The organism is Streptomyces kryoterrae, assembly GCF_054072135.1.
The window spans coordinates 3,611,297-3,668,967 of record NZ_CM133358.1 but is presented as its reverse complement, the minus strand read 5'-3'; the positions used below and the strand labels follow the sequence as shown (position 1 = coordinate 3,668,967).

General features: G+C 70.0%; 48 protein-coding genes and 1 pseudogene (2 of these 49 running past the window's edge). 24 read left to right on the top strand and 25 right to left on the bottom strand.

The features are described from left to right. From ACW4TU_RS15525 to ACW4TU_RS15505, 5 genes are all read left to right on the top strand, one after another. On the top strand, positions 1–333 hold the 3' portion of the coding sequence (locus tag ACW4TU_RS15525; RefSeq protein WP_457428410.1) for a hypothetical protein. Its footprint begins 21 nt before the window's first position; the window shows 333 of its 354 coding nt (coding positions 22–354); its start codon lies off the left edge, out of view; it ends in the stop codon at positions 331–333. 273 nt (positions 334–606) lie between these two features. After that, the gene (locus tag ACW4TU_RS15520; protein ID WP_457430121.1) at positions 607–1,878 is read left to right on the top strand and encodes a L,D-transpeptidase; all 1,272 of its coding nucleotides are present in this window, start codon (positions 607–609) and stop codon (positions 1,876–1,878) included. A gap of 166 nt (positions 1,879–2,044) precedes the next feature. After that, complete coding sequence (locus ACW4TU_RS15515) at positions 2,045–3,535, top strand: ABC transporter permease (RefSeq protein WP_457428409.1); 1,491 nt, start codon at positions 2,045–2,047, stop codon at positions 3,533–3,535. Positions 3,536–3,610: 75 nt separating this feature from the next. Next, complete coding sequence (locus ACW4TU_RS15510; protein ID WP_457428408.1) at positions 3,611–4,294, top strand: ABC transporter ATP-binding protein; 684 nt, start codon at positions 3,611–3,613, stop codon at positions 4,292–4,294. A 264-nt stretch (positions 4,295–4,558) separates the two neighbouring features. Continuing rightward, complete coding sequence (locus ACW4TU_RS15505; RefSeq protein WP_457430119.1) at positions 4,559–7,819, top strand: S8 family peptidase; 3,261 nt, start codon at positions 4,559–4,561, stop codon at positions 7,817–7,819. Between the two features lie 105 nt (positions 7,820–7,924). On the opposite strand, the gene ACW4TU_RS15500 is transcribed toward ACW4TU_RS15505, so the two are convergent. After that, on the bottom strand, positions 7,925–8,860 hold the full coding sequence (locus ACW4TU_RS15500) for a helix-turn-helix domain-containing protein (protein WP_457428407.1): 936 nt from the start codon (positions 8,858–8,860) through the stop codon (positions 7,925–7,927). Between the two features lie 171 nt (positions 8,861–9,031). On the opposite strand from ACW4TU_RS15500, the gene ACW4TU_RS15495 reads away from it, so the two are divergent. Continuing rightward, on the top strand, positions 9,032–10,072 hold the full coding sequence (locus ACW4TU_RS15495) for an NAD(P)-dependent alcohol dehydrogenase (RefSeq protein ID WP_457428406.1): 1,041 nt from the start codon (positions 9,032–9,034) through the stop codon (positions 10,070–10,072). 75 nt (positions 10,073–10,147) lie between these two features. Here ACW4TU_RS15495 and ACW4TU_RS15490 read toward each other — a convergent pair whose 3' ends face one another. From ACW4TU_RS15490 to ACW4TU_RS15475, 4 genes and pseudogenes are all read right to left on the bottom strand, one after another. After that, positions 10,148–11,227, bottom strand: a complete 1,080-nt coding sequence (locus ACW4TU_RS15490; RefSeq protein ID WP_457428405.1) for a FecCD family ABC transporter permease — start codon at positions 11,225–11,227, stop codon at positions 10,148–10,150. Further along, complete coding sequence (locus ACW4TU_RS15485; protein WP_457428404.1) at positions 11,224–12,243, bottom strand: FecCD family ABC transporter permease; 1,020 nt, start codon at positions 12,241–12,243, stop codon at positions 11,224–11,226. Before ACW4TU_RS15485 ends, ACW4TU_RS15490 begins: the two co-directional genes overlap by 4 nt. After that, positions 12,240–13,298: an ABC transporter substrate-binding protein gene (locus ACW4TU_RS15480; RefSeq protein ID WP_457428403.1), complete on the bottom strand. Its 1,059-nt coding sequence runs from the start codon at positions 13,296–13,298 to the stop codon at positions 12,240–12,242. The genes ACW4TU_RS15485 and ACW4TU_RS15480 overlap by 4 nt, the downstream gene beginning before the upstream one ends. Before the next feature lie 314 nt (positions 13,299–13,612). After that, positions 13,613–13,912 (bottom strand): annotated as a pseudogene (locus ACW4TU_RS15475) (DUF5829 family protein); the annotation flags it as partial. A gap of 134 nt (positions 13,913–14,046) precedes the next feature. On the opposite strand from ACW4TU_RS15475, the gene ACW4TU_RS15470 reads away from it, so the two are divergent. Next, entirely contained in the window at positions 14,047–14,751 is a 705-nt protein-coding gene (locus tag ACW4TU_RS15470) for a class I SAM-dependent methyltransferase (protein WP_457428402.1), read from the top strand. A 23-nt stretch (positions 14,752–14,774) separates the two neighbouring features. On the opposite strand, the gene ACW4TU_RS15465 is transcribed toward ACW4TU_RS15470, so the two are convergent. Continuing rightward, positions 14,775–14,936: a hypothetical protein gene (locus tag ACW4TU_RS15465; protein WP_457428401.1), complete on the bottom strand. Its 162-nt coding sequence runs from the start codon at positions 14,934–14,936 to the stop codon at positions 14,775–14,777. Positions 14,937–15,356: 420 nt separating this feature from the next. Here ACW4TU_RS15465 and ACW4TU_RS15460 point away from each other — a divergent pair, with 420 nt between their 5' ends. Continuing rightward, entirely contained in the window at positions 15,357–15,908 is a 552-nt protein-coding gene (locus tag ACW4TU_RS15460; RefSeq protein ID WP_457428400.1) for a DUF3455 domain-containing protein, read from the top strand. Between the two features lie 245 nt (positions 15,909–16,153). Here the strand turns inward: ACW4TU_RS15460 and ACW4TU_RS15455 are convergent, their stop codons facing one another. After that, positions 16,154–17,275, bottom strand: a complete 1,122-nt coding sequence (locus ACW4TU_RS15455) for an AI-2E family transporter (RefSeq protein WP_457428399.1) — start codon at positions 17,273–17,275, stop codon at positions 16,154–16,156. 134 nt (positions 17,276–17,409) lie between these two features. After that, positions 17,410–17,823, bottom strand: a complete 414-nt coding sequence (locus tag ACW4TU_RS15450) for a winged helix-turn-helix transcriptional regulator (protein ID WP_457428398.1) — start codon at positions 17,821–17,823, stop codon at positions 17,410–17,412. Positions 17,824–17,927: 104 nt separating this feature from the next. On the opposite strand from ACW4TU_RS15450, the gene ACW4TU_RS15445 reads away from it, so the two are divergent. Beyond that, on the top strand, positions 17,928–18,662 hold the full coding sequence (locus tag ACW4TU_RS15445) for an NADPH-dependent F420 reductase (protein WP_457428397.1): 735 nt from the start codon (positions 17,928–17,930) through the stop codon (positions 18,660–18,662). A gap of 170 nt (positions 18,663–18,832) precedes the next feature. Then, a complete protein-coding gene (msrA, locus tag ACW4TU_RS15440) occupies positions 18,833–19,345 on the top strand; it encodes a peptide-methionine (S)-S-oxide reductase MsrA (RefSeq protein WP_457428396.1) in 513 nt (170 codons plus the stop codon). 197 nt (positions 19,346–19,542) lie between these two features. On the opposite strand, the gene ACW4TU_RS15435 is transcribed toward msrA, so the two are convergent. The 3 genes from ACW4TU_RS15435 to ACW4TU_RS15425 all read right to left on the bottom strand — a co-directional run bounded on the left by ACW4TU_RS15435 (position 19,543) and on the right by ACW4TU_RS15425 (position 23,670). Then, positions 19,543–20,691 (bottom strand): hypothetical protein, encoded by a 1,149-nt coding sequence (locus ACW4TU_RS15435; RefSeq protein ID WP_457428395.1) that lies wholly within the window; start codon positions 20,689–20,691, stop codon positions 19,543–19,545. Next, positions 20,688–22,349, bottom strand: a complete 1,662-nt coding sequence (locus ACW4TU_RS15430; RefSeq protein WP_457428394.1) for a M48 family metalloprotease — start codon at positions 22,347–22,349, stop codon at positions 20,688–20,690. Before ACW4TU_RS15430 ends, ACW4TU_RS15435 begins: the two co-directional genes overlap by 4 nt. A gap of 202 nt (positions 22,350–22,551) precedes the next feature. After that, positions 22,552–23,670, bottom strand: a complete 1,119-nt coding sequence (locus ACW4TU_RS15425; RefSeq protein ID WP_457428393.1) for a hypothetical protein — start codon at positions 23,668–23,670, stop codon at positions 22,552–22,554. A gap of 110 nt (positions 23,671–23,780) precedes the next feature. Here ACW4TU_RS15425 and ACW4TU_RS15420 point away from each other — a divergent pair, with 110 nt between their 5' ends. Next, positions 23,781–24,935: a cystathionine gamma-synthase gene (locus tag ACW4TU_RS15420; protein ID WP_457428392.1), complete on the top strand. Its 1,155-nt coding sequence runs from the start codon at positions 23,781–23,783 to the stop codon at positions 24,933–24,935. Between the two features lie 9 nt (positions 24,936–24,944). Here ACW4TU_RS15420 and ACW4TU_RS15415 read toward each other — a convergent pair whose 3' ends face one another. The 3 genes from ACW4TU_RS15415 to ACW4TU_RS15405 all read right to left on the bottom strand — a co-directional run bounded on the left by ACW4TU_RS15415 (position 24,945) and on the right by ACW4TU_RS15405 (position 26,294). After that, entirely contained in the window at positions 24,945–25,193 is a 249-nt protein-coding gene (locus tag ACW4TU_RS15415) for a hypothetical protein (RefSeq protein WP_457428391.1), read from the bottom strand. Beyond that, entirely contained in the window at positions 25,190–25,693 is a 504-nt protein-coding gene (locus ACW4TU_RS15410) for a sigma factor-like helix-turn-helix DNA-binding protein (RefSeq protein WP_457428390.1), read from the bottom strand. Before ACW4TU_RS15410 ends, ACW4TU_RS15415 begins: the two co-directional genes overlap by 4 nt. A gap of 94 nt (positions 25,694–25,787) precedes the next feature. Beyond that, positions 25,788–26,294 carry a MarR family winged helix-turn-helix transcriptional regulator gene (locus ACW4TU_RS15405; RefSeq protein WP_164315801.1) on the bottom strand — a complete coding sequence of 169 codons (507 nt, stop codon included), beginning with the start codon at positions 26,292–26,294 and terminating at the stop codon, positions 25,788–25,790. A gap of 164 nt (positions 26,295–26,458) precedes the next feature. Here ACW4TU_RS15405 and ilvA point away from each other — a divergent pair, with 164 nt between their 5' ends. From ilvA to ACW4TU_RS15390, 3 genes are all read left to right on the top strand, one after another. Beyond that, positions 26,459–27,697: a threonine ammonia-lyase gene (ilvA, locus tag ACW4TU_RS15400; RefSeq protein WP_457428389.1), complete on the top strand. Its 1,239-nt coding sequence runs from the start codon at positions 26,459–26,461 to the stop codon at positions 27,695–27,697. A gap of 187 nt (positions 27,698–27,884) precedes the next feature. Continuing rightward, entirely contained in the window at positions 27,885–28,916 is a 1,032-nt protein-coding gene (locus ACW4TU_RS15395) for an ATP-binding cassette domain-containing protein (protein WP_457428388.1), read from the top strand. Between the two features lie 23 nt (positions 28,917–28,939). After that, complete coding sequence (locus ACW4TU_RS15390) at positions 28,940–29,719, top strand: ABC transporter permease (protein WP_457430117.1); 780 nt, start codon at positions 28,940–28,942, stop codon at positions 29,717–29,719. 163 nt (positions 29,720–29,882) lie between these two features. Here the strand turns inward: ACW4TU_RS15390 and greA are convergent, their stop codons facing one another. Next, a complete protein-coding gene (greA, locus tag ACW4TU_RS15385; RefSeq protein ID WP_457428387.1) occupies positions 29,883–30,380 on the bottom strand; it encodes a transcription elongation factor GreA in 498 nt (165 codons plus the stop codon). Between the two features lie 194 nt (positions 30,381–30,574). Next, a complete protein-coding gene (locus ACW4TU_RS15380) occupies positions 30,575–30,973 on the bottom strand; it encodes a DUF4307 domain-containing protein (protein WP_457428386.1) in 399 nt (132 codons plus the stop codon). 124 nt (positions 30,974–31,097) lie between these two features. Here ACW4TU_RS15380 and mca point away from each other — a divergent pair, with 124 nt between their 5' ends. Both mca and ACW4TU_RS15370 read left to right on the top strand, forming a co-directional pair. Beyond that, positions 31,098–31,979, top strand: coding sequence for a mycothiol conjugate amidase Mca (gene mca / locus ACW4TU_RS15375; protein ID WP_457428385.1), 882 nt, complete (start codon positions 31,098–31,100; stop codon positions 31,977–31,979). After that, positions 31,972–32,247 (top strand): hypothetical protein, encoded by a 276-nt coding sequence (locus tag ACW4TU_RS15370; protein WP_457428384.1) that lies wholly within the window; start codon positions 31,972–31,974, stop codon positions 32,245–32,247. Before mca ends, ACW4TU_RS15370 begins: the two co-directional genes overlap by 8 nt. Positions 32,248–32,289: 42 nt before the next feature. On the opposite strand, the gene ACW4TU_RS15365 is transcribed toward ACW4TU_RS15370, so the two are convergent. Beyond that, on the bottom strand, positions 32,290–35,508 hold the full coding sequence (locus tag ACW4TU_RS15365; protein ID WP_457428383.1) for a tetratricopeptide repeat protein: 3,219 nt from the start codon (positions 35,506–35,508) through the stop codon (positions 32,290–32,292). A 307-nt stretch (positions 35,509–35,815) separates the two neighbouring features. Here ACW4TU_RS15365 and ACW4TU_RS15360 point away from each other — a divergent pair, with 307 nt between their 5' ends. From ACW4TU_RS15360 to ACW4TU_RS15335, 6 genes are all read left to right on the top strand, one after another. After that, positions 35,816–36,052 carry a hypothetical protein gene (locus ACW4TU_RS15360; RefSeq protein ID WP_457428382.1) on the top strand — a complete coding sequence of 79 codons (237 nt, stop codon included), beginning with the start codon at positions 35,816–35,818 and terminating at the stop codon, positions 36,050–36,052. Positions 36,053–36,082: 30 nt separating this feature from the next. After that, on the top strand, positions 36,083–38,116 hold the full coding sequence (locus ACW4TU_RS15355; RefSeq protein ID WP_457428381.1) for a thioredoxin domain-containing protein: 2,034 nt from the start codon (positions 36,083–36,085) through the stop codon (positions 38,114–38,116). 234 nt (positions 38,117–38,350) lie between these two features. Continuing rightward, positions 38,351–39,616, top strand: coding sequence for a glycosyltransferase (locus tag ACW4TU_RS15350; RefSeq protein ID WP_457428380.1), 1,266 nt, complete (start codon positions 38,351–38,353; stop codon positions 39,614–39,616). Next, positions 39,613–41,277, top strand: a complete 1,665-nt coding sequence (locus ACW4TU_RS15345) for an ArnT family glycosyltransferase (RefSeq protein WP_457428379.1) — start codon at positions 39,613–39,615, stop codon at positions 41,275–41,277. Before ACW4TU_RS15350 ends, ACW4TU_RS15345 begins: the two co-directional genes overlap by 4 nt. Further along, positions 41,274–42,491 (top strand): glycosyltransferase, encoded by a 1,218-nt coding sequence (locus tag ACW4TU_RS15340; protein ID WP_457428378.1) that lies wholly within the window; start codon positions 41,274–41,276, stop codon positions 42,489–42,491. Before ACW4TU_RS15345 ends, ACW4TU_RS15340 begins: the two co-directional genes overlap by 4 nt. 167 nt (positions 42,492–42,658) lie before the next feature. After that, on the top strand, positions 42,659–44,971 hold the full coding sequence (locus tag ACW4TU_RS15335; protein ID WP_457430115.1) for a galactose oxidase early set domain-containing protein: 2,313 nt from the start codon (positions 42,659–42,661) through the stop codon (positions 44,969–44,971). A gap of 81 nt (positions 44,972–45,052) precedes the next feature. Here the strand turns inward: ACW4TU_RS15335 and ACW4TU_RS15330 are convergent, their stop codons facing one another. The 3 genes from ACW4TU_RS15330 to trhA all read right to left on the bottom strand — a co-directional run bounded on the left by ACW4TU_RS15330 (position 45,053) and on the right by trhA (position 48,162). Further along, positions 45,053–45,685 carry a TetR/AcrR family transcriptional regulator gene (locus ACW4TU_RS15330; RefSeq protein WP_457428377.1) on the bottom strand — a complete coding sequence of 211 codons (633 nt, stop codon included), beginning with the start codon at positions 45,683–45,685 and terminating at the stop codon, positions 45,053–45,055. Between the two features lie 4 nt (positions 45,686–45,689). Next, on the bottom strand, positions 45,690–47,333 hold the full coding sequence (locus ACW4TU_RS15325; RefSeq protein WP_457428376.1) for an MFS transporter: 1,644 nt from the start codon (positions 47,331–47,333) through the stop codon (positions 45,690–45,692). A gap of 109 nt (positions 47,334–47,442) precedes the next feature. After that, positions 47,443–48,162: a PAQR family membrane homeostasis protein TrhA gene (trhA, locus tag ACW4TU_RS15320; RefSeq protein ID WP_457428375.1), complete on the bottom strand. Its 720-nt coding sequence runs from the start codon at positions 48,160–48,162 to the stop codon at positions 47,443–47,445. Between the two features lie 338 nt (positions 48,163–48,500). Here trhA and ACW4TU_RS15315 point away from each other — a divergent pair, with 338 nt between their 5' ends. Beyond that, positions 48,501–50,348 (top strand): phosphoenolpyruvate carboxykinase (GTP), encoded by a 1,848-nt coding sequence (locus ACW4TU_RS15315; protein ID WP_457428374.1) that lies wholly within the window; start codon positions 48,501–48,503, stop codon positions 50,346–50,348. Positions 50,349–50,562: 214 nt separating this feature from the next. Further along, positions 50,563–52,614, top strand: a complete 2,052-nt coding sequence (locus tag ACW4TU_RS15310) for a calcium-binding protein (RefSeq protein WP_457428373.1) — start codon at positions 50,563–50,565, stop codon at positions 52,612–52,614. Between the two features lie 48 nt (positions 52,615–52,662). On the opposite strand, the gene ACW4TU_RS15305 is transcribed toward ACW4TU_RS15310, so the two are convergent. The 5 genes from ACW4TU_RS15305 to ACW4TU_RS15285 form a co-directional block, all read right to left on the bottom strand. Further along, positions 52,663–53,298, bottom strand: a complete 636-nt coding sequence (locus tag ACW4TU_RS15305; protein WP_457428372.1) for a hypothetical protein — start codon at positions 53,296–53,298, stop codon at positions 52,663–52,665. Further along, on the bottom strand, positions 53,285–54,865 hold the full coding sequence (locus tag ACW4TU_RS15300; RefSeq protein WP_457428371.1) for a substrate-binding and vWA domain-containing protein: 1,581 nt from the start codon (positions 54,863–54,865) through the stop codon (positions 53,285–53,287). Before ACW4TU_RS15300 ends, ACW4TU_RS15305 begins: the two co-directional genes overlap by 14 nt. An 8-nt stretch (positions 54,866–54,873) precedes the next feature. Continuing rightward, a complete protein-coding gene (locus ACW4TU_RS15295; protein WP_457430114.1) occupies positions 54,874–56,031 on the bottom strand; it encodes a toxic anion resistance protein in 1,158 nt (385 codons plus the stop codon). A 112-nt stretch (positions 56,032–56,143) separates the two neighbouring features. Further along, positions 56,144–57,229: a hypothetical protein gene (locus ACW4TU_RS15290; RefSeq protein ID WP_457428370.1), complete on the bottom strand. Its 1,086-nt coding sequence runs from the start codon at positions 57,227–57,229 to the stop codon at positions 56,144–56,146. 381 nt (positions 57,230–57,610) lie between these two features. Continuing rightward, positions 57,611–57,671, bottom strand: the final stretch of a protein-coding gene (locus tag ACW4TU_RS15285; RefSeq protein WP_457428369.1) for an SCO4983 family protein. Its footprint extends 380 nt past the window's final position; the window shows 61 of its 441 coding nt (coding positions 381–441); its start codon lies beyond the right edge, outside the window — the gene reads right to left on this strand; the stop codon is at positions 57,611–57,613.

The following is a 57,671-nucleotide window of genomic DNA, read 5'->3' as shown; positions in this document are numbered from 1 at the left end:
CGTTTTGTACGGCTTCGGGTGGAACTGATCGTCGAGGTCGACGACGTGGACGCCCTGACGAAGGCCGCGTTGCAGCGGATCGCCGGTGACACCGAGATGCCGGCCGACGAGCGCGTGCACGCGGAGGACACTGTGACGGAAGACACCGCGGAGGCGCTCGCGTACCTCGTGGACCCGTTCGACCTGGTCGGCGAGGTGCCGGGGACCGAACTCGCGCAGGCCTCGTGGAGCAGCGAGGAGATCGACTACGACCCCGATTCGCCGGATTGGGATCTGGACGAGGAAGATGAGGCGGACGGCGATGAAGCGGTCGGTGAACGGGTAGACGGCTGAGACCGCTGGGGAAAAAGATGACCCCGGGCGGCAACCGCCGACCGGGGTTTCGTCGTCTCAGGGGAAGCAGTGACCGGCAGTGGCACCACGCGACCCGGTGGAGTACGGGATGAGCGGACAGCTCCCTGTGACCTGGGCGACGTGGTGTCCCCCACACATCGAGTGAATGTGGAACGGGACGTACCGGTCGTAGCGTTGAGTTGAAACGTGTTACGAGGATCTGCAGGTTTCGTACGAGGACCCTCGCTGGTTCTGGTTGGGGATTCGGCAATGATGGAGAAGCGTGTGATGACGGACAGTAGGCGGCGCAGGGGTCTGATGGCCGCGTCCGCCCTGCTCGGTGGTGTGCTGGTGCTCTCTGCGTGCAGCGGAGGCGACAGCGACAGTGCCTCCAAGGGCGACAGCGGTACCGACACCTCACAGGCCAAGGCCGACGAGGCGGCGGCCGAGAAGACCTCCGAGGCCCAGATCAAGATCACACCCGGGGACGGTTCGAACAACGCCTCCATCAACAACGCCGCCCAGGTGGCGGTGACCAAGGGCGCCCTCACGTCCGTGGCGATGACGACGGCGGACGGTACCGCTGTCGCCGGTGAGATATCTGCCGACAAGACCAGCTGGAAGCCGAGCGGCCAGCTGGAGCGCGCCACCACCTACAAGGTGGCGGCGACGGCGAAGGACGCCGACGGCCGTGCCGCGCACGAGAACGCCTCGTTCACCACGGTCGCCGCCGCGAACAGCTTCGTCGGCTACTTCACCCCCGAGGACGGCTCGACCGTCGGTGTGGGCATGCCCGTGTCGATCAACTTCGACAAGGCGATCACCGAGAAGGCGGACGTCCAGAAGGCCGTCACGGTCTCCTCGACCAGCGGGCAGGAGGTCGTCTGCCACTGGTTCAACGACACCCGCATGGACTGCCGGCCCGACGACTACTGGCAGGAGAACTCCACCGTCACGCTGAAGCTGGCGCTCGACGGCGTGGAGGGCGCGAAGGGTGTCTTCGGCGTGCAGCAGAAGACGGTCACCTTCAAGATCGGCCGCAACCAGGTCTCCATCGTCGACGCCAAGACGAAGACGATGAAGGTCATGCACAACGGCACGGTCGTCAAGACCATCCCGATCTCCGCCGGTTCGCCCGCGAACAAGACGTACGAGGGCAAGATGGTGATGTCGGAGAAGTTCAAGGAGACGCGTATGAACGGCGCGACCGTGGGCTTCACCGACGACGACGGCAAGGGCGAGTACGACATCAAGGACGTGCCGCACGCCATCCGGCTGACCACCTCCGGCACCTTCGTGCACGGCAACTACTGGAGCTCCGACGGCACCTTCGGCAGCGCCAACGTCAGCCACGGCTGCGTCGGCCTGAACGACACCAAGGGCGCCAACGACAAGAACGCCGCGGGCTACTGGTTCTACGAGCACTCGATCATCGGTGACGTCGTCGACGTCCGGAACACCGGTGACAAGACCGTCGACCCGGCCAACGGCCTCAACGGCTGGAACCTGAACTGGGCGGACTGGAAGGCGGGTTCGGCGGTCTGAGTTCCCCAAGGCCTGCCTGACGCACACTCATCGCACAGCTTTCCGATGCCGCCCCCAGGGGCGGCATCGGTGTTTCGTGGGATTTTGCTGGGCTGATCACAGCCTTCTCATGCATCTCTTATGCAGGACTTATCGCGTCATCACGCGGTGTACCTAGCTTGCGGCCATGTTCTTCACCTACCTGAGGCGCGAACTGCGCCGCCGTCGTAAAGCGGCACTCGTCGTCGCCTCCGGGCTCGCGCTCGGCATCGCCCTGGTCATCGTGGTCACCTCCGTGTCCGCGGGCATGTCGAAAGCGCAGGACAAGGTCCTCGAGTCGCTGTACGGACTCGGCACCGACATGACCGTCACCAAGGCCGCCGCGGCCCAGACCGGCACCGGTGCCACCCAGCGCCCGCGCTTCCAGTTCGACGCGCGGCCCGACGGCAGCGACTCCGACGCGGAGCAGAGCAGTGACCGGGTGTTCGTCCAGGGCTTCCAGACCCTGGCCGCCTCCACGGTCACCAAGGTCGACACGCAGAAGGGTGTCTCGGACGCCGTCGGCGGACTGAGCCTCCAGGTCGTCAAGGTCAGCGGTCAGTTCCGCCAGGGCCAGTTCCAGCAGGACCAGCAGAGCAGCGGCGGCAACCAGGGCGGCGGACGCCCCGGGGGCAACTCGACGGCCGCTCCCCAGGGGCGTGTCGAGGGCGGCGGTGCCAACTTCGACGTCAACAACTACTCGGTGTTCGGCACCGACGTCAGCAAGCCGGCCCTCGGCCCGCTGACCTCCTCGAAGATCACCAGCGGCCGTACCTTCACGACCGCCGAGACCGATGCCAAGGTCGTGGTCGTCGACGCCTCCTACGCCAAGGAGAAGAAGCTCAAGGTCGGCAGCACGGTCACCATCAAGAGCGTCAAGTACAAGGCCATCGGCATCGCCACCCCCGAGAGCGGCGACTCGGCGGCCAACCTCTACATCCCGCTGAGGCAGGCCCAGACCCTCAGCGACTCCAAGGACAAGGTCACCACGATCTACGTCCAGGCGACCGACTCCCAGCAGATCACCGCGGTCAAGTCGACGATCCAGAAGAACATCTCGGGTACGACCGTCACGACCTCCGCCGATCTCGCCAGCACCGTCTCGGGGTCCTTGTCGACCGCCTCCGACCTGGCCTCCAACGTCGGCAAGTGGCTGTCCATCGCGGTGCTCGTCGCCGCCTTCCTGGTCGCGGGCCTGCTCACCTCCTCGGCCGTCTCCCGCCGGGTGCGCGAGTTCGGCACGCTGAAGGCGCTCGGCTGGAAGTCGGGCCGGGTCACCCGGCAGGTCGTCGGCGAGGCCGTCGTCAACGGGCTGGTGGGCGGCGCCCTCGGCATCGCGCTCGGCCTCGCCGGTGCGTATGTCGTCACCGCGATCAGCCCGGAACTCCAGGCGGAGGTGGGCAGTTCGGGCGGGAACGGCGGTCCCGGGGGTGGCGGCGGCTTCCCCGGCGGCGGTGGCGGCTTCGGCCGGCAGGCCGCGACCAAGGCCCTGACGGTCGCGCTCACGGCGCCCGTCGCGCTCTCCACCATCACCCTCGCGGTCGGCCTCGCCGTCGCCGGCGGCCTGATCGCCGGCGCCTTCGGCGGCTGGCGGGCGTCCAGGCTGCGCCCGGCGGACGCGCTGAGGCGAGTCGAGTAGGACGCGGGGTTCGGCTACGGCCGACGCCGACAAACGACGACGCACCACCCCGAACCCCACCCAGGAGTCACTCACATGTACGAACTCAAAGGCGTGACCAAGCGCTACACCCGAGGCAAGGAAACCGTGGACGCCCTCGCGGGTATCGACCTCACCATCGCCGACGGCGACCGCCTGGTCATCCAGGGCCCCACCGGCGGCGGCAAGTCCACGCTCCTGCAAATGCTCGGCGGGCTCGACCGCCCCACCGAGGGCAGCATCGACCTCGACGGCACAGATCTCGCCAAACTGTCCGAGAGCCGCCTTACAAAGGTCCGCAGCGAGAACATCGGCTTCGTCTTCCAGAGCTTCAATCTCATTCCGACGCTCTCGGCCCAGGAAAACGTCGAGACCGCTCTCGTACCACTCGGTGTGAAGGGCCGGGAGCGGCGAGAACGGGCCGCCGAGGCGCTGAGGTCGGTGGGGCTCGGGGAGCGGCTCGGGCATCTGCCGGGGGAGATGTCCGGCGGTCAGCAGCAGCGCGTCGCCATCGCTCGTGCGCTGGTCAAGCAGCCGAAGGTGCTGCTCGCCGACGAGCCCACCGGGAACCTCGACGAGTCGATGCGCGACGAGATCATGGACGTACTCGAAACCATGTGGAAGGAGCTTGGGCTCACTTTCATCATGGTCACGCACGATTCGGCGATCGCGAGGAAAGCCCCGCGACTGGCGATCATCCGCAAGGGGAAGATCACCGTGAAGGAGAACGCCGGTTCGTAAAGTCCGTAACGTCCGCAAGATTTCGTAACCGGCTCGTAACAGCCAAAAGCGTAATCCTCCAGTCTATTGAGTGGCTGATCACCCCTCGGCATAATTCACGGTCGGGGGGTGTGCGCTCATGCGTACGGGACTCCCCCCTGCCGGGTGAACGGGGAACTGCCCGGCACATCAGCCAGTGCTCCAGGGGGAGACTTGCGCACAGAAGTGAAAAGAGCATGCGCGGCAACCGTGGCCACGGCGGCCGCGGTTGCCCTCGCGGCGGGCATGACCGGCCCGGCGTCCGCGAAGGCCGACGCGAAGGGCGGCCAGCAGCGTGTGACCAGCGCCGCCCAGCCGCTCAAGCCCGCGCACCGCATCACACTGATCACCGGTGACCGTGTCGCCGTCGACGCCAAGGGTCGCGTCGTCGGCCTGGAACGGGCGGCGGGCCGCGAAAAGATACCCGTACAGATCCGCAAGGCCGACGGGCACACGCTCGTCGTCCCGGCCGACGCCGCCCGGCTGGTGTCGAGCGGAAAGCTCGACCAACGGCTGTTCGACGTCACGGAGTTGAACAAGGCGGCGACCCGCAGGTCCCAGCAGAAGGGACTGAAGGTCATCGTCGGCTACACGGGGGCGGCGACCGCCACCAAGGCCGATGTCCGTGACGCGGGCACCCTCCGTCACACGCTGAAGGTCCTGAACGCGGACGCCGTGCAGACTCCGCAGAAGGACACTCCCGAACTCTGGGACGCGGTGACCAACGGCGACAAGACCGCCGCCGGGATCGCGCACGTCTGGCTCGACGGCACCCGTAGGGCCAGCCTCGACAAGTCCGTGCCGCAGATCGGCGCGCCGAAGGCGTGGGCGGCCGGCTTCGACGGCAAGGGCGTCAAGATCGCCGTCCTGGACACGGGTGTCGACGCCACCCACCCGGACCTCAAGGACCAGGTGATCGCGGCCAAGAACTTCTCCGCGGCCACCAGCACCACCGACAAGTTCGGTCACGGCACGCACGTCGCGTCCATCGCGGCGGGCACCGGAGCGAAGTCGGGCGGCAAGTTCAAGGGTGTCGCACCCGGCGCCAAGATCCTCAACGGCAAGGTCCTGGACGACACCGGTTCCGGTGACGACTCGGGCATCGTCGCCGGCATGGAGTGGGCGGCCGAGCAGGGCGCCCAGGTCGTCAACCTCAGCCTCGGCGGCCAGGACACCCCCGAGGTGGACCCGCTGGAGGCGACGGTCAACAAGCTGTCCGCCGAGAAGGGCATCCTCTTCGCGATCGCGGCGGGCAACTCCGGTCCGGAGTCGATCGGTTCACCGGGCAGCGCCGACGCGGCGCTCACCGTCGGCGCGGTCGACGACAAGGACCTGCTGGCGGACTTCTCCAGCACCGGCCCGCGAGTCGGCGACGGCGCCATCAAGCCGGACGTGACCGCGCCCGGCGTGGACATCACGGCGGCCTCAGCCAAGGGCAGCGTCATCGAGCAGGAGGTCGGCGAGAACCCGGCCGGCTACCTCTCCATCTCGGGTACGTCGATGGCGACGCCGCATGTGGCGGGCGCGGCGGCGATCCTCAAGCAGGAGCACCCGACCTGGACGTACGCCGAGATCAAGGGCGCGCTCACCGGGTCCGCGAAGGGCGGCAACTACACGCCGTTCCAGCAGGGTGCGGGCCGTATCCAGGTCGACAAGGCCATCAAGCAGACCGTGATCGCCGACCCCGGGTCGGTGAGCTTCGGGACGCAGGCGTGGCCGCACACCGACGACACCCTGGTCACCAAGCCGCTGACGTACCGCAACCTCGGCACGACCGACGTCACGCTGAAGCTCACGGCGACCGCGACCAACCCGAAGGGCCAGGCCGCTCCGGCCGGCTTCTTCAAGCTGGCCGCGACGACCCTCAAGGTCCCGGCGAACGGCAGTGCCTCGGTCGGCTACACCGTCAACACCAAGCTGGGCGGCACCCTCGACGGCGCGTACTCCTCGTACGTGACGGCGACGGCCGGCACCCAGACCGTCCGTACGGGGGCGGCGGTCAACCGTGAGGTCGAGTCGTACGACGTCACGGTCAAGCACATCGACAAGGCCGGTCAGCCGACGGGCGAGTACAACACGGTCCTCTTCGGCTACAGCGGCCTGGCCAACGGCGCCTACTACCAGGTCCCGACGGCCACCACCGGCACCACGACCCTGCGGGTGCCCAAGGGCACGTACCTCCTGGACGGGTGGATCGCGAAGGACTTCACCAAGCCCGACCTGGGCGGCGAGGGCCTCGACTGGGTGGTCCAGCCGAAGCTGGCGGTCACCAAGAACGTCTCGGTGACGATCGACGCCCGCACCACCAAGGCGGCGGACATCACGGTGCCGGACGCCGCCGCCAAGCCGCAGAGCGCGACGATCGACTACATGTACGACGAGCCGGGCATCGGTATCGGCGTGAGCCTCGACTCCTTCGCGAACGTGCGGATGGCCCACCTCGGCCCGGAGGTCACCGGCCTCTCGCAGACCTGGTTCGGCCAGTTCAGCAAGGGTGCGGGCGCGGAATACGACGCGATCACCACCGCCAAGGTCAAGAAGATCCAGGGCGACAAGGTCCGCCACTTCAAGGCGAGCGAGTTCGCCACGGTGGCGAACCGGCTCGGTTCCGGAGCACCCAACAAGACCGGTGCGCTCGGCGTGCTCGCCTTCCTGCCCGAGGACGTCGGCTTCGGCATGCCCGTCGAGCAGGCCCTGCCGGCCACGCGCACGTTGTACGTGTCCACGGGTGAGAAGGTCCAGTGGTTCTTCGACTTCACCCAGTTCAAGGGCAAGGACGCACAGGGCTTCCCGCTTCCCGAGGCCTACTCCTCGCTCGGAACCGCGCAGACGCTGAAGCCGGGCGGCACGTACGCGCGCACCTTCAACACCGCGGTGTTCGGGCCTCGGCTCCTTCCGGACTACGGCGTCTTCCGTGACGGCAACAACATCTACGGGCTGATCCCGCTGTTCGCCGACGGCGCGGGCCACCCCGGCTCGTCCGACTTCACGTCGGTGGTGACGACGCTCTACCGCAACGGCCAGAAGGTCGGCACGAACGACGACCCGCTGTTCGGCGGGAAGGCGTTCACGGTTCCGGCGGGCGACGCCGCGTACAAGCTGACGACGTCGGTCAAGCGCAGCGTCAAGGTCGCCCAGGCGTCCACGCGGATCGACGCGAGCTGGACGTTCCGGTCGAAGAAGCCGGGAGTGGACGGGGCGAAGCTCCCGGTCTCCTCGGTCCGCTTCAACGCGGCCGTCGGCCTGGACAACAAGGTCGCGGCGGGCACGAAGGCCACGTTCCCGGTCGTCGTCGAGGGCGCGGCGCGCGGCAGCAACCTGAAGTCGCTGTCGGTGTACGCGTCGTACGACTACGGCAAGACCTGGAAGAAGCTGACGGTGAAGAACGGCAAGGTCACCGTCGTGAACCCGGCGAAGGGGGCGGCGATCTCCTTCCACGCGAAGATCAGCGACAAGAAGGGCAACAAGTCGACGATCTCGATCTACAACGCGTACTACGGCAAGTAGAACGCGTACTACGGCGAGTAGGTCGCCGTTGACGTAGATGTCGGCGGACGGCCGGTCGGGGGATCCCCCGACCGGCCGTCCGTGTGTTTCAGCTCCTCAGGAGCTTCAGGCGCCCGCGCCCGCCCGCGTCGCGTCCCGGCCCCAACTGGCCAGCAGGCGCAAGGCCTCCGCCGACGGGGACCCCGGTTCCGCGTGGTAGACGATCAGGGTCTGGTCGTTGTCGTCCGGGACCCTGAACGACTCGTAGTTCAGGGTCAGTTCACCCACCAGGGGATGCCGGAACCGCTTCACCCCGTAGTTCTTCTCCTTGACGTCGTGGGTCGCCCACAGCCGCCGGAACTCCTCGCTCTTCACCGACAGCTCACCCACCAGCGCGGCCAGCCTCGGGTCCTCCGGATAGCAGCCGGCGTCCATCCGCAGATGGCAGACGATGTCGATCGCCTTCTGCTCCCAGTCCATGAACAGGTCGTGGTACTCGGGCCGCAGGAACACCAGCCGCGCCCAGTTCCGCTCCTGCGGCGGCAGCTCGGCCCAGTCCCCGAAGAGGGACGCGGCCATCGCGTTCCACGCCAGGATGTCCGTACGCCGCCCGGCGACGTACGCCGGTACGCCGTCCATCGTGTCCAGCAGCTGCCGCAGCGTCCCGCGCACGACCTGCGCCCGCACCGACGGCTTCTTCTTGTGCTGCTTCGGCTTGGCGAGGTGGGTCAGGTGGGCGTGCTCCGCACCCGTCAGCCGCAGGGCGCGGGAGATGGCGTCGAGGACCTCCGCGGAGACGTTCCGCCCGTTGCCCTGTTCGAGCCGCGTGTAGTAGGCGACGGACACCCCGGCCAGCTGGGCAAGCTCCTCGCGGCGCAGCCCGGGCACCCGACGGTGCCGCCCGAGGTCCGGCAGCCCCACGTCCTCCGGCTTGAGCCGGGCCCGCCGGGTGCGCAGGAACTCACTGAGCTCGGCACGCCGGTCCAGGGCAGCCGCAGCCCCAGGGTTCTGCCGGTTCCCGGAGGCGTTCGCCGGATACGCTGACTCGGGATGTTCGTGCATACGGTCCATTATTCCCGGTCGTACGAACACGAGCCTGACCCCGCCAGTGGTACGACCGCTGGACGTACGCAGAAGCGTGGACTGGGTGAATGCGGAAACCTTGGGCACACTGAAGGTCGCACCCGGTCAGAAGGCGGCCGGGCGCGAATCCCCCCGAGGAGAACTCCCGGCATGACCACTGTCGCTGCATACGCCGCCCCGTCCGCCAAGGCTCCCCTGGAGCGCACCACCATCGAGCGTCGCGACGTTCGCGAGTTCGATGTCCTGATCGACATCAAGTTCGCCGGTATCTGCCACTCCGACATCCACCAGGCCCGCGAGGGCTGGGGCGAGGCCATCTTCCCGATGGTTCCCGGTCACGAGATCGCCGGTGTCGTCGAGGCGGTCGGTTCCGGCGTCACCAAGTTCGCGGTCGGCGACCACGTGGGTGTCGGCTGTCTGGTCGACTCGTGCCGCGAGTGCGAGAACTGCGAGGCCGGCCTGGAGCAGTACTGCCTCAAGGGCGGGGTCGGCACGTACAACGCCCTCGACAAGGACGGTGAGCCGACGTACGGCGGCTACTCCCAGAAGATCGTCGTGGACGAGAGCTTCACCGTCCGCATCCCCGACGGCCTGGCCCTCGACGTGGCCGCGCCGCTGCTCTGCGCCGGCATCACCACGTACTCCCCGCTGAAGCACTGGAACGCCGGCCCCGGCAAGAAGGTCGCGATCCTCGGCATGGGCGGCCTCGGCCACATGGGCGTCAAGATCGCGCACGCGCTCGGCGCCGAGGTCACCGTCCTCTCGCAGTCCCTCCGCAAGAAGGAGGACGGCCTGAAGCTGGGCGCGGCGCACTACTACGCGACCAGCGACGAGGCCACCTTCAAGGAGCTGCGCGGCACCTTCGACATCATCCTGTCCACGGTCTCGGCCCCGCTGAACCTGGACGCCTACCTGTCCCTCCTCAAGACGGACGGCGCGTTCGTGAACGTCGGCGCCCCCGAGGAGCCCGTCGCGCTGAACCTCTTCTCGGTGATCGCCGGCCGCAAGACCCTCGCCGGCTCCGGCATCGGCGGCATCCAGGAGACCCAGGAGATGCTGGACTTCTGTGCCGAGCACGGCCTGGGCTCGGAGATCGAGCTGATCAGCGCCTCGGAGATCAACGAGGCGTACGAGCGGGTCCTCGCGAGCGACGTCCGCTACCGCTTCGTGATCGACGCGGCGACGATCTGACACGTCGTTCGAGGTGAGGGCCCCGGCGGGTGGTGAACGCCGGGGCCCTCACCGCTGTCGAGAGCAGCCGAGCAGTCAAGGGCGGCGAGAGTCCCGCCGCCCCAGCAGCCACAGCAGATACGGCCCCCCGACCAGTGAGGTCAGCGCGCCCACCGGAATCTCCAGCGGCGGCAGCAGCGTACGGGCCATCAGATCCGCCCCCACCAGCACCACCGCACCCGTCAACGCCGAGCCCAGCAGCGGCAGTTGCGGCGTCCGGGTGAGCCGCCGCGCCAGTTGTGGCGCGGTCAGCGCGACGAACCCGATCGGTCCGGCGGCGCCGGTCGCGGTGGCGGCGAGGACGACCCCGAGGAGGGTCAGCCCGAGCTGCGTCCGCCGCACCCGCACCCCGAGCGCGGCGGCGGTGTCGGCGTCGAGCCCGAGCGGTCGCAGCGCCCGGCTCGCCCACACCAGCGCGGGCAGACACAGCAGCAGTACGACGACCAGCGGCCCCGCCTGCTCCCAGCCCCGCCCGTTGAGACTCCCCGTGAGCCACAGCTTGAGCTGCTCGGCGGCCTCCAGCTCACTGTCGGTGAGGTAGAGCTGGACCACCGCGGAGAGCGCGACACCGATCCCCACCCCGGTGAGCACGAACCGGCTCGCCTGCATCCCACGCCGCCAGGCGAGCACGTACACCAGCGCGGCAGCCGCGATCCCGCCCGCGACGGACACGGCGGGCATGGCCCCCGGGGAGGCGACCGCCCCGGTGGCGAGGGCCAGCACGGTCGCGGCGGCGGCGCCGTGCCCGACGCCGATGACGTCCGGGCTGGCCAGCGGATTGCGCGTCACGCTCTGCACGAGCGCCCCGGCGAGCCCGAGGGCGGCCCCGACGAGCGCCCCGAGCACGATCCGCGGCACCCGCAGCTCGTTGACGACGAGGTCGTGCGCCCCGCCCCCGCTCCGGACGGTCGTCCACACCTCCCCGGGCGGGACGTACGTCTGTCCGACGCACGCGGACACCGCCATCACCAGGGCGAGCAGTGCGAGGAGCAGGGCGGCGACGGCGGCGGACCGCCGGTGCAGGAGAAGGGAGAGACGGCGCCGGGGCCGCAGCACGGTGACCCCGGGAGGAAGGGAGCCGCCCGGGGTGTCTCGGCGTACCGGAGCGGTGCTCACGTACTCGCCACCTTCCGCCGTACGAGCACCACCAGCACCGGCACGCCGACCAGCGCCGTCATGACACCGGCGGGGACTTCGGCAGGGGCCCGTACGACCCGTCCGGCCACGTCTGCGGCCAGCAGCAGGGCGGCGCCCAGCAGGGCCGACAGCGGGAGGACGAGGCGATGGCCGCCGGGGACGAGGCGTCGGGCCAGGTGGGGCACGGCGAGGCCGACGAACGCGATCGGCCCGGCGGCGGCGACCGCGGCGGCCGTCAGCAGGGTGGCGCCGAGCGCGGCGGCCCCCCGTACGGCATGCACCCGGTGTCCGAGCGCCCGGGCCGTGTCGTCGCCGAGCGCGAGGGCGTCGAGGCCACGGGCGCAGCCCAGCACGAGCAGCGCCCCGCCGAGCAGGAACGGCAGCATGCGCCCCACGGTGTCGGCGTCCCGCCCGCTGAGCGCGCCCACCTGCCAGAAGCGGAACTGGTCGAGCGTGGCGGAGGAGGAGGTCAGGACGACGGTCGTGGCCCCGGCGGTCATCGCGGACAGGGCGGTACCGGCGAGGGCGAGCTTCACGGGCGAGGCGCCGCCACGGCCGCGCGCCGCGATGGCGTACACGAGACAGGCGGCGGCGACGGCCCCGGCGAACGCGTACCAGACGTACCCGCCGAAGCCGTTCGCGAGCCCGAGCGCGATGGCGATCACGACACCGGCCGCCGCGCCCTGACTGAGCCCGAGGATCCCCGGGTCGGCGAGCGGATTACGGGTGACGGCCTGCAACGCGGCCCCGGCGAGCCCGAGAGCGGCCCCGGCGGTGAGTCCGATCTCGGTCCGGGGCAACCGCAATGAACGTACGACCAGCGCGTCCGGGGTGCTCCCGCCGTGCAGCAGCGCGTCGAGGACGGCACCCGGCGGCACGGGCCGGGTACCGACGGCGAGGCTGAGCAGAGCGACGGCGGCGAGAGCCAGGAGGGCGAGGAGGGCGAGGACGGCGGTGGCCGCTGTACGTCCCGTACGGGCTGTGCGTGCGGTCACTTGCCGAGGTGCTCGGCGAGTTGCCGGACGACGAGACGGGCGGCGGTCGGACCGGCGTTGAGGTACCAGGGATCGTCGTCGACCTTGACGGCGTGCCCGGCGGTGACGGCCTTCATGGACTTCCAGAGCGGCCCGGCGACCACGCTGGCGGCGTCGGTCCTGTCGGCGTCACCCTGCACGGAGTAGAAGATCCAGTCGGCGTCGGCGGTGTCGATGCTCTCGGCCCCGATGTCCTCCGAAATGGCCCTGAACTGCTGGGACTTGGGCCGTCCGAGTCCCATGTCCACGGCGATGGAGCCGGTGAAGGAGGAGACGCCGAACATTCGGGTGCGGTCGGGCGTGAAGCGGACCATGGAGACGGTGGTGGCGTTCCCGAGTGCCTTCCCCCTCGTGGCCGCGTCGGCGGAGATGCCGGCGACGAGTTCCTGAGCCGCCTCCCCCTTGCCCACCGCGTCCCCGACGAGCAGCAGGTCGCGCTTCCAGTTGATGCCGTTGCCGGCGGTGACGACGGTCGGGGCGATCTTGGAGAGCTTGGGGTAGAGGGCGCTGAGGGAGTCGTTGGCGAGGATGAGATCGGGCTTGGCCGCGGCGAGGGTCTCCAGGTTCGGCGCCTGACGGGTTCCCGCGTCGGTCATGGCGGCGAGCTTCGCCTTGTACTGCGGGAAGGCGTCGGTGAGGTAGTCGGGGACGAGCCCGGCGTTGCCGGCGCGAGTGGTGGCGGCGGGGACGAGCCCGAGGGAGAGCAGGTCGTCGAGCTGCCCGGTGCTGAGGACGGCGACGCGGGTGGGCGCGGCCTTGAGGGTGGTGGAGCCCTTGAAGTGTGTGACGGTACGGGGGAATTCGCCGTCCGTGCCGACATCGGAACCCATCCCGGCGGCGAGGACGGAGGGAGCGGCGGAGGGCCCGTCGGCGGAGCCTTCGGAGGCCCCGATGACGGGGTTGCGGGCGTCGGTGCCGGCCACCTTGGCATCGTTGTCGGAGGCCGACGAGCAGCTGGTCAGCAGCCCTCCGGCGAGGATCGCGGCCAGGAGGGGCTGCCACTTCGACGTACGCACTTGTTCACTCCGCTGCTTGCTTCTCAGTCACTCCGGTATTGCTAAGGCAAGGCTTACCTTAACTTTGGTTCCTGTGTGGCGCGGACCCGGGGGACCGGCTTCAGGCGCTGGACGGACCCGCCCCACCGTCGCGGTGGGAGGGGACGCACTTCGAGGATCCGAACGGCCACGGTCCGGAGATCCTTACGCGGCCGTACGGGAGCGGGGGCGGGAGTGGGGGGCGGCGGGGCTTGAGTGAGGCTTCGGCTCTCACGTCCCGCTGGTGTCGTCGAACGTCCACACGGCGCGGGCGCCCGGGCCGACGGCCAGGGTCAGCCGGATACGTCGCCAACGCCGAACAGTTCGAGGTAGGTCTCGCGGCCCGTCAGATACCGGCCGGTCCAGGTCTCGCCGCCGGCCCCGGTCGTGGTGCGGACCTGGAAGTTGGCGAACCTCCGCAGATAGGCGGAACGCTCGATGGCGTCGGCGGTCCCCCGGTCGAACACTCCGTAGGCGTGGTTGTAGTAGAGCAACTGCCTTTTGGGAAACGTCGGTTGATTCTCCCGAGCGGGTGTCGCGCTCGCGCCACCACCCTGCGCCGTCGCCGCGAGGGCCACAGCGGCGACGATGATCATCCATAATTTCCTTCGAAGCGGCATGTGGATGATCGTAGGACGCGGGGTTTGTGCCGCGGTTTATTCCGGGGCGCCATCCGCCATCCGCCATCGCTCGCCCGCGACTTCGACCGACGGTGACGCACAATGGGGCGGTGACCGACGGTACTTCGCAGGCAACGGCCGCCCAACTGCCGCCCCGGTTGATCGATGACAGCGAACTGACCGGGCACTCGGTGGTGGCCAACAGCACGATGAACCGCGAACGGGTCCTTACCGGCGTCAACAGCTACGAGCACGAACTCGGCTTCGATCCGGCCGAGTTCCTCGCCGGTCGCGGCCCGGCGCCCTCCTGGCTCGACCTCTGCAGCGGAGAAGGGCAGGCGCTGCGCGCGGCGGCCCAGCAGCTCCCTCAGGCCGTGATCACCGGGGTGGACCTCGTCGGCCCGCTGCGACCGATGCAGCCGCCCAACGGCCTCGAACTCATCACCGCCGACCTCTGCCGGTGGTCCCCGGCACGCCGCTACGAACTCGTCACCTGCGTCCACGGCCTCCATTACGTCGGCGACCGCCTCGCCCTCCTGGAGCGGGCGGCCTCCTGGCTCACCGACACCGGGCTGCTGGTCGCCCACCTGGACCCGGCGACGCTCCGGCGCCCCGACGGCACCGACGCCTCCCGCCCGGTCCTCGCGGCACTGCGCGCCGCCGGCTTCGACTACTCGGCCCGGCACCATCGGCTGAGCCTGCGGGGCGGAAGGTCGGTCCGGCTTCCCTTCACCTACCTCGGGGCCGACCCGGAGGCGGGGCCCAACTACACCGGGCAGCCGGGAGTGGCGTCGTACTACGGCGACGGGCGGTAGGGCGGCGAAGGCGTTCGGCCTGCTCAGGGGGTCATGGTGCCGCCGATGAGCACGAACGGGGCGCGATCCTCGCTGCCGTCCGGCAAGCGCCAGCCGACGGTGACGTGCCCCCGGGCCTCGGTCGGGTCGACGTCGTGCGGGACTTCGGCATCGTGGTGGAGTAGGACCGCCCAAGGTCCGTACACTGCCGCAACCCGCCTTACCCCAGGCGGCCTTGACGGTCGGTCGGACGCCCCGAGTACGCGGTGGCCTGCCCGGCCGTGTGCCCCACAGGCCCTCGTCGAGTCGAACCCGTACGGCGATACTCCCTACTCGTGGGACGTGATGATCTCCGCCGGGCAGTCCCGCCAACCGGGGACCACGCGACCATCACTCTCAACCAGGCCGCGACGCGCACGAGTTGTTCATGTTCTCGTTGCTGATCCTCACACGACGGCGCGGGGCTGAGGGGACAGGACCAACTACCGTGCCCGGAAGGCCGACGAACCGCACAGCCCCGGCTCAGGGACCTGCGTGACATCCGTGCCGCACCCACGACCTGGTTCAGATCTCAAAGTTCAGCGTTCAGCGTTCAGAGTTCAAAAAACGTTCTGGAGACAAGCTCGATGAAACTCGCCAAGCGTCTCATCCTCACCACCACCGCTCTCACCGCCGTGGCCGTCGGCACCCTCCTGAGTGCGACCGTCGGTCAGGCGGCAACCGTGCAGTCCGCCCGCCCCGGCGTCGACGCTCCCGCCGCGCTGAAGGTTCCCGACGGCAACCGGCTGACCGGCGTCTTCTCCGCCGAAGGCGTCCAGACCTACACCTGCACCGACGGCGCCTGGAAGCTGCTGGAGCCCGCCGCCACCCTCTGGGCCAAGAACGACCGCTCCCACCGCACGGTGGCCCTCCACTCCCGCGGCCCCGTCTGGGTGTCCACGGTGGACGGCAGCGCGGTCAACGCCGCCGCCGTCGCCAACTCGCCCAAGACCGGCACGATCCCGGAGCTCCTCCTGCAGTCCACCGCCACGCGCGGCACCGGCGTCTTCGCGGGCGTCTCCTACATCCAGCGCCTCAACACCCACGGCGGCGTCGCCCCCGCTACCGCCTGCACCGGCACCGACCAGGTGAGCGTCCCGTACTCCGCGACGTACACGTTCTACAAGCCCGCCAAGTAGTCGTGGATCGTCAACTGCCCTGCTTGCAGGGGTAGAAGCGACGTGACACCACGGTCCCCGGCGCCATCAGGTGCCGGGGACCGTCCCGTCCGCTCCCAGATCCTCCGGGGAGGCGACCCGGCGTCTGTCAGGCCGAGTACTCGGTCCTCAACTCGTCGAGGTCGAAGCGGCACCACACCGTCTTGCCACCTCTGATCCCGGCCGACCACCACACCGACCGGAGTCGGAGGCGCACCTACGTGCCCCTAGGACGGGACAGCGGCGTCGGCGCCGGCGTCCGACTCGTCAGGCCCCGGATCCTCTGCCGGTTCGCGGAGCTGCTCGCGTACGTAGTTCCAGACCACCGCGATCAGCGCGGCGATCGGTACCGCGAGCAGGCTGCCCACGATGCCGGCGAGGCTGCCGCCCAACGTCACCGCCAGCAGGATCGCCCCCGCGTGGAGGCCGAGCCCGCGACTCTGGATCATGGGCTGGAACACGTTGCCCTCAAGCTGCTGCACCACGACGATGATGGCCAGCACGATCAGCGCGTCCGTCAGGCCGTTGGAGACCAGCGCGATGAGGACCGCGACGAAACCGGCGAACAGCGCACCGATGATCGGCACGAACGCGGAGACGAAGGTCAGCACCGCCAGCGGGAGCACCAGCGGTACCCCGAGAATCCACAGTCCCAGGCCGATCAGCACGGCGTCGAGCAGGCCGACGACCGCCTGGGAACGTACGAACGCTCCCAGGGTGTCCCAACCGCGCGCGGCCACGGTCGGGACGTCGGTGGCGAGCCGACCGGGCAGCTGATCGGCGAGCCACGGCAGGAACCGCGGGCCGTCCTTGAGGAAGAAGAACATCAGGAAGAGGGCCAGGACGGCGGTGACCAGGCCGTTCACCACGGTGCTCACTCCCGTGACGGCAACGCCGACCACGCTGCCCAGGCCGTCCTGCGCGCGGGAGACCGCGGTGTCGAAGGCCTTGTCGATCTGGGCGTCACCGATGTTCAACGGCGGCCCGGCGGCCCACTCGCGCAACTTCTGGATGCCTTCGGTCACGCCGTCGGTCAGGTCGCCGGACTGGGATGCCACCGGTACGGCGATCAGCGCCACGACGCCGATGGCGACCAGGAGGAACAGCACGGTCACGGCCGATGCGGCCAGGGCGGGTTTCCATCCGTGACGACGCAGGAAACGGGTCGGTGGCCAGGTCAGTGTGGTCAGAAGCAGACCGACCACGAGCGGCCACACGACCGACCACATCCGGCCCAGGATCCACAAGGTCACCGCGAGCATCAGCAATATGAGCAGCAACTCGGCGGAGGCACGCGCCGTCGTGCGGAGCGCGGCGCGGGTTTTCGTGGAACTCAACGTGGCAGTCACGGATGCACCCTATGGGTACTCACGTCACACCGACATGGCTGCTCACAGTGTGCGGACCCCGGCGCACGAGAGGTGCCGACCCGAGCGGCCTGCGGAGCCGGTCCCGCTCTGCGTGCGTGAGCCGAGACCAAGGGTCACAAGCCCTTTGGGGAGCCTTTTGGGGAGCCGTTTGAGGAACCTTTCGGGGCACTGTTCTCCCGGGCATCGAGAAGCTCGTCGGCGTGCTCGAGCGCCCAGCGGCCGAGCACCGACATCGGGCCCTCGACCAGACTCCGTCCCAGGCCGGTCAGGGCGTACTCGACGCGAGGCGGTGCCTCGGCGTACGCGTGGCGTTCGAGCAGTCCGGTGGTGAGCAGACGGTGCAGGGACTCGGTGAGAACCTTGTCGCTGATGCCACCGATCGCGGTGCGCAGCTCACCGCGTCGGCGCGGCCCCACACGAAGAGCCGCCAGTACGACGGGATCCCAGGTGTGGGTGAAGAGATCGGTGGCCGCGCGCAGTCGGCAGTCGGCGACGAAATCGAGGCAGTGGGCGTCGTGATCAGTCATCTCGCCGCCCATCATCCCGCGTTGGTCACGCACCGATCGGTGCGTGACGCCCTGCATACCGTGCCTACCCAACCAAACACGGTTCGAGAGGCAGTGAGGCAGTGATGGCGATGCGCATCGGGATCCTGGGAACCGGGACACTCGCGGCGGCCCTGGGTGAGGGCTGGGCACGGGCGGGGCACGAGGTGGTGATCGGCGGGCGGTCGCAGGTGAAGGCGGAGCGGCTTGCCGAGCGGCTGGGGCACGGTGTGCTCGCCGTCCCGCCGCGTGAGGTGGTCGTCGGGCGCGACGCGGTACTGCTCGCCGTCACATGGGACGGCGTCGAGGACACGCTGAAATCGGTGGGCGCGGCGGACGGCGTACTCGACGGGACGCCGTTGATCGATCCCACGAACGCCGTGACACACGGTGTCGGCACGCTGCTCACCGGATACGGGGAGTCGATGGCGGGGCGGATCGCCGGGCTCGCTCCAGGAGCCCGGGTCGTGAAGGCGTTCCATCTCTTTCCCGCCGCCCAGTGGACGACCCCGCCCGCTGACGGCCGGTCCCGTGCGACGGTGGCGATGTGCGGCGACGACGCGACGGCACTGGACGTCGTCGGCGAACTGGTCCGTGACGTCGGCGGGATCCCGGCGACTCTGGGGGCGCTGGACCGCGTCCGCCAGTTGGAGGAGGTGGCGGGTTTCGTCATCGGCCTGGCTTTCGCGGGCTTCGACCCCAACTCCGCCATCCCTCAGGTCCCTCAGGTCCCTCAGGTCCCTCAGGTCCCTCAGGTCCCTCAGGTCCCTCAGGTATCTTCAGCCTCCTCAAGCGACATCCCCACCAGCTCACAGGGGTAGCCGTACCCCGCCTGTCCGCCCGGCGGTCGGCGATCCGTACCGCGGGGGCCGTTGGGCGGGCGTGGAATTGCCTGGAACCCTCGCGCGTTGAGGCGAGTGGGCATGGGATGCCGGTGATGTGCGAGCCGAGCAGCCCGAGTGACCGAGCTGACAGGAATGGAGGGGCCTCGATGGCTGCGCAGACGCAGAGGGCGGTGCTGGCGGGTGGATGCTTCTGGGGGATGGAGGAGCTGATCCGCCGGCTTCCGGGCGTGACGGCGACCCGGGTCGGATACACCGGCGGGGACGTGCCGAACGCGACGTACCGGAACCATGGCACGCACGCGGAGGCCATCGAGATCCTCTTCGACCCCGCGACGACCGATTTCCGCGCGATCCTGGAGCTCTTCTTCCAGATCCACGACCCGAGCACCAAGAACCGCCAGGGTAACGACATCGGCCTCAGCTACCGCTCGGCGATCTACTACGTGGATGACGAGCAGAAGCGCGTCGCCGAGGACACGATCGCGGATGTGGACGCCTCCGGACTGTGGCCGGGCAAGGTCGTCACCGAGGTGGAGCCGGTCGGCCCCTTCTGGGAGGCCGAGCCCGAGCACCAGGACTATCTGCAGCGTTACCCGAACGGCTACACCTGCCACTTCCCGCGCCCGGGCTGGCGGCTGCCCGCCCGCGCGGACAGCTGACCGCGAGACGGCTCGGCAGCGGGCGAAGGCCGAGTGGCCGAGGCGCTGCGGCCGGGCCGTTCCTGCGCCTGCTCGCGGGGCCGGGGATGAGGGCGAGGTAGGTCGAGATCGCCGTGCGCGGGCGGCGTCGGCGAGAACATCGTCGATGCCGCCCGCAGCGCATTCCGCCTCTCACCGGCGGTCGGCGGCCGACGGGGTCAGCTCGCCCCGACGCCAGCCCCGGCCTCCGCCGGCACGACCGCCCGCGCCGACAGGTTCCGGATACGGCAGTAGCGCGCCGTCATCCGCGTGCCGTGGTAGCGCCACGGCAGGGCGTCCACGTACCCGTCGACCAGTCTGAACTGCTCGATCGCGGCCTCGTCGCGGTCCTGGAGGGAGAGGTAGTACGCCAGGAGGTGGCGCAGTTCCGGCAGGCGCGGGTGGGTCGGGTCGGCCGCCGCGGCGTCGGCGAGGCCGGCGTTCACGCGGGCGATCATCTCGGGGGTGCGGTCGGCGGCGCTGTCGTCCGAGTCGTCGTGCTCGAAGTGGGCGATCAGCGGGAGGACCGTCAGCAGGCTGCCCAGTGGGGCGGACGCCGCCGCGCGCTCGGCGAACTCGGTCGCAAGCTGCTCCGAGCCGCGCCACTTCCCGCACCAGTACTGCAGCGCCGAGAAGTGGGCCTCGTAGTGGTGCGGGTCGCGGGCGGTGAGTTCCGACCACAGCCTGTCCATCTCGGAGTGCGGGTAGCCGAGGCCGAGCGCGGTCCAGATCTCCGTGACGTACGGGGTCGGGTCGTCCGGGCTGAGCGCCGCCGCCCGCGCTGTCTCCTCACGGGAGCGCTGCAGCAACCGGTGGAAGCCCGCGAACTGTTCGCCCGTCGTGTTGTTCGCCCGCTGGGCGCCCCGGATGTTCCAGGCGAGGATCACCGTGCTGCGGGCACGGACCAGGGCCGCGTCCGGGTCGTCGGGGCCGCTCGGCCCGTCGGCCTCCCAGGCGAGCAGCCAGCCGTCGTCCTCGGCGGCGATGTCCGCCAGCAGGTACGAGGCGAGGGAACGGCGGTCCCAGTCCCGGCCGATGCCGCGCAGCAGTTCCGCGGCGGCCTTCCAGCTGCCGTCGCCGCCGCCCCGTATCGCGTCGAGCGCCGTCTCCCAGTCGGCCGGCAGCGGCCCCGCGGACTTCGTGTTCTGGCGTTCGGCGGGGAGGAGACCGAGCTGTTCGGCGGCCTCGGCACCACCGTCACCGTCACCGTCGTCGCCGGTTCCCTTCGCCTGAGCGGCGAACTCCTTGGCGAAGACCCCGCCCAGCCAGAGCACGACGATCAGGGTGGGCACGGCCAGAATGCCCAGGATCCACAGCAGTACGGTCATCGGGGAGCGTCCGTTTCTCGGGGGGAGTGGGGCGCGGGGGGAAGCAGGGCGCGCAGCGGGGCGGTGTCCGGGGGATCGGCGAGAGCCGTGTCCACGGCGACGGCGATCGCGGCGTCGAGCCCCGGCCGGCCGTCGCCCGGGACGCTGTCCGGCGCCGGGAGCAGACGCGCCTTCGCCGGCTGCTCCCAGGAGAACTCCCAGCGCATCCGCGACCGCGCGCTGAACTCCGCCATCACCATGCTGTGCAGCGAGTTGTGCAGGGTCGGGCGTACGAACTCACGGAACGCACGCCCCTTCGCCGCGACCGCCTCGTCCGACAGCGGCAACCGGCGTGCCAGCTGCCACAGTTGGCCGTTGTCGATGAGGGTGAGGAGGGCCGGGAGGGTGGGGTGGTCCTTCGTGTACAGGGCCAGGGCCCGGTGCAGCGGGGTGCTGAGCGCGGCGAGGTTGGCCGCCATCGCGCCGTCGAGGAGCTCCTGCCAGTCGGCGGCGCGCGGCAACTGCCGTACCTCGTCGGTCAGGACCGCGTCCTCCAGTGCGGCGAACGTGCGCTTCTCGTCGGCGAGGACGGCGATGGCCGCGCCGTGGGCCTCGTCCGCACGGCCGTCGGCGGGGAGCAGCTCGATACGGCGTACGCGGTCGGCGACGGGCGGGTGGGAGTCGTACGGCGAGGTCGGCTCCGTGGGCAACTCGCTTCGCATGCTCGCCAGTTCGAGCTGCCGGGCGGTCAGCATCCGGCCGAAGCCGCCGAACACCTCACCTCGCGGCGGCAACAGCCCGGCGTCGGTGCCCAGGGTGGCGTAGCTGCGCGCGTAGAACGCGAACGCGCCGGTCAGCACCGGGATTTCGCGCAGTGCGGACGCGGTGGCGTCACGGCCGGCGATCCGGGCGGCCGAGGCGTCGGCGGCGTACTCCTGGCGGCGGGAGTCGGCGAGCGTGGCACGGAGGTACAACTCGGCGTACGCGGTGTAGATCCGGGCCAGCGCGCTGTAGGTGATACCCGCGCCGACCGTGTCGATCTCCCGGCCCTCCTTGCCCCTGGCCTCGGCTCTGGCGTTCCTCCGCTCCTGCCGGGCCCGCTCCCGGGCCTCAGTGCTGCTGGCCCGCTCCTCGAAGTTCCTTATGGTGCGCAGGAGTTGGATGCGTCCGCGCAGGGTGACGGCGGCCAGGCGGGCGTCGGAGCCGGCGTAGTGGCCGAGCTCATGGGCGAGGACCGCGCGCAGCTGGGCCTCGGTCAGGCCCTGCATGAGGGGTACGCCGAGACAGAGCCGGCGCGGGCCGGGGAGGAGACCGAGCAGGCGGGCGTCCTCGCTGACGGCGGCGTTGACGTCGCCGGTGAGCAGGATGCGGGACGGGGCACGGGTGCCGACCTGGCCGGCCAACTCCCGCACAGCACGCCAGAGTTCCGGCTCGTCCGCCTCGGTCACAGACAGGCCCGCGGGCTCCTCGCCCTTCGGCGTACGCAGCGTGAGCAGACCGCGCACCAACGGAATCGCCGGCAGGACGGAGACGACGGCCAGCTTTGTCGCGAGAGCGGCCGGAGCGTGCGCGAAGAGCAGGTAGTCGGTGCCGGCGAGTACCGCCAGCAGGAGCACGCCGAGCAGATAGAAGCCGGCGAGCAGTACGGGAGCGCGCAGCGCGCGCAGGGTCGAGCCCATCGGGCCGGGATCCCTCCACGGGAACGGGGACGGTAGGAAGGGCGCGCGGCCGAGCGGTGGGGCCATGACCGGCTGGTGGGGAAAGCGGAGTATGGCCTACGGGCACACGGGCAGGCAAGACATGATCATGCCACCGGGCGGGCGCTCTCTGACCTTCCCCTGCCCCCGGGCGCCTCCGACTGTCGCCGCGTCGCCTTTCCCCTCACCGCAGCAGCGTCGCCGGGCTTCCGCCGTTCGCCTCGTACCCCGCCACCGCCAGCGCCCGGTACACCGCGAACTCCGACGCCGGATCGGCGGTGAGGGTCCAGGGGAGGGCGCCCACATGGCCGTCCACGTGCACCAGCTGGTTCATGGCCTCCGCCCAGCGCTCGGAGCGCACCAGGAAGAAGATCAGCAGGTGGCGTACGTGAGCGAGCATCGGGTCGTCCGGCCGGGCCGCGTGGACCGCGTACAGCGCGCCGTGGATCGACTTCGTCACCACCTCGCTCTGGTAGAAGCCGCTGACCAGGTTCACCTCGGGCATGTGCTCGAAGACCGCGAACAGGGGCATCGCCGCCAGCAGGGAACCCTGCGGAGCCCGGGCCGCCGCCGCTTCCGCGAACGACATCGCCAGCGCGCGTGAGCCGTGCCACTTCTCGCACCAGTAGTGCAGGGCCGCGAGATGCGCCCCCATGTGTTCCGGCGCGCGGTCGAGGATCTTCAGCCAGAGCTGCTCGAACTCCGGCCGGGAGTAAGCCAGTCCGCGCGCCACCGACAGCTCGACGATGTACGGGACCGGGTCGCCGGGGGAGAGGAGCGCCGCGTCGCCGCACGCCGCCTTGGCCTCTTCCATGATGATCCGGAACTCGTCCGTGCCGGGCGTCGACGTCCGCCACGCCTGCTGCACCAGGAACTCCGCGTGCACCGCCGCGCCGCCCGCGTCCTTGGGCGTCTCCGTCCGCCACACCCGCAGCCACTGGCCGCCCGGCGACTCGCTCACCCCGCCGGGGCGCTGCCGCAGCTCCAGCGACGCGGCGCCCGCGAAGGCCTGTACGCGCTGCCAGCGCCGCTCGCCGTCCCGCTCCGTGCCCGCGAGCAGCTGCGCCGCCGCTCTGTAGTCCTGCGTGCGCTGCACGACGTCCAGGACATCCAGCAGGTCCTGGTCGGGGCCGGGCATACGGATGTCCAGCGCCTCCTGCCGGGCGAAGCCGTAGTTCGCCGGGTCCGCGGCGTCCGGGTCACCGGGGGCGACCTGCTGAATACCGGCACTTCTGCGCCGCATGAACGGCAACACCACGAAGCCCAGCATGACCAGCGCCATCAGGACCCAGAGAATCTGCATGTCCCAAGCGAACCAGACGCCTCTGACAATTGGCGAACCAGGCCCGCCCCGCACCGGGCCACGTGCCCGTGGCCGCCGGCAAACCCGCAAGCGCATTACCCTCGGTGCACATGAGCGACAGGCACATCAGTCAGCACTTCGAGACCCTCGCGATCCACGCGGGCAACACCGCGGATCCCCTCACCGGCGCGGTCGTCCCGCCGATCTACCAGGTCTCGACCTACAAGCAGGACGGCGTCGGCGGGCTGCGCGGCGGCTACGAGTACAGCCGCAGCGCCAATCCGACCCGTACCGCCCTCGAAGAGAACCTCGCGGCGCTGGAGGGCGGTCGCCGCGGACTCGCGTTCGCGTCCGGACTGGCGGCCGAGGACTGCCTGTTGCGTACGCTGCTCAGCCCCGGTGACCACGTGGTCATCCCGAACGACGCGTACGGCGGCACGTTCCGTCTCTTCGCCAAGGTCGTCGCCCGATGGGGCGTGGAGTGGTCGGTCGCCGACACCAGCGACCCCGACGCCGTACGGGCCGCCCTCACCCCGAAGACCAAGGCCGTCTGGGTGGAGACCCCCTCCAACCCCCTCCTCGGCATCACCGACATCGCCGCCGTCGCCCAGATCGCCCGTGAGGCCGGCGCCCGGCTCGTCGTCGACAACACCTTCGCCACGCCCTACCTCCAGCAGCCGCTGGCCCTCGGCGCGGACGTCGTCGTGCACTCCCTGACCAAGTACATGGGCGGCCACTCCGACGTCGTCGGCGGCGCGCTGGTCACCGGTGACCAGGAACTCGGCGAGGAGCTGGCGTACCACCAGAACGCGATGGGTGCCGTCGCCGGCCCCTTCGACTCCTGGCTGGTACTGCGCGGCGCCAAGACGCTCTCCGTGCGGATGGACCGCCACAGCGAGAACGCCACAAAGATCGCCGACATGCTCACCCGGCACGCGCGCGTGACGCGCGTTCTCTACCCGGGGCTCCCGGAGCACCCCGGTCACGAGGTCGCCGCCAAGCAGATGCGGGCCTTCGGCGGCATGGTGTCGTTCCAGGTCCAGGGCGGCGAGGAGGCGGCCGTCGAGGTCTGCAACCGCGCCAGGGTGTTCACGCTCGGCGAGTCCCTCGGCGGCGTGGAGTCCCTGATCGAGCACCCGGGACGCATGACGCACGCGTCCGTCGCCGGATCGGCCCTGGAGGTGCCGGGCGACCTCGTGCGTCTCTCCGTGGGCATCGAGAACGTCGACGACCTCCTGGAGGACCTCCAGCAGGCCCTCGGCTAGACCGGCCTGTCACCAGCCGTTCAGGGGTGGAGTCGTCTCCGACGGCGGCTCCACCCAGGGATGGACCATCCCCGCCCACACGCTGAAGACGACCACCGCGAAGAGCAGCAGCAGCCACATCAGCCGCCGCGCCGCCCGCCTGCGCCGCAGCATGCGACTGCCACGCCGTACGACCTCCACGTACAGGTCGGGCGGTACCGGGGGCGGCGTCCCCTCCATGCGCTGCCGCGCGGCGACCTCCCGGTCCCGCCGGGTCACGACGGCACCACCTTCGGCCCGGCCGCGGCCGGCGCCGGGCCCCGCGGCGGATGCAGCAGCGTCGCCGTCGCCCGGTCGCAGATCGCGTGTACGCGCTCCGTCGGCAGACCGAGCAGCGCCGCCGTCTGCTCCTCACCGACCCCCTCGTACAGCCGCAGGACCAGAATCAGCCGTTGCCGGGGGGTGAGCAGGGCCAGGGCGCTGCCGGGATGCGGGCGGGCCCGCCCGAGACCGCCGTACTGGTGCCAGGCCCCGCGCGCGAAGCGAACGGCGAGGTACTGGCGCGCCCGGTCGTACGGGTCCTCGCCGCGCATCCGGTCCCAGCACGCGTACGTGTGCGCGAAGGCGTAGGTGAGCAGGCGCCGCGCGCGCGGGTTGTCGTGCGGCGCCTCCGCCGTGAGCAACGTGGCGGTGTGCAGTAGCCGGCCCGCCGCGCCCGCGACGAACGCCTCGAAGTCCCTGGCCGGTCCGGCACCCGGGGACACCTGCCGTTCTCGCACCGTGCCTCCCGCCCTACGACCAGCACCCGGTCTCATCTGAGGCCAGGTCCGCCCGCCGGTCAAGAGCCCGGACACAGGAGCCGTCAGGAGTAGGTCAGGAGGCGGACTCCGGTTCCCCCACCGGGATGCCCTGGGAGGCCTGTCGGGCGGAGAGCGCGGTGTTGAAGCGCGTGAGGAGCGTGCAGAACACCTCGCGCTCCTCCGGCGCCCACTCCTGCGTCAGCTCGGCCATCAACTGACGCCTCGACGACCGTACTTCCTCCAGCCGCGAGAGCCCGCGCGGGGACAACTGGAGGACCACCGCCCGCCCGTCCTCGGGGTGCGAGGTGCGCTTGACGAGGCCCGTGTCGACGAGCGGAGCCACCTGCCGGGTGACCGTCGACGAGTCGATGCCCATGCTCGCGGCGAGCGCCTTGACGCCCATCGGGCCTTCCTTGTCGAGGCGGTTGAGCAGCAGATACGCGGCGCGGTCCATCGAGTTGCGCACCTGCCCGACTCCCCCGAGCCGGGTCTGTTCGGCACGGCGCGCGAACACCGCGACCTCGTGCTGCAACGTGTCGAGGAGACCGCTGTCACCGACGGTCGTCATGTCCATCGACATTTCAGGTGTTGTGGGCATGGCCGGGGGCTCGCTTCATCAAAGGGGGTGCTGGGTTGGGGGACAGGGTACGCGGCCGAAAGGCGGCCCGTACCGACGCTGCGAAAACCGATCTCGGAGCTTGGTCACACCGCGAGCGCGCGCCTGTGAACTGCGAGACTTGGGTCATGAGCTACAGCACGGCTGACTCCTTGCACTCCCTGAGGCCCGTCACCCTCGACGACGTACGCGGTGCCCGGAAGATGCTCACGGGTGTGGCGCGGGTGACGGCCATGGAGGGCAGCCGGCATCTGTCCCAGCTGGTGGGCGCGCCGGTGCACCTCAAGTGCGAGAACCTCCAGCGGACCGGGTCCTTCAAGCTGCGGGGCGCGTACGTCCGTATCGCCGGGCTGCTGCCCGAGGAGCGGGCCGCCGGTGTCGTCGCGGCCAGTGCCGGCAACCACGCGCAGGGGGTCGCGCTGGCCTCGGCGCTGCTCGGTGTGCGTGCCACCGTGTTCATGCCGCAGGGTGCCCCGCTGCCGAAGATCAGCGCCACCCGCGAGTACGGCGCCGAGGTGAGGCTGCACGGTCAGGTCGTCGACGAGACGCTGATCGCCGCCCAGGAGTACGCGGACCGGACGGGCGCGGTGCTGATCCACCCCTTCGACCACGCCGACGTCATCGCCGGCCAGGGCACGGTGGGCCTGGAGATCCTGGAACAGTGCCCCGAGGTGCGCACGATCCTCGTCGGGATCGGCGGAGGCGGCCTGGCCGCCGGGATCGCGGTCGCCGTGAAGTCGGTGCGGCCCGACGTACGGATCGTGGGCGTGCAGGCGGCGGGAGCCGCCGCGTATCCGCCCTCGCTGGCGGCCGGCCGGCCGGTGTCGGTGGCCAACCCGGTCACGATGGCCGACGGGATCAAGGTCGGACGGCCGGGCGACGTGCCGTTCGGGATCATCGGCGAGCTGGTCGACGAGGTCCGCACGGTCAGTGAGGACGAGCTGTCGGCCGCGCTGCTGCTCTGCCTGGAGCGCGCCAAGCTCGTCGTGGAACCGGCGGGGGCGAGCCCGGTCGCCGCGCTGCTGAGCGAGCCCGGGGCCTTCGAGGGGCCGGTCGTCGCGGTGCTGTCCGGCGGCAACGTCGACCCGGTGCTGCTGGAGCGCATCCTGCGCCACGGCATGGCCGCACAGGGCCGCTACCTGGCGGTTCGGCTGCGGCTGACGGACCGGCCGGGCGCCCTCGCGACGCTCCTGGGGGTGTTGTCAGTGGTCGACGCTAATGTCCTCGACGTGAGCCATGTCCGGACCGATCCGCGGCTGGGGCTCACGGAGGCGGAGGTCGAGCTGCACCTGGAGACGAAGGGGCCGACGCACTGCGCCGAGGTCGGTCTGGCGCTGCGCGAGGCCGGTTACCTCGTCATCGACTGAGGTCACTCACTCGGACGGGTGGCCTCCGGAAAAATGTATTGAGAGACGCGATACATCGCGTTATGGTGTGTATCGCGCCACTGCACCGCTCTCTCATCCGCTCTCTCATCCTTCTCCTGCTCGCCGGGCGGGGTGAAGGAGAAAAATCTAGGCTTTTGCGGTAATCCCAACGACGTGGAGAACTGATATGCCAGGCGCCATCTATGCCGAAGGCCTGGTGAAGACCTTCGGTGACGTAAAGGCTCTGGACGGCGTCGATCTGGACGTCCCGGAGGGCACGGTCCTCGGTCTGCTCGGGCCGAACGGAGCGGGCAAGACCACCACCGTCCGCTGTCTGACGACCCTGCTGCGGCCCGACCGCGGCTCGGCGGTCGTCGCGGGCATCGACGTGCTGAAACACCCCGACGCCGTCCGCCGCTCGATCGGCCTCTCCGGCCAGTTCGCCGCGGTCGACGAGTATCTGACCGGCCGCGAGAACCTCCAGATGGTCGGTCAGCTGTACCAGATGAAGGCGAAGGCGGCGAAGGCCCGCGCGGTCGAACTGCTGGAGCAGTTCCATCTCGCGGACGCCGCCGACCGCCCCGCGAAGACCTACTCCGGAGGCATGCGCCGCCGGCTCGACCTCGCGGCGGCCCTGGTCGTCTCACCGCCGGTGATGTTCATGGACGAACCGACGACCGGCCTGGACCCGCGCAACCGCCAGCAACTGTGGGAGGTCATCAAGCAGTTGGTCTCCGGAGGGACGACGCTGCTGCTGACCACGCAGTATCTGGAGGAGGCCGACCACCTCGCGCACGACATCGCGGTGGTCGACCACGGCCGGGTCATCGCCCGCGGGACCTCCGACCAGCTCAAGGCCCGCACCGGCGGTGAGCGCGTCGAGGTCGTCGTGCACGAGCGCGAGCACATAACGGCCGCGTCCGAGGTGCTCAACGCCTTCGGCAAGGGCCAGGGCGAGGTCACCGTCCAGGAACACATGCGCAAACTCACCGTGCCCGTCACCGGCGGCGCGAAGCTCCTCGCCGAGGTCATCCGCGAACTGGACACCCGAGGCATCGAGATCGACGACATCGGCCTGCGCCGCCCGACCCTCGACGACGTCTTCCTCTCCCTGACCGGCCACCTGGCCGAGGTGAAGGACGAGGAGAACGGCGGGAAGAGCGGAAGCCAAGGCGGAAAACAGGGCGCGAACCAGAGTGGAAAGGAGACCGACAAGTGAGCGCCGTCAACGATTCCCTGGTCATGGCCCGCCGGAACCTGATTCGGATGACCCGGATTCCCGAAATGATTCTGTTCGGGCTCATCCAGCCCATCATGTTCGTAGTGCTGTTCACCTACGTGTTCGGCGGTTCCATGCAGATCGGCGACAGCAGCGATCTGGACGTCTACAAGAACTTCCTGATGGCGGGCATCTTCGCGCAGACCGTCACGTTCGCCACTGCCAGTTCCGGCGCCGGTATCGCCGACGACATGCACAAGGGCCTGATCGACCGCTTCCGCTCACTGCCCATGGCGCGCGGCGCAGTGCTGACCGGGCGTACCGTCGCGGACCTGGCGCAGACGGCTTTGACGCTCCTCGTCCTCGCGGTCGTCGCGCTGCTCGTGGGCTGGCGCCCTGGCTCCGTGGACCCGACCAACTTCGGGAAGATCCTGGGCGGCTTCGGCCTGCTTCTTCTTCTGGGGTACGCCTTCACGTGGATCGGTGCGCTGATCGGCCTGTCGGTGCGCACCCCGGAGGCTGCCACCTCCGGTGGACTGATCTGGCTCTTCCCGGTGACCTTCATCTCGAACGCGTTCGTGGACTCCAGCAAGATGACGCCCTGGCTGCGTCACATCGCTGAATGGAACCCGTTCAGCGCGACCGTGCAGGCGTGCCGCAAGCTCTTCGGTGACCCCGGCCTGTCCCCTTCCGATGCCTGGCCCATGCAGCATCCGGTGTGGGCGTCGCTGATCTACTCGATCCTGATCATCGCGATCTTCCGCACGCTGGCGGTCCGCAAGTACCGCCGGGCGACCGGGTGATGGCTTCACTGGGCACCTCCGCGAAGGGTGCTTCGGTTCGGCAGCCCCAGCGTCTCACCACGGGATGACGATGCCCCGGCGCCAGGAGGGCGCCGGGGCTCGTAAGGGCCGAGGCAAGGGATTCCGGCGGGTCCGAGGGTCGGTAGGGGCCGGATCCGGGAGGTCAGCTCTGGTAGGGCACTGCCTTCAGGATCTTCACGGAGGCGCGCTTGCCGTTGGGCAGCTCGTACTGCGCGTTCGCGCCGACCTTCTTGCCGCTCACCCCGCTGCCGAGCGGAGACTGCGGCGAGTAGGTCTCGATGTCGGAGCTGGCGTACTCGCGCGAGGCGAGCAGGAAGGTCAGCGTGTCGTCCTCGTCGCCGTCGAAGGCGATGGTCACGACCATGCCGGGCGCGACCGCGCCGTTAGCCGCCGGAGCCTCGCCGACCTTCGCGTTCTCCAGGAGCTGGGTCAGCTGGCGCACACGGAGCTCCTGCTTGCCCTGCTCCTCCTTGGCGGCGTGATACCCGCCGTTCTCGCGCAGGTCGCCCTCCTCGCGTGCAGCGGCGATCTTGGCGGAGATCTCCGTGCGCGCAGGACCAGTAAGGTGCTCAAGCTCGTCCTTGAGCTTGTTGTACGCCTCCTGGGTCAGCCAGGTGACGTTCTCGCTGGTCTGGGTCACAGGTGCTCCTCGTAGGTACTGGGAATACAAAGCATCGCCCTACCAAGAAGAATGTTCCTTCACGTATGGGCGAAACCACGAGCCTAACAATTCAGCGGCGACAGGGGGAGGACATAAGCCATCAGAAAAACGTCGGCGCAGGTCAGCGCCAATGTGATGAGTGTGACCCCCGCACTTGAACCCCGGTGGCGGCCTCAGTCGCTGTGACAGCCGAGCAGCTCGGCCGTGGTCCCCTGGGACGTCGTACGGAGCGTGACGAGCCTGTCGACGCGGGTGGCGTCACCGTCGAAGCGGAAGTCGGCGCGGCCGACCTCGGCACCGTTCTCGGCCTGGGAACGGACCGTGCAGTAGCCGTTCGTCCCGGAGTCCTTGCGGACCTCCAGATGAACCTTGACCGAGTCGTCGTACGTCTTGAAGGTGATGATCTCGGCGCTGATCTTGTTGCCGACGACGTAGTGGTAGCCGAACCAGCCGACCACGACGAGCAGTACCGTCCCGAGGACGGCGGCGGCGATCCTGAGTCTGCGGTCGGCGCGCTCGTCCGTGGAGCGGCCGTACCGTCCCTCGGGCAGTCGCGTGCTCGCCGTACTCATGATCGTCCTCTCCGCGAAGGCCCGGAAAGCAGGGCCCCGGAATTATTGGCCGCTCGGTTCGGTCACTATAGAAGCCGCTCATCGCACCCGCTCACACCGGATGCCGACTTACGAGGATTGAGTCTTGACTGACCAGCTGCGACTGATGGCCGTGCACGCGCACCCCGACGACGAGTCGAGCAAGGGTGCGGCCACCATGGCGAAGTACGTGTCCGAGGGGGTGGACGTGCTCGTCGTGACCTGCACGGGCGGAGAGCGCGGGTCCATCCTCAACCCGAAGCTGCAGGGCGACAAGTACATCGAGGAGCACATCCACGAGGTACGCAAGAAGGAGATGGACGAGGCCCGCGAGATCCTCGGCATCAGGCAGGAGTGGCTCGGTTTCGTGGACTCCGGCCTGCCGGAGGGCGACCCGCTGCCGCCGCTCCCCGAGGGCTGCTTCGCCCTGGAGGACGTGGACAAGGCGGCCGGGGAACTGGTGAAGCAGATCCGCTCGTTCCGCCCGCAGGTGATCACGACCTACGACGAGAACGGCGGCTACCCGCACCCCGACCACATCATGACCCACACGATCTCGATGGTGGCCTTCGAGGGCGCCGCCGACGCCGAGACCTACCCGGAGTCGGAGTTCGGCCCGGCGTACCAGCCGCGGAAGCTGTACTACAACCAGGGCTTCAACCGGCCGCGTACCGAGGCGCTGCACAACGCGCTGCTCGAGCGCGGCATGGAGTCGCCGTACGGGGACTGGCTGAAGCGGTGGTCGGAGTTCGAGCGCACCGAGCGCACGCTGACCACGCATGTTCCGTGCGCGGAGTTCTTCGAGATCCGCGACAAGGCGCTGCTTGCGCACGCCACGCAGATCGACCCCGACGGGGGCTGGTTCCGGGTCCCGCTGGATCTTCAGCGGGAGGTCTGGCCGACGGAGGAGTACGAGCTCGCGAAGTCGCTCGTGGACACTTCCCTCCCCGAGGACGACCTCTTTGCGGGCATCCGCGACAATGCCTGACATGAGCGCAAGCGCAAGCCTGGCAATGACGCATCTCCTTCCGTTCGCGGCGGAGGTCGACGAGGACAAGGTGACCCCCGGCGTCCTCGGCTTCATCGTGTTCGCGGTGATGGCTCTCGCCGTGTGGGCCCTGATGAAGTCCATGAACAAGCAGATGGGCAGGATCGAGTTCAAGGAGGCGCCGGACCCCGAGAAGGCCCCCGACGCCACCAGGGAAACGGCCAACGGAGCGGCCGGGGGATCGGCCAAGGGTTCCGCGCAGGAGTGAGGCCCACCGGGTGCCCGGCACCCGGTGACCGCACCTCCGGCCCTACCGCCGGCCGGCCGCCGCCACCGGCACCCCCATGACCTCCCGGGCGTGCCGGTTCGGGATCATGCCCAGGCGCCACGCCTGCCAGCCGGACTCCAGGGCCACGCCGCGCTCCAGCAGGAGCTGGTAGGCGTCGACGAAGTCGTCGAGCTTGTCGTCGCGGGACGGATGGCGGCTGCGGGAGAGCCGGGTCAGTTCCTCCTGGGCCACCGCCGTGCCGATGTCGACGCCGCCGGGCGCCGCGTACGGCAGGAGGGTGCAGCGCAGGAAGCGCGCCCAGTCCTCGCCGCGCCGGTCACCGTACGAGGTGAACAGGCCGATCGCCTCGTCGCACAGGGCCAGTGCCTGCTGGGTACGGGAGTTGCCCGCGTCGACCACCGCGAGCTCCAGGCAGGTCCAGGCCTCGCCGTGGGCCACCCCGATGCGCTGGAAGTCGGCGCGCGCGTCCACCAGGAGCTGGCGGGCGAAGCCCGAGTTGCGCAGCGAGCCCGTCTGGACGGCCCGCTGGTCGCGGGTGACGCGGGCCGAGTGATGGCGGGCGCAGGCCAGGCCGTAGACGTCGCGGATGCGGGAGAACATCGTGCGGGACCGCTCCAGCTCGCGGACCGCCAGATCCAGGTTGCCGGTCTCCTCCAGGGACTGGCCCAGGTAGTAGACCGACCACGCCTCGCCGCGCGCGTCCTCGTTGTCCCGGTGGACCGCCGCCGCCCGGCGTAGCCCGTCCACCGCCGCCGACGCGTCCCCGGCGACCAGCCGGGCCCGGGCCAGCTGGGTCAGGGCCCAGGCCTCGCCACGGGCGTCGCGCGTACGGCCGTACAGATCGAGGGCCGTGCGCAGTTCGGACTCGGCGCGCGGTACGTCGCCCATCCGCAGGCCCAGCTGACCGAGCTGGAAGTGGGCCCACGCCTCGCCGTGGATCGACTCGCCCTCCTTGTGCAGGACCAGGGAACGGGTCAGCAGGTCCCAGGCCTCGGCGAGGCGGGAGCGGTCGCGTTCGACGGCGGCGAGGGCGTGCATCGTCCAGGCACGGTCCGTCGCCAGTTCGGGCGCCTGCTGGAGATCCAGCGCCTCCTGGAGCTTCGCCGCCGCCTCGCCCAGGTTGCCCTGGTGGTGCAGCGTGATGCCGAGCGAGCACAGCGCCCGCGCGGCGCCCGCGTCGTGGTGGGCCTCCATGTACAGCTCGACGACCGAGGTGAGCGTCGTGCGCGCCTTGTCCAGCTCGCCCAGCTGACGGGCCGCGATACCCGTACGCCACTGCACCGAGCGGACCAGCAGACCCTGGTCCACCGACTCGGCCAGCTCACTGATCTCGCCGAGCCGGTAGAGGTCGCCGCGCAGCAGGCAGTAGTCGCACAGGGCGCCCAGGAGACTGAGTACGGCGGCCTGGTTGACGCCGTCCGCGTGCCGCAGCGTCGCCGTGATGAAGCTCGACTCGTCGTCCAGCCAGCGCAGCGCCTCGTCGAGGGAGGTGAAACCGTGCGGGCTGAAGCGGTCCGAGCGGGTCGACATGTTGCCGTCGACCAGGCGCAGCACCGAGTCGGCCAGCTCGCCGTAGCTCACGATCAGGCGTTCCTGCGCGGCCGTACGCTCCGCCGGTTCCTCCTCGTCCAGGAGACGGGCCTGCGCGAAGGCGCGGACCAGGTCGTGCAGGCGGTAACGGCTGCCCCGGACATGGTCGATCAGGCCCGCGCGGGCGAGCGCGTCCAGCTGACGGGTCGCCTCCGTCCGGTCCGTGGCCAGGAGGGCCGCGGCAGCCGCCGCGCCGAGCGAGGCCCGACCGGCCAGCGCCAGCCTGCGCAGCAGCCGCCGGGCCTGCTCGGACTGGTCGGTGTAGCGCAGCCACAGCACCCGCTCGACCGGCTCCACGGGACCGTACGCGCCCAGGTCGGCGGCCAGCCGGCGCTGGCTGCGCGGGCCCAGCGAGGAGCCCGCGACGCGCAGCGCCAGCGGCAGCCCGCCGCACAACTCCCTTATCCGCTCGGCGGATTCGGCATCGTACGGACTTGATCCCGACCCTGGCTCGGCCTGCGCGGACGCGTTCAGCAGTTCCTCCGCGCCCGCCGCGTCCAGGGGTTCGACCGGCAGCTGATGGACCCAGAAGGGCAGGTCGGCCGGAAGGTCGAGGGGCTCGCGGGCCGTGACGATGACGAGGCTGTCGGAGCGCTCCGGGATGAGCGTGCGGACCTGCTCGGGGTCCTGGGCGTCGTCCAGGACGATCGTCACCGGGACCCCGGTGAGGTGCTGGTAGTACAGCTCGCTCAGCCTTCTGACCTGCTGGTCCGGTGACGAACGCTCACGGAACAGCGACTGCTCGCGGGAGGCGCCGAGCCGGTTGAGGAGATACAGCAGGGCGTCGCGGGTGGGCAGCGGCGGCTCCTTCGGGCTGTCGCCGCGCAGATCCACCAGGCACGCGCCCCGGAACTGGTCCCGCAGATCGTGCGCCGCGTGGATGGCGAGCGCGCTGCGGCCACTGCCGGACGCGCCGTGCAGGACGACCAGCGTCGGCCGGGTCTCCGTACTCGCCCGGGCCGCGTGCACCCACTGCCGGATACGGGCCAGTTCCTGTCGTCGGCCCGCGAACGGCTCGTCCGGGTCCGGGAGCTGGGCGAACGACTGCTCCAGGACGCTGCGCGTGCGGGCCGCCGCGCTCTTGTCGCTGCCGCGCAGCCTCGGCCCCGGCTTCTTCGGCCCGGTGGACGCGCTGAGTACCCGCTGCTGGTCGAGGAACGGACGGATGCCGCGTACCTCCAGCGCCGTCAGCCAGGTCAGCCGCAGCTGTTCGGGGCCGCCGGGCTGGCTCACGGCGCCGGCCCGGTGGTGGGCGGCCGGCAGATGCGAGGCGGTCACCTTGAGGACGGTCGCGGCGGCGCCCACGACACCCACGGTCAGTGCCGCACCCACGGCGGTGCCCGTGCCGGTGCCGAGCGCCAGGTCGGCGATGCCTGCCGCGAGTGCGGCGACAGCCGCCACCAGCAGGGGAGTTCCGGCGCCCTCCCGGGCGTAGCGCTGCCCGAAGGTGAGCTGGCCGGCCTTCGCCTCGTCGAGCGCTCGCGTGTACGCCGCGTACTCCTCCGCGGACGACTGCGCCATGGTGTCCAACGCCCCGCGCGCCCGCGTCAGCAGCACACCCCCGTCCGTACGCCCCCCGGACCGCCGCACCTCTTCCTCCACGGCCCGGCCCAACAGCCGCTCGGCTTCCGCCCGATGGCTGTCCCGCATGGTGTGTCCCCCTCTGGCAGAAATCTGACGGCGATCTGACAGCAACGGCCTGTCCTCGGTGGTTCCTTGGTCAAGTGTCCTGCGGACGGCGCATTGGGGCGAGAGGGCGTGGGGCCTCGATCGCCAGGCAGGTCACGCCGGTTGACGCGGGTGGCGCGGGTTGTGCGGTTGATGCGGGAGGGAAACGGCGCGGTTGTCGTGATCACCGGCATCGAACGGGGGAACAAGCACATGAGCAGCCAGTACCCGCCACCGGGCGGTCTGCCGCACGCGCCGCCACACACACCGCCGCAGGCACCGCGGCGTCGTGCCCGGTTCCGGGTCCATGCTGGCTCCGCTGCCCGCCTCCGGCGCCGCCCCGACGGCCGACGAGTGCGCCCAGGCTGTGGAAGACAACGGCAACTACACGGCGAACGTGAAGCGGGGCGACCGCTTCTGCCTGCTGACCGACACGGGCCGCGTCGCCTACCGTGTCGTCGTCACCGCACCGAGCAGCGGCATCGGCAAACTGAACATCACCGTCTGGGACACACCTGCCGTCTGACAGGTCGGGTACTGCGGCAGGATGGACCCCATGCCGAACCGACTGGCCCATGAGACGTCCCCCTATCTCCTCCAGCACGCCGACAACCCGGTCGACTGGTGGCCCTGGTCGGCCGAGGCGTTCGAGGAGGCGCGGCGGAGCGGCAAACCGGTCCTGCTGAGCGTTGGGTACAGCAGCTGCCACTGGTGTCACGTGATGGCTCACGAGTCCTTCGAGGACCAGTCCACCGCTGACTACCTCAACGAGCACTTCGTCAGCGTCAAGGTCGACCGCGAGGAGCGTCCCGACGTCGACGCCGTCTACATGGAGGCCGTCCAGGCGGCGACCGGGCAGGGTGGCTGGCCCATGACGGTGTTCCTCACGCCGGACGCCGAGCCCTTCTACTTCGGTACCTACTTCCCGCCCGAGCCCCGCAGCGGCATGCCCTCCTTCCGGGAGGTGCTGGAGGGGGTCCGGGCCGCCTGGACCGACCGGCGGGACGAGGTCGCCGAGGTCGCGCAGAAGATCGTGCGGGATCTCGCCGGGCGGGAGATCGGGTACGGCGCGCCCGAGGCACCCGGCGAGGAGGAGCAGGCGCGGGCGCTGCTCGGGCTCACCCGGGAGTACGACGCCCAGCGCGGCGGATTCGGCGGGGCGCCGAAGTTCCCGCCGTCCATGGTGCTGGAGTTCCTGCTGCGGCACGCCGCCCGTACGGGGGCCGAGGGGGCGCTGCAGATGGCCCAGGACACCTGCGAGCGCATGGCCCGGGGCGGGATCTACGACCAGCTCGGCGGTGGCTTCGCCCGGTACTCCGTCGACCGGGAGTGGGTCGTGCCCCACTTTGAGAAGATGCTGTATGACAATGCCCTTTTGTGTCGCGTGTACGCCCATCTCTGGCGTGCCACCGGCTCCGAGCTCGCCCGGCGCGTCGCCCTGGAGACCGCGGACTTCATGGTGCGGGAACTCCGCACGAACGAAGGTGGGTTCGCCTCCGCGCTCGACGCCGACAGCGACGACGGGGCCGGCAAGCACGTCGAAGGCGCCTACTACGTGTGGACGCCGGCCCAGCTCGCCGAGGTGCTCGGCGCCGAGGACGCGGAGCTTGCCGCGCACTACTTCGGGGTGACGGCGGACGGCACCTTCGAGGAGGGCGCCTCTGTTCTCCAACTTCCTCAGCACGAGGGCGTGTTCGACGCCGAGAAGGTCGCGTCCATCAAGGCGCGGCTGCTCGGCGCTCGGCGCGAGCGGCCCGCTCCGGGGCGGGACGACAAGGTGGTCGCCGCCTGGAACGGGCTCGCCGTCGCCGCGCTCGCCGAGGTCGGCGCCTACTTCGAGCGGCCCGACCTCGTGGACGCCGCGCTGGCCGCCGCCGATCTCCTCGTACGGGTTCATCTGGACGACCGGGCCCAGCTCGCCCGTACCAGCAAGGACGGACAGGTCGGCCCGAACGCCGGGGTGTTGGAGGACTACGCCGATGTCGCCGAGGGGTTCCTCGCGCTTGCCTCCGTGACGGGGGAGGGGGTGTGGCTGGAGTTCGCCGGGTTCCTGCTCGACCATGTGCTCGTGCGGTTCGTCGACGCGGAGTCGGGTGCCCTGTACGACACCGCCAGCGACGCCGAGCAGCTGATCCGGCGGCCTCAGGATCCGACCGACAACGCGGTGCCCTCCGGGTGGACGGCCGCCGCGGGGGCACTGCTCGGGTATGCCGCTCAGACCGGTTCCGAGCCTCATCGGGCCGCCGCCGGGCGGGCGTTGGGGGTCGTGAAGGCGCTCGGGCCGCGTGTGCCGCGGTTCGTCGGGTGGGGGCTCGCTGTCGCCGAGGCGCAGCTCGACGGGCCCCGGGAGGTTGCGGTGGTCGGGCCGTCGCTTGGTGATCCGGCCACAACGGCCTTGCACCGTACGGCACTTCTGGCCACCGCTCCGGGTGCTGTCGTCGCGGCGGGGACTGCGGACAGTGACGAGTTGCCGTTGCTCGGCGGGCGGATTCTCGTTGGCGGTGAACCGACCGCGTACGTTTGCCGTAACTTCACCTGTGACGTTCCGACGACCGATCCGGAGCGTCTGCGTATCGCGCTGGGTGGGTGAAAGCGGCCCCAAGCAGGGTGAACCAGGAGGGAACGCGGTTTCCCGAGCCGCGTTCGGCGGGCTGGATTTACGGATGTGTTCGGATACATCCGGCTAGAGGGTCCACCGTTCGGAAACATGCTATTTATCGGAAGAGTTCGCCCCCTTCACACTCCTCCCCTAGGTTCTCCACCGGAACGCGACAGGGGTAACTCACTGTCGCGACAGGGGGTATGGGGATCCTGGGGGGATCTGTTGCTCACGTCTGTCTTCATCGCTGCCGTTTCGCTGGCCCTGTTCTGGATGGCCGCCTTCACCTTGTGGTGGCAGATGCACGCCTGGCGCACGCCGGAAGTGCTGGCCTCCACCCGATTCAGTAGTCCGGACGGCGGTGTGGGGCTGTCGTTCTCGCTCCTGCTGCCCGCCCGGCACGAGCAGGCCGTCCTGGATCACACGATCCAGCGCCTCCTCGAATCCAGTCATGCCGACTTCGAGATCATCGTCATCGTCGGGCACGACGACCCCGAGACCGCGGCGGTGGCCGAGCGGGCCGCCGAACGCGACGCGCGCGTCCGGGTCGTCGTGGACACCCACGAGAGGAAGAACAAGCCGAGGGCCATGAACACGGCGTTGCCGCACTGCCGCGGCGACATCGTCGGCGTCTTCGACGCGGAGGACCAGGTCCACCCGGAGCTGCTCTCCCACGTCGACCACGCGTTCCGGAGCACCGGCGCGGACGTCGTCCAGGGCGGTGTCCAGCTCATCAACTTCCACTCCAGCTGGTACAGCCTGCGCAACTGCCTGGAGTACTTCTTCTGGTTCCGCTCGCGGCTCCATCTGCACGCGCAGAAAGGGTTCATCCCACTCGGCGGCAACACCGTCTTCGTACGGACCGAGGTGCTGCGGGACGCGGCCGGCTGGGACCCCGACTGCCTTGCCGAGGACTGTGATCTGGGCGTACGGCTGTCCAGCGTCGGCAAGAAGGTCGTCGTCGCCTACGACTCCGACATGGTGACCAAGGAGGAGACCCCGGGCTCGCTGATGTCGCTGCTCAAGCAGCGCACCCGCTGGAACCAGGGCTTCCTTCAGGTGTACCGGAAGGGGGACTGGAAACAACTCCCGGGATTCGGGCAGCGGTTGCTTGCCCGCTACACCCTGATGACGCCCTATCTCCAGGCGATCTCCGGGGTGGTGATCCCGCTCAACGTGGCCGTCGCGCTCTTCCTCGACGTGCCCGTCGGCGTTGCCTTCATCACCTTCCTGCCGGCCGTCACCGCGCTGGTCACCTTCGTCTTCGAGCTCGTCGGACTGCACGACTTCGGCAAGCAGTACGGGCTCCGGGTCCGTCCCGTCCACTATCTCAAGCTCGTCGTGGGCGGCCCCTTCTACCAGGTGGTCCTCGCCGGGGCCGCCGTGCGCGCCGTCTGGCGTGAGCAACGCGGCCACAGCGACTGGGAGTTGACCAGTCACGTCGGCGCACACCTCAACTCCGTTGAGTTCCGAGAGGATGTTCCCGCGTGACTTCCACCCTCCCCGCGGTGGCCACGGTTCCCAAGGTCCCCGCACAGCGGCAGCCTGCGCCCGAAACCGGTTCCGCCCCTCGGGAAACTCCGTCGCCGAGCCGCTCGGGCCGCCTCCGATCCGCCCGGCCCGACCTCCTGACCTGCGGTCTTCTGCTCGTGGCCATCATGGTCGTGCAGGGCTGGAACATCGCCGACTATCCGACCCTGAGCGACGACGAGGGCACCTACCTCGCGCAGGCGTGGGCCGTGCAGCAGGGCAAGGGCCTCGCCCACTACACCTACTGGTACGACCATCCGCCCCTCGGCTGGATCCAGATAGCCGCCCTGACCTGGATCCCGTCACTGTTCAGCCCCGACTCGATGACCGTCGGCTCGATGCGTGTCGCGATGCTGCTGGTCAGCGCGGTCAGCGCGGTCCTCGTCTACATCCTGGGGCGCCGTCTGTCACTGCCCCGCTGGGCCGCGGGGCTCGCCATGGCGCTGTTCGGACTGTCGCCGCTGTCGGTCGTGCTCCAGCGGGAGATCTTCCTCGACAACATCGCGGTGATGTGGGTGCTGGTCGCCTTCACCCTCGCGGCCTCCCCGAGTCGCCACCTGTGGCACCACTTCGGCGCCGGTCTCGCGGCGGCGGCGGCGGTGCTCACCAAGGAGACGATGCTCGTCATCCTGCCCGCCCTGCTGGTCACCATGTGGCGGCACGGCCACCGCGACACCCGCAAGTTCGCGCTCACCGGCGCCATCACCGCCTGCGCCCTGATCGGCCTCTCCTACCCCCTGTTCGCCCTGCTCAAGGGCGAGTTGTTCCCGGGCGGCGGCCATGTCTCGCTGATCGACGGGCTCAAGTATCAGATGACCAGGCCTGGTTCGGGTTTCATCCTCGACAAGGGCTCCGGCTCGTACGGCGTCCTGCAGTCCTGGCTCTACTACGACCGTGTGCTGCCCCTCGGCGGCCTCGCCGGCGCCCTGCTCCTCATCGCCTCCTGGCGCTGGTCGGTCACCGCCCGCGCACTGGCCGGACCGGCCCTCACCGTCGGCATCCTCGCCCTGGTCGCGATGCGCCCCAGCGGCTATCTGCCCGCGATGTACGTCATCCAGGCGCTGCCCTTCCTCGCCCTGGTCCTCGCCGGAGGCATCGCGAGCGTCGCCCACGCGGTACTGCGCCGAAGGCGCACCGAAGGGGAGAGGCGGCGACTCACCTGGGTGCGGTACGCGGTTGCCGCGGTCCTCGTCGCCGCGTCGGCCGCGTACGTCGTACCGCGCTGGTACGACGGTGACCGTACCGCCCTCACCGCCGACGCCAACGCCCCGTACCGGGCCGCCTCCAGGTGGCTCGCGACCGAGGTCGCCGACCCGGCGCACACCCGGGTGCTCGTCGACGACGCGCTCTGGCTCGACCTCGTGCACGCCGGGTACCAGCCCGGGCTCGGCGTCATCTGGTTCTACAAGGCCGACCTCGACCCGGCCGTGACGAAGACGATGCCCGGGGGCTGGAAGGACCTGGACTACGTCGTCGCCTCTCCGACAGTACGGCGTGACGCGGTCGATCTGCCCAACGTCAAGGCCGCGATGGACCATTCGACCCCGGTGGCCACCTTCGGCACCGGTGACGACCGGATCGAGATCCGCCATATCCAGGCCACGGGAGGCGTCGTCCGATGAGCAGCTTCGAGAGCACTGTCCCCGGGGAACTGGGCGATCCGGCCGTACGCGCGGCGGAAGTGGCGGAGCCCGGTGCCGTCACCATCGTCGTACCGACCTTCAACGAGTCTGCGAACATCGGTGAGTTGCTGCGCCGGATCACCGAGTCGGTGCCGTCGCGGCTGCCCTGCGAGGTCGTCTTCGTCGACGACTCCACGGACGACACCCCCGAGGTGATCTCCGAGGCCGCGCAGGACTGCCCGTTCCCCGTCACCGTCATCCACCGCGAGGAGGCGGTGGGCGGGCTCGGTGGTGCGGTCGTCGAGGGCATCAAGGCGGCGACCTCCGACTGGATCGTCGTCATGGACGGCGACTGCCAGCATCCGCCGTCCCTGGTACCGGAGTTGGTGGCCACCGGTGAGCGGGCCAACGCTGGGCTCGTGGTCGCCTCCCGGTACATCAAGGGCGGCAGCCGGGCCGGGCTCGCGGGCAACTACCGCGTGGCCGTGTCCCGTTGTGCGACCTGGCTGACCAAGTCCCTGTTCCCGCGCAGGCTGCACGGCATCAGCGACCCGATGAGCGGGTTCTTCGCGATCCGGCGCAGCGCGGTCACCGCCGACATCCTCCAGCCCCTCGGCTACAAGATCCTCCTCGAACTGGCCGTCCGTAGCCGCCCCCGCGAGGTCACCGAGGTCCCCTTCGTCTTCCAGGACCGCTACGCCGGCGAGTCCAAGTCCTCGGCGCAGGAGGGCCTGCGCTTCCTGCGCCATCTGGTCGGCCTGCGCTCCGCCTCGCCCGCCGCCCGCATGGTCGGCTTCGGCCTGATCGGCGCCACCGGCTTCCTGCCGAACCTGCTCGGGCTGTACGGGCTCACCGCGGCCGGTCTGCACTACGTACCGGCCGAGATCCTCGCCAATCAACTGGGCGTCGCCTGGAACTTCCTGCTCATCGAGCATCTGCTGTTCCGCGACCGCCGCCGGCATCGGCGCTGGTGGGACCGCGCCGGCCGGTTCGCGGTGATCGCCAACCTCGACCTCGTCCTGCGGCTGCCGCTGATGGCGCTGTTCGTGGACCGGTTCGGGATGGGCGTGCTGCCCGCCACCGCGCTCGCCCTGGTGACGACCTTCGTCCTGCGCTTCGTCGGAACCGAAGCGCTGGTCTATCTGCCGCGTCGGGGTCACGAGGGGGCCGTGCGCGAAAGCGGGACAGTGGAAACAGCAAGGAGAGCCGCGTGAGACCGTTGGTCAGATTCCGTACCGCAGGCAGAGCGACCGCGCGCAGGAGAACGGCACTTGTCGGGGTCGGGGCCCTGACCGCCGGTCTCCTCCTCACCTCGCCCCAGCCCGCGTCCGCCGCCAACCTCGTCCTCAATCCCGGCTTCGAGACGGCGGGCAGCGGCGACATGCCGTACTGCTGGGAGAAGTCCGGGTGGGGCGACAACGACTTCACCTTCTCCACCGTCACCGGCGGCCATTCGGGCTCGAAGGCCATGAAGGTCGAGCTGACCCGGCGGGTGAGCGGTGACCGCAAGGCGCTGATCACCGAGGACACGACCTGCGCGCCCGTGGTGACCGCGGGCAAGCAGTACGACCTCGGGCTCTGGTACAAGACGACCACCCCCGACGCGGCCATCACGCTGTTCCGGCACGACACGACGCTCGGCTGGCAGTACTGGACCGACCTCAAAACCCTGGACATGCAGGGTAGTTGGACCCAGGCCACGGTCCGCACACCGGCGGTCCCGGCCGGCACCGACCGCATCACGTGGGGCGTCTCGGTGTACGGCACGGGCTCCGCGACGACCGACGACTACACGATGGAGCAGGTCGCCGACCCGGTCCCGCCCGCCACCTGCACCGGTACCGCCGAGGAGTGCGCCAACGGGAAGTGGACGGTGCTGCCCACGCAGAACCCGGTCCGTTCCATGCACTCCGTCGTCCTCAAAAACGGCAAGGTGCTGCTGATCGCGGGCTCCGGCAACAGCGAGGAGCAGTTCAACGCGGGCACGTTCACCAGCGCGGTGTACGACCCGGCCAACGGCACCTACAAGGTCATCCCCACGCCGAAGGACATGTTCTGCTCCGGGCACGTCCAGCTCCAGGACGGGCGCGTGCTGGTGATGAGCGGCAACAAGGCGTACCCGGTCGCGGGCGGGCACGGCTACGAGGGCTTCAAGGACTCGTACATCTTCGACCCGGTGACCGAGACGTACAGCAAGACGAACGACCTGAACGACGGACACTGGTACCCGTCGGCGACCGAACTCGGCAACGGTGACGTGATCTCCTTCGGCGGGCTGAAGGAGGATTCGACGGGTTCGGTGACCGCCGAGCTGTGGTCGGACGCGCAGCAGAAGTGGCTGCCGCTGTGGCAGGTCAACCAGACCTGGTCGTACTGGGGTCTCTACCCGTCGATGATCCTGATGCAGGACGGCCGCCTCTTCTACTCGGGCAGCCATGTCTTCGGCAACGGCACGCCCGGCACCGGGTCGGCGATCTACGACTACGCGGCCAACACGACGACCGCGATCTCCGGGCTCCAGAACAAGGACCAGCGCGACCAGTCGGCGAGCGTGCTGCTGCCGCCGGCGCAGGACCAGCGGGTGCTGACGCTGGGCGGCGGCAACATCGAGTCCAATCCGGACGCGGGCCGGCTGACCGACGTCATCGACCTCAAGGCGGCCAACCCGGCGTACGTGGCGGGTCCGCCACTGCCGCAGGGCACGGTCGACCTCGGCAACGGTCCGGTCGCCGAAACCGGCAACCAGGGCAAGATGTACGTCTCCGCCGTACTGCTGCCGGACGGCAAGGTGCTGGAGACCGGCGGCGCACTGCACAACCGGGCCAACCCGGTCTTCGAGTCGTCGATCTACGACCCGGCGGCGAACACCTTCGACCCGGTGGCCGCCGATCCGCAGGCCCGCGGCTACCACTCGTCGTCGTTCCTGCTGCCCGACGGCCGGGTGATGTCGACCGGTGACAACCCGGGCAACGGCACCTGGAACCACAACGTGTCGATCTACACCCCGCCGTACCTCCTCAAGGGCACGCGTCCGACGATCACTTCGGTGATCGACGGCGAGTGGAACTACGGCGACACGCAGCGCATCACGGTCGACCGCCCCATCGTCAAGGCGGAGTTGATCCGCCCGGCCGCGGTCACGCACTCCTCGGACCCGAACCAGCGGTTCGTGGACCTGCCCCTGTCGGTCGACGGCAACAACATCGACCTCAATGTGACGAGCAACCCCAACCTGGCCCCGCCCGGCTGGTACATGCTCTTCGCGGTCGACGCCAACGGCGTTCCCTCGGTGGCGAAGTGGGTCCACCTCCAGGGGCCGGCGGCACTGTCGTCGACGGCGATGTCCATGTCGATGCCCGCGGAATCCTCCGATGCCACCGTTTCCGCGCACATCCACTCCTTCGCGGACGGCCTGCAGGGCAAGGTCACCGGCCCCGGCAAGAAGCGCGCCTCGCAGCAGGTCAGCCCGGCCATCTCGGGCTGCGACCGCCACTACGGCTCGATCAACGTCTGCGTCCCGACGGTGTTCCCGGCGGAGGTCAGGAAGACGACGGCCGCCCGCTGCGCCTGGCTCAAGGCCAACGACTACGGCCGCCTGAAGATCAACGGCAAGGACGACCCCCTCGGCCTCGATCCGAGCCGCAACGGGGTGGCCTGCGAGAAACAGGACCTGAGGAAGAGCGCGAGGAAGTGAGGCAGCGGTAGGGGACCGGGCCCCCAACTGCCGAAGGGCGCACCCGCGTTGGTGGGTGCGCCCGCCGGCAGTGACCGCGGGTCAGGAAGAGGCCCGCGTGGGCAGCCCGTGCTCGAAGACGGTCACCGTGCGGTCCAGCAGGTCGGCCAGGCTGTCCTTGAAGTCGTTCTGCGCCCAGTAGACGGTGACCTCCGACAGGCCGCCGATCAGGGACATCGCGTAGACGCGGACCTCCAGGTCGGCGGCGTCGCGGCCGGTGCGCTCCGCGATGACGCGGCAGAGGAGGCGCCCGGTTTCGGACATGCTCTCGATCATGCGGGAGCGGACCGCCGGGACCTCCAGCATCAGTCGGCTGCGCAGCCGGGTCACCTCGGGTTCCTCCATCGAGCTGATGCCGACGGCCCGCTTCAGGACGTATCGCAGGGAGTCGATCCACGGTTCGTCCGCCGGGCGTGCGCGCAGTTCCTCCTCCAGCATGGAGTCGTACTCGTCGGTGAGCACGATGTCCTCCTTGGTGGGGAAGTAGCGGAAGACCGTGGACTGCGACACCTCGGCGCGCTCGGCGATCTGCTCGATCGTCGTGGCGTCGTACCCCTGGTCCCCGATCAGTTCGTACGTCGCGGCACGGATCGCCATCCGGGTCTTGATCTTCTTCCGCTCACGGAGGCCCAGCTGGGGGCGGTCGGCGAGGGGAGAGGTGCGTGCGGCCGTCATTCCCTCATTGTCGGCCATCGGGCCGGTCGGTGGCGATGTCGGTGGCCGTGTCAGTGACCACGTCAGGGGTGCCGGCAAGGGTGGCGGCAGGGGTGGGGGGTGTCGGGGCCGGCGGTTCGGTCAGGGTGTGCTTCGGGGTGTTGGGGAGGAACGCCCCGGCCAGCAGTGCCGCCGCCAGAGCCGCCACTCCGCTCACCAGCAGGACGACGCCCATGCCATGGACGTACGCGCTGTTCGCGGAGGCCAGCAGCTGCGCCGAGCCCGTCCGCTCCGCGATCAGGTGGGCCGCCACCACCGAGTCGCCGGCCGTGTCCGCGACGCCGGCGGGCAGGCCCGTGACGTCGAGGCGGTCGCGGAAGGTGCTCACCAGCAGGCTGCCCAGCAGGGCGATGCCGATCGCGCCGCCGACCTGACGCAGCGTCATCAGGAGTCCGGAGCCGCTGCCCGCGCGGTCGGCGGGCAGGGCGGCCAGAGCGCCGTCCATCGCCGGGACGACGGCGAAGCCGAAACCGAAACCGGCGATGGTCAGCCACAGGGCCGTGTAGCCGTAGCCCGCGTCGACCGTCGTACGGCTGCCCAGGATCGCCGCGAAGGCCAGGACCACCAGGCCGGCGGCCACCGTCGCCCGCGAGCCGAACCGGGCGCCGACGGGCTGTGCCGCCCGCGCGGCCACCGACAGGCCGGCCATCAGCGGCAGCAGCCGTACGCCCGTGCCCAGGGCGTCACTGCCCAGCACCACCTGGAGATACGGCGGCAGTACGAACATCAGGCCGGACAGGACGAACATCACCAGCGTCGCCGCGACCGTGTTCAGCAGGAAGCCCCGCTGGGAGAGCAGCGTCATGTCGAGCATGGGGCGGGTGGCGCGGCGTTCGCGCAGGACGAGGGCCGTCAGGAGTACGGCCGCCGCGGCGAACAGGATGAGGACCAGCGGGTCGGTCCAGCCCCGGGTGGGGGCCTCGATGATCGCGTAGATGAGCGCGCCCAGGCCCGTCGCCGTGAGCGCGGTGGAGACCACGTCCACCTTGGGGGAGGCCGGGTCGCGGGTCTCGGGGAGGAGGAACACGCAGGCCGCGATGCCGATGGCGACCATCGGGACGTTGATCAGGAAGACCGAGCCCCACCAGAAGTGGTTGAGCAGCCAGCCGCCGATGATCGGGCCCAGCGGCATCCCGAGCGCGGAGCCTGCCGAGATGACACCGACGGCCTTGGTGCGCTCGTGGGGCGGGAAGAGCGAGGGCAGGACGGAGAGGGCCAGGGGCATGACCAGGGCCGCGCCCACGCCCATCAGCGCGCGGGCCGCGATGATCCAGTTCACGTCACCTGCCAGCGCTCCGACGAGCGACCCGGCGAGGAAGACGCCGAGTCCGGCGATCAGCATCCGGCGTCGCCCGAAGCGGTCGCCGAGGAGACCTGCCGGGAGCATCAGCGCGGCGAACACGACGATGTACACGTCCGCCATCCACTGCTGCTCGCCGGTGCTCGCGCCGAGCTGTTCGGCCATCGTCGGCAGCGCGACGTTGAGGATCGTCATGTCGAAGCCGAGGACGAGCATGCTCGCGACCAGGGCGCTCAGGGCCCACCAGCGGCGGGGGTCGAGGGGTGGGGTGGTGTTCGTGTCCGGGGCCTTACCAGTGACAGTAGCCATGAAATGATAGTAACTCTCAAAAGGTGGTTACTGTCAATGAACGTGCGCGCGGAGCACACGAAAATGGCCGCGGCTCGAAAGCCGCGGCCATCCAGGGGGACGTCAGGGATTACCCGTGCTGGTACGCCACTATCGAGATGCCGATGTAGTGCGCCACGAACGCCGCGAGGGTGAGGGAGTGGAACACCTCGTGGAAGCCGAACCAGCGCGGTGACGGGTTGGGGCGCTTGAGTCCGTAGATCACGCCGCCCGCGCTGTAGAGGATGCCGCCGACGATGACCAGCACCAGGACGGCGATGCCGCCCGCGCGCATGAAGTCGGGCAGGAAGAAGACGGCCGCCCAGCCCATCGCGATGTAGCAGGGGGTGTAGAGCCAGCGCGGGGCGCCGACCCAGAACACCCGGAAGGCGATGCCGGCCACGGCCGCGCCCCAGATGCCCCACAGGAGCCACTGACCCTTGCTCGCCGGGAGCAGCAGCATCGTCAGCGGGGTGTAGGTGCCCGCGATGATCAGGAAGATGTTCGCGTGGTCGAGCCTGCGCAGGACGCCGTCCATGCGCGGGCTCCAGGTGCCGCGGTGGTAGAGCGCGCTCACGCCGAACAGCAGGCAGGCGGTGAGGGTGAAGATCCCGCAGGCGACGCGTGCCCGGCTCGAACTGGCGAGCGCGGTGAGCACCAGGCCGGAGACGAGTACGGCCGGAAACATGCCGAGATGCAGCCAGCCGCGCAGCTTGGGCTTGATCTCATCGGAATGTGGCAGCGAGAGCGCCAGGGGACCGCGGCCGACGGCCGGCGAGTCCAGGGGCGCGTCGGGGACGGGCGCAGTCATGACGGCAATCGTACCTACGTAACCGTAAGTTACGCGTCAGTCCGGTGGCGGGAGGGGGCGGAAGTGGCCGGCCTCTCATGTGCTTCGGGCCGGCCTCGGGTTTCGGATGCGCCAGGTGAATGCGCGGTGACCCGGAGGAAACTCTAGAGGGGGTAAAGGGTGAGTGGCGATGGTCACGTCGCTCAGGTGTGAGGCCCTCTGGACAGATGGGCGCTCCAGTCGGATGATCAAATGAGTGCAGTCGGCACCGGATGAGCGCCATTGATCAACACCGTGAAGCATCCGGGTCGCGGCCCCCAAGGGGCAGTCAGCAAAAAACCCTCATTCAAGGAGCAATCGTGGCGCGCGACATCGCGGCTCCCGTTCCCCCTGACACCTTCCTCTCAGGCACCGTCCCGACCAACCACAAGCAACTGGTCTCGTGGGTCAACGAGATCGCAGAACTGACGCAGCCGGACAACGTGGTCTGGTGTGACGGATCCGAGACCGAGTACGAGCGACTGTGCGAAGAGCTCGTACAAAAAGGCACCTTCAGGAAACTGGACCCGATCAAACGCCCCAACTCCTACTACGCGGCCTCCGACCCGACCGATGTCGCGCGGGTCGAGGACCGCACCTTCATCTGCTCCGAGAAGGAGGAGGACGCGGGCCCGACCAACCACTGGAAGGACCCCGCCGAGATGCGGGCCATCTTCGCGGGGGAGAAGGGCGTCTTCCGCGGCTCGATGAAGGGCCGGACGATGTACGTCGTCCCGTTCTGCATGGGCCCGCTCGGCTCGGACCTCTCCGCGATCGGCGTCGAGATCACCGACTCGGCGTATGTCGCCGTGTCCATGCGCACGATGACGCGCATGGGCAGCCAGGTCCTCGACGAACTCGGCTCCGACGGTTTCTTCGTGCGTGCTGTGCACACGCTCGGGGCGCCGCTGGCCGAGGGCGAGGCCGACGTGCCGTGGCCGTGCAACTCCACGAAGTACATCTCGCACTTCCCGGAGAGCCGCGAGATCTGGTCGTACGGCTCCGGATACGGCGGCAACGCGCTGCTCGGCAAGAAGTGCTACGCCCTGCGCATCGCGTCCGTCATGGCGCGCGACGAGGGCTGGCTCGCCGAGCACATGCTGATCCTCAAGCTCACGCCTCCGCGCGGCGAGTCGAAGTACGTGGCGGCGGCCTTCCCGTCGGCCTGCGGCAAGACGAACCTCGCGATGCTGGAGCCGACGGTCGGCGGCTGGACCGTCGAGACGATCGGTGACGACATCGCCTGGATGCGCTTCGGTGAGGACGGCCGTCTCTACGCCATCAACCCCGAGGCCGGTTTCTTCGGCGTCGCGCCCGGCACCGGTGAGCACACCAACGCCAACGCGATGAAGACGCTGTGGGGCAACTCGGTCTTCACGAACGTGGCGCTGACCGACGACGGTGACGTCTGGTGGGAGGGCATGACGGAGGAGACTCCGGCCCACCTGACGGACTGGAAGGGCAACTCCTGGACGCCGGAGTCCGGAGTCCCCGCCGCGCACCCCAACGCCCGCTTCACCACCCCCGCCTCCCAGTGCCCGATCATCGCGCCCGAGTGGGAGGACCCGAAGGGCGTGCCGATCTCGGCGATCCTGTTCGGCGGGCGGCGCGCCACCGCCGTACCGCTGGTCACCGAGTCCTTCGACTGGAACCACGGTGTCTTCCTGGGCGCGAACGTGGCCTCAGAGAAGACGGCCGCCGCCGAGGGCAAGGTCGGTGAGCTGCGCCGCGACCCCTTCGCCATGCTGCCGTTCTGCGGCTACAACATGGGCGACTACATGGCGCACTGGATCGACGTGGCGAAGGACAAGGACCAGTCCAAGCTGCCGAAGATCTACTACGTCAACTGGTTCCGGAAGAACGACGAGGGCAAGTTCGTGTGGCCCGGGTTCGGTGAGAACAGCCGGGTCCTGAAGTGGATCGTGGACCGGCTGGACGGGAAGGCCGAGGGTGTCGAGACGCCGATCGGGGTTCTGCCGGCCAAGGGTGCGCTCGACACGGACGGTCTCGAACTCTCCGAGTCCGACCTCGACTTCCTGCTCACGGTCGACAAGGAGGTGTGGCGCGAGGAGGCGGCGCTGGTTCCCGAGCATCTGAACACGTTCGGCGAGCACACTCCGAAGGAACTGTGGGACGAGTACCGGGCGCTGGTGCAGCGCCTGGGCTGAGGCCCACGTCCATAGCTCCGCGGCCGGTCGGACTTGCCCTGACCTGCGACGTCACCATGACCGGCCGCGGGACCGCCTTTCCTGGACCCATGGACCCCTTTTATCGCTCATGCGTGCCGCCGATCACCCGTGGTGATGGATTCCCGGCGGCCAGAGAGCGCAATACGGCCCTCTGACGAGGGGCGCGCCGCGTGTCCGGCGCAAAGCTGCCGACATGCTCACATCGCTCCCCTCACGCACAGCACTCGCAGGACTCATCTCCCGTCTGAGACCTCGGGCCGCCCGCACCGGTGTCGTGGCGGCCGTCGGCCTGGCGCTCGTCCTGGCTCTGCCCGGCGTCGCGATCGCCGCACCCGGCGACCTGGACACCACGTTCAGCGGCGACGGCAAGGTGCTCACCAGCTTCGCCGACGACGACCAGGCCCGCGACGTCGCGGTGCAGCCCGACGGAAAGATCGTCTCTGTCGGAGCCTCCATCGACTACTCGGCGGAGGAGAGCCGCTTCGCGCTGACCCGCCACAACGCCGACGGCACCCCGGACACCGGCTTCGGCGGCAACGGCGGCGACGCGGCCGGCACGGTGACGACCCCCGTCAACAACCTGGGCCCGAACCTCCAGTGGAGCGAGGCCAACGCCGTGGCGCTGCAGGCCGACGGCAAGATCGTCGTGGCGGGTATGAGCTGGCGGGAGTACGAGGACTGCTGCTGGTTCGTGGTGGCCCGCTACAACGCCGACGGCACCCTGGACAACACCTTCAGCGACGACGGCAGAGTCTTCGCGGACATCGGGGGCCCGACCGAGGCCCGTGACGTGGCGATCGACTCCAGCGGCAGGATCGTCGCGGCCGGCTACACGGGCGGCGGCATGGCGGTGCTCCGTCTCACCGGCGACGGCACTCCGGACACCACGTTCGGTGGCGACGGCACGGTCACCGCCAACCCGGCGGGACCGGTCCTGCAGGAGGGCGGCGACGGCCGTGCCCTGGCGTTGCAGCCCGACGGGAAGATCGTCGTCGGGGGCGAGGTCGGTACGACCCGTTTCGACTTCGCGCTGATGCGCTTCAACACCGACGGCAGCGTGGACACGACCTTCGACGGCGACGGCATCGTCCGCACCGACTTCGGCGGCTACGAGGCCGTGGAGTCCCTGGCGGTCCAGCCCGACGGCAGGATCGTCGCGGCAGGCTCCAGCGACGACCGGGCCGCGCTGGCCCGCTACAACACCAACGGCAGCCTGGACACGAGCTTCGACGGCGACGGCCAGGCCATCACGCCGGCCGCTGGCGCAGCCGACATGGCGCTCCAGCCGGACGGACGGATCGTCACCGCCGGCGGCAGCGGCGGCAACTTCGCGGTCCTGCGGTACACCACCGGCGGCAGCCTGGACAGCAGCTTCGGCACCGGCGGCCGGGCCACCGCGGACTTCGGCGGCACCGACACGGCGTACGGCGTGAAGCTCGACTCCGCCGACAGGATCGTCGCCGCCGGTACGGGCGGCCCGAACAGCGACTTCGCCCTGGCCCGCTTCCAGGGCGGTGGCACCACGCCGCCGCCCCCGACGGGCGCGGACCTGTCGGTCACGAAGAGCGGCACCGGCACGGTGAGCATCGGTGACCGTGCCACGTACACCCTGACGGTCGCCAACGCCCCTGCCGGCGCCACGGCGACCGGCGTCACCCTCACCGACACGCTCAGCGGCCCCGCCGCGTCGGTCGTCTCCGCCTCCACCACCCAGGGCACCTGCACCACCACCGCCACCGGCGCGAACTGCTCCCTCAACACTCTCGCCCCGGGTGCGAGCGCCACGGTGACGGTAGTCGTGGAACCCCGCGCCACCGGCACCCTCAGAAACACCGCCGCGGTCGCCGCCGCCCAGAGCGACCCGGCCCCCGGCAACAACACCGCCACGGCCACCACCACCGTGAACAACGCCCGGGGCTGCACGATCATCGGCACCAGCGCCTCCGAGACCCTCAACGGGACCGGCGGCAACGACGTCATCTGCGGTCTCGGCGGCAACGACATCATCCGCGCCGGGAACGGCAACGACACCGCCCACGGCAACGACGGCAACGACAACATCGACGGCGGGTCCGGCGACGACACCCTCAACGGCAGCCCGGGCAACGACACCCTGACCGGCAACACCGGCAACGACCGCCTCGTCACCGCCGACGGCGTCGCAGGCAACGACACCGCCAACGGCGGTATCGGCTTCGACACCTGCACCACAGACCCGGGTGACACCCGCATCAGCTGCCCGTAGCCATCCTGGGAATCCTGAGCAGCACGGTGTACGTCAGCACGGTGTACGTCAGTCGCTGAGCCCGCCGCTCCGGGGTCCCCGGCCCTCCAGGTAGCGGGTGTGGGACTCCTGGCGGCGGGCCTCGATCTCCCTGAGGCCCGCCGCCAGCGCCTCCGCCTCCTGCCGCAGCAGCCCGAGCTGCCGCTCCAGATGCCGTTCCGGCGCCTCCTGCCCCGGAGCCAGCCGCGTCCACCACCGCGCACGTACGAAACTGTCGACGGCCTCGGGCAGGTCCTGCCGCACGATCCGAGACAGCGCGTGCACCCCTTCCGGATCCTGGGCCAGCACCTCCGTCACCCACCCGGGTTCCAGCAACGCGCTGACGAGCCCGGTCAGTTCGGTCACCTGCCCGGCCGCGGCGGGCGCCAACTCGACCTGGCCCAAATACACTTCCAGCCGCCCGAAGTCCCCCCGCAGCTCGTCGAGTTGGGCGGACAGCTGCGCGGACGGATCCGGGAAGTCCGGCACCGGCTGCCGCTCCGGCGGGGCGATCAGCGCGCCCGCGCCGTACAGCCCTGCGACGACGACCGGCCAGTACGGTCCCGCCACACCGGTGAAGGTCAGGCCCAGGCCCACCAGCCCGCACGCGCTCCCGGCGATGTTCTTACGGGACTCCAGGAATCCCAGGAACCTACTGGTAGCCACGGATCTCCTTGAACGCGCCGTCGAGCGAGCCCTCCTGGGCGTCGAAGAGACGACCACCGGTCAGGTCGGCGATGTGCGCCAGCTCGGAGCGGTCGGAGTCGCCGAAGAGGATGGGGAAGACGGGTATCTCCCGCTGCCGGCCCGGGAGTTGCCGGTAGAAGCCGTCGAACTCCGCAGCCTTCGCACCCGCCGTGTTCTCGCCGTCCGTCATCAGCACGATCGACGTGAACGTGTCCCGGTCGGCGCCGAGTTGCTCGTACGCCTTCTCCAGCGAGGTGTAGATCGCGGTGCCGCCGTCCGCCGCCAGCCCGTCGGTGTCCCGGCGGATCGCGTCGAGTCCGCTCCGTGGATCGGAGGGGCTCACCACATGCGTCCGTACGCTCTTCACATCCGAGCCGAACGGCATCAGCGTGACCTCCTCGCGCTGCCGGAAGTCGCCGGTGAGACCGCGCAGCGCCTGCTTCAGCCCGGCCAGCCGCTCACCCTCCATCGAGCCCGAGGTGTCGAGGACATACACGGTCCGTGAGGGGCGGCGCAGCTCGTTCTCGTACGCGTCGAGCAGGCCGTCGGCGACGGATCGGCTGCCGGGGAAGGGGAGTTCACGGCGGCGGGAGGTGTCGAGGCCGGCCGCGGGCGGTACGGAGGCGACGACCGGGCGGCGGTGGGTGACGTCGGTGATCTCGCGCTGCGTCGCCGGGGTGCGCAGGGCCTCTGTCAGCCGGCGGACGTCCTCCCGGGTCGCGGCGTCGGTCGACGCGAGCGAGGTGACCGGGTAGTCGGCGGTGACGACTCCGTCGCGCGGGCGGATCACCGTGAGTCCCGGGATGCCCTTGAGGACGGACTCGTAGTTGAGCAGGGCGTCGACGGTGCCGCGCCGCTCGTACGCGGCGGCCAGCCAGCCCGACGAACCGGACGTCAGCTTCTGCCCCTTGAAGAACTCCTTCAGCCGCGGGGACGCCTTCGCCACCTCGGCGTCGGTCAGCGCGGACTGCGCCCCGGACAGCCCCGAGGCGACCGAAACCAGTGTGGAGAAGCCGGAGTTGGAGCGTGCGGGGTCGGTCATGCCGTACGTGAGTTTCCCGTCCCGTACCGCCTCCTCGACCTGGGACCAGGTGACCTGGTCGGGCTTCCAGCCCAACTCGGCGACGGTGGCGGCCCTGACGCCGATGGCGACCGGGCTCGACATGACGGACGTCTCGGACACGACCTTCTTCGCCGCGTCGGGACGCAGCCGCAGATAGTCGTTGGAGGACAGCCACAGGGCGTCGTACGCCCCGTCGGTCTTCCCCTTCGCCAGCAGCTCGACGGCGTCGAGGGTGCCCATGTAGGTGGGCCGGACCTTGATGCCGGTGTCCTTCTCGACCTTGTCGAGGACCGGCTTCATGTCGGAGAGCTCGCTGGAGGCGAGGACGCGGAGGGTGCCGGGCTCGGGAGCGGCCGGGGCGGCCGGGTCCTGGGACGACTTCTGCGCCGTACAGCCGGAGGCCGTGACGGTGGCGGTCAGGAGGGCGAGTGCGAGTGCGACGGTGGCCGTGAGCCGGTGTCTCTTGCCCGTACCTGTACTCATACCTGTACTCATACCTGGCCTCCGTCCAGCGCGCCCCGGGACCGGCTGCGCTCCAAGTAGGCGCTCGCGTGCTGGAGTTCGGAGGTCAGCGACTCCACCGTCGCAGCCATCGCCTCCGTCGCCTGGACCTTGTAGGTGTCGATGGTGTCGAGGGTGCGGTAGATCTGCTGGAAGGCGTTGCGGAGGGTCTCCGCCCCGACGGCCGGATCGGCGGCGATCCGCTGGATCTCCCCGCTCTGCGTGGCGAGCATCTCCGCGTTGCCCCGGATGAGGTCCTCGGTCGTCCCGCGCAGCGCGTTGACCTGCTCGATGACCTTCTTCTGGTTGTCGAGGGCGGTGGCCAGCATCACGGAGATGCGCAGCGCGGACACGGTCGTGGTGGCCGCGCGGTCGACCCCCTTGATCAGCTCGTCGTTGTTGCGGCGTACGACGTCCATGGCGAGGTAGCCCTGTGCGCACACCGCGAGCTGGGTCAGCAGGTCCTGGTGCTTCTGCCGGACCGGGAAGAGCACGTCGGCGCGCAGGTTGTCGGCGCCCGCCGGATCGACCGCCTCGACGCCGCCGATGTGCTGCTCGACGGCGGAGTCCAGGGCTTCGGTCAGGACGACGTACTCCTGGAGCTTGCCCATGGTCTCCCAGAGGCGGACGCGTTCGGTCTGCAACGCCGCGCTGTCCCTGCGCAGTTCGTCCTGTCCGCCGCGCAGCGAGCCCACGATCTTGTTCAGGGTCGCCTGCGAGGAGGCGTACTTCGCGACGTGGTCGCGCAGTCTGTTGCCGCCGGGCAATCTGGAGAGGAACTTCCGCCCCTTGCCGGTGGACAGGTCACGCGGGTCCAGGTCCTCCACCACGCGGCGGAGTTCGACGAGCGAGCCCGCCACCTGCGACTGGGCGTCACCGCCGTTGCTCGGCAGGCTGCGGACGGCCCGTTCCAGCATGCGGTTGGACTGCGCGGCGGCGGTCCGCATCTCGCCGGCGCCGAGGCCGGTGATCTCTCCGACCCGGCCCGCGAACTCGGGTGAGCGGGCGTCGAGGGCGGCGAGCCGGTCGACGTACTCGGCCGCCTTGCGGGCCATGTCCGTACGGACGCTGTCGTCGACGGGGACGAGACCGCCGGCCTTCTCGCGCGGCACGGCCGCGACGGGCTCGGGCGGGGTCAGCGTGAAGATGTCGTCGCCGCTCCGACTGCTGTTCTGGCTCGTGTTCTGGCCCGAGTTCTGGTCGGGCCACTGGCCCGGTGTCTGGTCCGGCTTCTGGAAATTCACGTGTGATTCCCCCTGGTTACGACTGTCCCCGGGCCCGGCGCGCCATCTCGTGCAGCACCTTGGAGGTGGGCACGGGCGCCTGCCGGACGCCGGTCAGTCTCTGGTTGAGGTAGGCGGCGTGGGCGGCGGTGGCCGCGACGAACTCGGCGGCGTCGCCCTGCGGACGGAACCCGTGCCGGACGGCGAGCCTGCGCAACACCGGGTCGTCGCTGAGGAGTTCACCGAGTGCGCGGCCTTCTTCGGTCAGCGGTACGACGGTGTGGTCGCTGTTGGCGGTGGTGTCCGGGTAGAGGACGGTGAGGTCGCCGGCGCTCTGCCGGTCCCCGAGCAGCGAGGCCACCTGCGACTCGTAGACGAGGACCAGCGGGTTTCCGGCGCCGCTCACGAAGTCCCGGAACGCCGCGTCGGAGCTGGGCTGTTGGGCGCCCTGGACGCTGACCAGCTTGTGCATCAGGGGCGCGGTACGGTCGATGTCGGCGTCGCTCGCCACCACCCGGCCGCCGTTCGCCACATAGCTGGTGGCGGCGAGATAGAGGGCGCCGGAGCTGGAACTCTCCGGGTCGGTGGAGGCGATGTAGAGGGTGCCGGTCAACTCCCCGTATTTCTCGGCCCCCTTGAGCTGCTGCCAGGTGCGGTCCTTGTCGGCGGCGGCCAGGTATGCGGCCATCCTGAGGGTGCCGCGGCTCCGGCCCTTGTCGAGCGTCGCGAGTCCGCCCGCCGCGAGCACCTCGGCGGCGTTGCGGTGGGCCACGACGACGAGCGGCGAGTAGAAGGGGCGCGGCAGGGGCTGCCGTGCCTTGTACTTGGCGGCCAGTTCGTCGGCGGGCGCCTGGCTGGACGGGAAGGCGAAGTCGTACCCCTTGAGGTCCAGCCCTTCCATGGCCCACGACCCGGAGGTCTCCGTCCGCACGGTGTAGCCCTTGGCGGCAAGGGCCTTCACCACGTCGGGATCGGCGAAGAACTCCGCCTTCTCCGACCCGATCACTCCGCGCACGGTCTTCGTTGCCGTGCTCTGGTCCCCGTTGTCCCGGCCCGCCACGACGGCTGCCACCACGCCGCCGATCAGCAGGACCGCGAGGACAATCCCTGCGATTCGTCTCACGCCGGGAGCGTGCTCCCGGAATCCAACGTTCCCCGGCTACGAGGATGAACGGAGGGTGAAGCACTGGTCCCGGTACGCAACGGAAACCGGCCAACCGACGGGACGGCCCCCTGAGGGGCGGCAGCCCTTCAAGGGGCGCGGGGCTGTATCGATGTACGACTCCGCCGGCGCGGGCGCGACAAGCCACGGCGGGCCTGCAGCCGCACACCACGGAGCCGCTTACGTCGAATCGCACTTCACCCAACGGCACTTCACAACCCGGCGCCACAAGAACCCCCTGCTCAAGCCAACGCAGTGTGTGGCACCCGGTCCGCGCGTCGCTGCGGGAGCGCGCGGACCGGGGCCGTCAGGGGGAGCCCGGGGAGGGCTCGGAGCAAGGGCTCAGTGGGTCGTGAGGGCGTGGGGCCCGGTGGCCTCGCGCTCGGCCTCGGCGTGGGCGTCC

Coding starts and splice junctions, on each gene's coding strand:
- ACW4TU_RS15520 (WP_457430121.1), top strand. CDS start 607: ATGGAGAAGCGTGTGATGACGGACAGTAGGCGGCGCAGGGGTCTGATG.
- ACW4TU_RS15515 (WP_457428409.1), top strand. CDS start 2,045: ATGTTCTTCACCTACCTGAGGCGCGAACTGCGCCGCCGTCGTAAAGCG.
- ACW4TU_RS15510 (WP_457428408.1), top strand. CDS start 3,611: ATGTACGAACTCAAAGGCGTGACCAAGCGCTACACCCGAGGCAAGGAA.
- ACW4TU_RS15505 (WP_457430119.1), top strand. CDS start 4,559: ATGACCGGCCCGGCGTCCGCGAAGGCCGACGCGAAGGGCGGCCAGCAG.
- ACW4TU_RS15500 (WP_457428407.1), bottom strand. CDS start 8,860: ATGCACGAACATCCCGAGTCAGCGTATCCGGCGAACGCCTCCGGGAAC.
- ACW4TU_RS15495 (WP_457428406.1), top strand. CDS start 9,032: ATGACCACTGTCGCTGCATACGCCGCCCCGTCCGCCAAGGCTCCCCTG.
- ACW4TU_RS15460 (WP_457428400.1), top strand. CDS start 15,357: ATGAAACTCGCCAAGCGTCTCATCCTCACCACCACCGCTCTCACCGCC.
- ACW4TU_RS15450 (WP_457428398.1), bottom strand. CDS start 17,823: ATGACTGATCACGACGCCCACTGCCTCGATTTCGTCGCCGACTGCCGA.
- ACW4TU_RS15445 (WP_457428397.1), top strand. CDS start 17,928: ATGGCGATGCGCATCGGGATCCTGGGAACCGGGACACTCGCGGCGGCC.
- msrA (WP_457428396.1), top strand. CDS start 18,833: ATGGCTGCGCAGACGCAGAGGGCGGTGCTGGCGGGTGGATGCTTCTGG.
- ACW4TU_RS15435 (WP_457428395.1), bottom strand. CDS start 20,691: ATGACCGTACTGCTGTGGATCCTGGGCATTCTGGCCGTGCCCACCCTG.
- ACW4TU_RS15430 (WP_457428394.1), bottom strand. CDS start 22,349: ATGGGCTCGACCCTGCGCGCGCTGCGCGCTCCCGTACTGCTCGCCGGC.
- ACW4TU_RS15425 (WP_457428393.1), bottom strand. CDS start 23,670: ATGCAGATTCTCTGGGTCCTGATGGCGCTGGTCATGCTGGGCTTCGTG.
- ACW4TU_RS15420 (WP_457428392.1), top strand. CDS start 23,781: ATGAGCGACAGGCACATCAGTCAGCACTTCGAGACCCTCGCGATCCAC.
- ACW4TU_RS15405 (WP_164315801.1), bottom strand. CDS start 26,294: ATGTCGATGGACATGACGACCGTCGGTGACAGCGGTCTCCTCGACACG.
- ilvA (WP_457428389.1), top strand. CDS start 26,459: ATGAGCTACAGCACGGCTGACTCCTTGCACTCCCTGAGGCCCGTCACC.
- ACW4TU_RS15395 (WP_457428388.1), top strand. CDS start 27,885: ATGCCAGGCGCCATCTATGCCGAAGGCCTGGTGAAGACCTTCGGTGAC.
- ACW4TU_RS15390 (WP_457430117.1), top strand. CDS start 28,940: ATGGCCCGCCGGAACCTGATTCGGATGACCCGGATTCCCGAAATGATT.
- ACW4TU_RS15380 (WP_457428386.1), bottom strand. CDS start 30,973: ATGAGTACGGCGAGCACGCGACTGCCCGAGGGACGGTACGGCCGCTCC.
- ACW4TU_RS15370 (WP_457428384.1), top strand. CDS start 31,972: ATGCCTGACATGAGCGCAAGCGCAAGCCTGGCAATGACGCATCTCCTT.
- ACW4TU_RS15365 (WP_457428383.1), bottom strand. CDS start 35,508: ATGCGGGACAGCCATCGGGCGGAAGCCGAGCGGCTGTTGGGCCGGGCC.
- ACW4TU_RS15355 (WP_457428381.1), top strand. CDS start 36,083: ATGCCGAACCGACTGGCCCATGAGACGTCCCCCTATCTCCTCCAGCAC.
- ACW4TU_RS15340 (WP_457428378.1), top strand. CDS start 41,274: ATGAGCAGCTTCGAGAGCACTGTCCCCGGGGAACTGGGCGATCCGGCC.
- ACW4TU_RS15335 (WP_457430115.1), top strand. CDS start 42,659: ATGCCGTACTGCTGGGAGAAGTCCGGGTGGGGCGACAACGACTTCACC.
- ACW4TU_RS15330 (WP_457428377.1), bottom strand. CDS start 45,685: ATGACGGCCGCACGCACCTCTCCCCTCGCCGACCGCCCCCAGCTGGGC.
- ACW4TU_RS15325 (WP_457428376.1), bottom strand. CDS start 47,333: ATGGCTACTGTCACTGGTAAGGCCCCGGACACGAACACCACCCCACCC.
- trhA (WP_457428375.1), bottom strand. CDS start 48,162: ATGACTGCGCCCGTCCCCGACGCGCCCCTGGACTCGCCGGCCGTCGGC.
- ACW4TU_RS15310 (WP_457428373.1), top strand. CDS start 50,563: ATGCTCACATCGCTCCCCTCACGCACAGCACTCGCAGGACTCATCTCC.
- ACW4TU_RS15300 (WP_457428371.1), bottom strand. CDS start 54,865: ATGAGTACAGGTACGGGCAAGAGACACCGGCTCACGGCCACCGTCGCA.